Annotated in this window: 54 protein-coding genes and 2 pseudogenes (2 of these 56 cut by a window edge); 39 read left to right on the top strand and 17 right to left on the bottom strand. The window is 42.4% G+C overall.

The genetic code is table 11. The features are described from left to right. Nucleotides 1–1,076 carry the 5' portion of a DNA helicase PcrA gene (pcrA, locus tag PseudUWO311_RS02280; protein WP_142653476.1) on the bottom strand. It extends 1,300 nt beyond the left edge of the window, so only the first 1,076 of its 2,376 coding nucleotides appear in the window; its start codon is at nucleotides 1,074–1,076; its stop codon lies beyond the left edge, outside the window. A gap of 62 nt (nucleotides 1,077–1,138) precedes the next feature. Here pcrA and PseudUWO311_RS02275 point away from each other — a divergent pair, with 62 nt between their 5' ends. Continuing rightward, nucleotides 1,139–2,617 (top strand): serine/threonine-protein kinase, encoded by a 1,479-nt coding sequence (locus PseudUWO311_RS02275; protein WP_142653475.1) that lies wholly within the window; start codon nucleotides 1,139–1,141, stop codon nucleotides 2,615–2,617. Nucleotides 2,618–2,865: 248 nt separating this feature from the next. Beyond that, the gene (locus PseudUWO311_RS02270; RefSeq protein WP_142653474.1) at nucleotides 2,866–3,831 is read left to right on the top strand and encodes a bifunctional riboflavin kinase/FAD synthetase; all 966 of its coding nucleotides are present in this window, start codon (nucleotides 2,866–2,868) and stop codon (nucleotides 3,829–3,831) included. Between the two features lie 20 nt (nucleotides 3,832–3,851). On the opposite strand, the gene PseudUWO311_RS02265 is transcribed toward PseudUWO311_RS02270, so the two are convergent. The 5 genes and pseudogenes from PseudUWO311_RS02265 to PseudUWO311_RS02240 all read right to left on the bottom strand — a co-directional run bounded on the left by PseudUWO311_RS02265 (nucleotide 3,852) and on the right by PseudUWO311_RS02240 (nucleotide 9,911). Continuing rightward, nucleotides 3,852–4,634, bottom strand: a complete 783-nt coding sequence (locus PseudUWO311_RS02265) for a PolC-type DNA polymerase III (protein ID WP_142653473.1) — start codon at nucleotides 4,632–4,634, stop codon at nucleotides 3,852–3,854. Nucleotides 4,635–4,838: 204 nt separating this feature from the next. Further along, nucleotides 4,839–7,703, bottom strand: a complete 2,865-nt coding sequence (gene polA / locus PseudUWO311_RS02260; RefSeq protein WP_142653472.1) for a DNA polymerase I — start codon at nucleotides 7,701–7,703, stop codon at nucleotides 4,839–4,841. A 141-nt stretch (nucleotides 7,704–7,844) separates the two neighbouring features. Then, a pseudogene (locus tag PseudUWO311_RS24795) lies at nucleotides 7,845–8,021 on the bottom strand (DUF4351 domain-containing protein); the annotation flags it as partial. Nucleotides 8,022–8,154: 133 nt separating this feature from the next. Next, nucleotides 8,155–8,970 (bottom strand): sulfurtransferase, encoded by an 816-nt coding sequence (locus PseudUWO311_RS02245; protein ID WP_142653471.1) that lies wholly within the window; start codon nucleotides 8,968–8,970, stop codon nucleotides 8,155–8,157. Between the two features lie 14 nt (nucleotides 8,971–8,984). After that, nucleotides 8,985–9,911, bottom strand: a complete 927-nt coding sequence (locus PseudUWO311_RS02240; protein ID WP_142653470.1) for an NAD(P)H-dependent glycerol-3-phosphate dehydrogenase — start codon at nucleotides 9,909–9,911, stop codon at nucleotides 8,985–8,987. Nucleotides 9,912–10,301: 390 nt separating this feature from the next. Here PseudUWO311_RS02240 and PseudUWO311_RS02235 point away from each other — a divergent pair, with 390 nt between their 5' ends. Then, complete coding sequence (locus PseudUWO311_RS02235) at nucleotides 10,302–10,799, top strand: bifunctional nuclease family protein (RefSeq protein WP_142653469.1); 498 nt, start codon at nucleotides 10,302–10,304, stop codon at nucleotides 10,797–10,799. 47 nt (nucleotides 10,800–10,846) lie between these two features. On the opposite strand, the gene PseudUWO311_RS02230 is transcribed toward PseudUWO311_RS02235, so the two are convergent. Together PseudUWO311_RS02230 and PseudUWO311_RS02225 are read right to left on the bottom strand one after the other, a co-directional pair. Next, nucleotides 10,847–12,001 carry a helix-turn-helix domain-containing protein gene (locus tag PseudUWO311_RS02230; protein WP_142653468.1) on the bottom strand — a complete coding sequence of 385 codons (1,155 nt, stop codon included), beginning with the start codon at nucleotides 11,999–12,001 and terminating at the stop codon, nucleotides 10,847–10,849. 176 nt (nucleotides 12,002–12,177) lie between these two features. Then, a complete protein-coding gene (locus PseudUWO311_RS02225; protein ID WP_142653467.1) occupies nucleotides 12,178–12,909 on the bottom strand; it encodes a pseudouridine synthase in 732 nt (243 codons plus the stop codon). Nucleotides 12,910–13,166: 257 nt separating this feature from the next. Here PseudUWO311_RS02225 and PseudUWO311_RS02220 point away from each other — a divergent pair, with 257 nt between their 5' ends. The 13 genes and pseudogenes from PseudUWO311_RS02220 (at nucleotide 13,167) to PseudUWO311_RS02160 (ending at nucleotide 26,573) form a co-directional block, all read left to right on the top strand. After that, entirely contained in the window at nucleotides 13,167–13,775 is a 609-nt protein-coding gene (locus tag PseudUWO311_RS02220; RefSeq protein ID WP_142653466.1) for an anti-phage-associated DUF3780 domain-containing protein, read from the top strand. A 101-nt stretch (nucleotides 13,776–13,876) separates the two neighbouring features. Then, the gene (locus PseudUWO311_RS02215) at nucleotides 13,877–14,647 is read left to right on the top strand and encodes a DUF4351 domain-containing protein (RefSeq protein ID WP_223807414.1); all 771 of its coding nucleotides are present in this window, start codon (nucleotides 13,877–13,879) and stop codon (nucleotides 14,645–14,647) included. A gap of 7 nt (nucleotides 14,648–14,654) precedes the next feature. Beyond that, on the top strand, nucleotides 14,655–15,263 hold the full coding sequence (locus tag PseudUWO311_RS02210; RefSeq protein ID WP_142653465.1) for a Uma2 family endonuclease: 609 nt from the start codon (nucleotides 14,655–14,657) through the stop codon (nucleotides 15,261–15,263). A 78-nt stretch (nucleotides 15,264–15,341) separates the two neighbouring features. Beyond that, nucleotides 15,342–15,545, top strand: coding sequence for a hypothetical protein (locus PseudUWO311_RS02205; RefSeq protein WP_142653675.1), 204 nt, complete (start codon nucleotides 15,342–15,344; stop codon nucleotides 15,543–15,545). A 50-nt stretch (nucleotides 15,546–15,595) separates the two neighbouring features. Then, nucleotides 15,596–16,200: pseudogene (locus PseudUWO311_RS02200) on the top strand (DUF1156 domain-containing protein); the annotation flags it as partial. A gap of 427 nt (nucleotides 16,201–16,627) precedes the next feature. After that, nucleotides 16,628–18,199: a ferredoxin--nitrite reductase gene (locus tag PseudUWO311_RS02195; RefSeq protein WP_142653464.1), complete on the top strand. Its 1,572-nt coding sequence runs from the start codon at nucleotides 16,628–16,630 to the stop codon at nucleotides 18,197–18,199. 54 nt (nucleotides 18,200–18,253) lie between these two features. Beyond that, on the top strand, nucleotides 18,254–19,597 hold the full coding sequence (locus PseudUWO311_RS02190) for a CmpA/NrtA family ABC transporter substrate-binding protein (RefSeq protein ID WP_142653463.1): 1,344 nt from the start codon (nucleotides 18,254–18,256) through the stop codon (nucleotides 19,595–19,597). 117 nt (nucleotides 19,598–19,714) lie between these two features. Further along, entirely contained in the window at nucleotides 19,715–20,644 is a 930-nt protein-coding gene (gene ntrB, locus PseudUWO311_RS02185) for a nitrate ABC transporter permease (RefSeq protein ID WP_142653462.1), read from the top strand. A gap of 72 nt (nucleotides 20,645–20,716) precedes the next feature. After that, nucleotides 20,717–21,553, top strand: a complete 837-nt coding sequence (locus tag PseudUWO311_RS02180; protein ID WP_142653461.1) for an ABC transporter ATP-binding protein — start codon at nucleotides 20,717–20,719, stop codon at nucleotides 21,551–21,553. 132 nt (nucleotides 21,554–21,685) lie between these two features. Then, the gene (locus tag PseudUWO311_RS02175) at nucleotides 21,686–23,707 is read left to right on the top strand and encodes a nitrate ABC transporter ATP-binding protein (protein ID WP_142653460.1); all 2,022 of its coding nucleotides are present in this window, start codon (nucleotides 21,686–21,688) and stop codon (nucleotides 23,705–23,707) included. 14 nt (nucleotides 23,708–23,721) lie between these two features. Further along, nucleotides 23,722–25,884 (top strand): molybdopterin oxidoreductase family protein, encoded by a 2,163-nt coding sequence (locus PseudUWO311_RS02170; protein WP_142653459.1) that lies wholly within the window; start codon nucleotides 23,722–23,724, stop codon nucleotides 25,882–25,884. 49 nt (nucleotides 25,885–25,933) lie between these two features. Continuing rightward, nucleotides 25,934–26,278, top strand: coding sequence for a hypothetical protein (locus PseudUWO311_RS02165; protein ID WP_142653458.1), 345 nt, complete (start codon nucleotides 25,934–25,936; stop codon nucleotides 26,276–26,278). After that, entirely contained in the window at nucleotides 26,247–26,573 is a 327-nt protein-coding gene (locus PseudUWO311_RS02160; RefSeq protein WP_142653457.1) for a hypothetical protein, read from the top strand. The genes PseudUWO311_RS02165 and PseudUWO311_RS02160 overlap by 32 nt, the downstream gene beginning before the upstream one ends. A 165-nt stretch (nucleotides 26,574–26,738) precedes the next feature. Here the strand turns inward: PseudUWO311_RS02160 and PseudUWO311_RS02155 are convergent, their stop codons facing one another. Further along, the gene (locus tag PseudUWO311_RS02155) at nucleotides 26,739–27,659 is read right to left on the bottom strand and encodes a helix-turn-helix domain-containing protein (RefSeq protein WP_223807412.1); all 921 of its coding nucleotides are present in this window, start codon (nucleotides 27,657–27,659) and stop codon (nucleotides 26,739–26,741) included. Between the two features lie 31 nt (nucleotides 27,660–27,690). Between PseudUWO311_RS02155 and PseudUWO311_RS02150 the strand changes: the two genes are divergently transcribed. The 4 genes from PseudUWO311_RS02150 to PseudUWO311_RS02135 all read left to right on the top strand — a co-directional run bounded on the left by PseudUWO311_RS02150 (nucleotide 27,691) and on the right by PseudUWO311_RS02135 (nucleotide 31,896). Further along, on the top strand, nucleotides 27,691–28,032 hold the full coding sequence (locus PseudUWO311_RS02150; protein WP_142653456.1) for a hypothetical protein: 342 nt from the start codon (nucleotides 27,691–27,693) through the stop codon (nucleotides 28,030–28,032). 582 nt (nucleotides 28,033–28,614) lie between these two features. Next, on the top strand, nucleotides 28,615–29,067 hold the full coding sequence (locus PseudUWO311_RS02145; protein ID WP_142653455.1) for a heavy metal-responsive transcriptional regulator: 453 nt from the start codon (nucleotides 28,615–28,617) through the stop codon (nucleotides 29,065–29,067). Between the two features lie 58 nt (nucleotides 29,068–29,125). Then, nucleotides 29,126–31,366, top strand: coding sequence for a heavy metal translocating P-type ATPase (locus tag PseudUWO311_RS02140; protein ID WP_142653454.1), 2,241 nt, complete (start codon nucleotides 29,126–29,128; stop codon nucleotides 31,364–31,366). 11 nt (nucleotides 31,367–31,377) lie between these two features. After that, complete coding sequence (locus tag PseudUWO311_RS02135) at nucleotides 31,378–31,896, top strand: cupredoxin domain-containing protein (RefSeq protein ID WP_142653453.1); 519 nt, start codon at nucleotides 31,378–31,380, stop codon at nucleotides 31,894–31,896. 41 nt (nucleotides 31,897–31,937) lie between these two features. Here PseudUWO311_RS02135 and radA read toward each other — a convergent pair whose 3' ends face one another. Continuing rightward, nucleotides 31,938–33,371 (bottom strand): DNA repair protein RadA, encoded by a 1,434-nt coding sequence (radA, locus tag PseudUWO311_RS02130; RefSeq protein ID WP_142653452.1) that lies wholly within the window; start codon nucleotides 33,369–33,371, stop codon nucleotides 31,938–31,940. A 172-nt stretch (nucleotides 33,372–33,543) separates the two neighbouring features. On the opposite strand from radA, the gene PseudUWO311_RS02125 reads away from it, so the two are divergent. The 3 genes from PseudUWO311_RS02125 to PseudUWO311_RS24790 all read left to right on the top strand — a co-directional run bounded on the left by PseudUWO311_RS02125 (nucleotide 33,544) and on the right by PseudUWO311_RS24790 (nucleotide 34,890). Then, a complete protein-coding gene (locus PseudUWO311_RS02125) occupies nucleotides 33,544–33,963 on the top strand; it encodes an element excision factor XisH family protein (protein ID WP_142653451.1) in 420 nt (139 codons plus the stop codon). Continuing rightward, nucleotides 33,948–34,286, top strand: coding sequence for a XisI protein (locus PseudUWO311_RS02120; RefSeq protein WP_142653450.1), 339 nt, complete (start codon nucleotides 33,948–33,950; stop codon nucleotides 34,284–34,286). The genes PseudUWO311_RS02125 and PseudUWO311_RS02120 overlap by 16 nt, the downstream gene beginning before the upstream one ends. A gap of 88 nt (nucleotides 34,287–34,374) precedes the next feature. Beyond that, the gene (locus PseudUWO311_RS24790) at nucleotides 34,375–34,890 is read left to right on the top strand and encodes a YcxB family protein (protein WP_142653449.1); all 516 of its coding nucleotides are present in this window, start codon (nucleotides 34,375–34,377) and stop codon (nucleotides 34,888–34,890) included. A gap of 147 nt (nucleotides 34,891–35,037) precedes the next feature. Here PseudUWO311_RS24790 and PseudUWO311_RS02110 read toward each other — a convergent pair whose 3' ends face one another. The 4 genes from PseudUWO311_RS02110 to PseudUWO311_RS02095 all read right to left on the bottom strand — a co-directional run bounded on the left by PseudUWO311_RS02110 (nucleotide 35,038) and on the right by PseudUWO311_RS02095 (nucleotide 37,162). Then, on the bottom strand, nucleotides 35,038–35,637 hold the full coding sequence (locus PseudUWO311_RS02110) for a Uma2 family endonuclease (protein WP_142653448.1): 600 nt from the start codon (nucleotides 35,635–35,637) through the stop codon (nucleotides 35,038–35,040). Nucleotides 35,638–35,892: 255 nt separating this feature from the next. After that, entirely contained in the window at nucleotides 35,893–36,303 is a 411-nt protein-coding gene (locus PseudUWO311_RS02105) for a hypothetical protein (protein WP_142653447.1), read from the bottom strand. A gap of 245 nt (nucleotides 36,304–36,548) precedes the next feature. Then, nucleotides 36,549–36,755 (bottom strand): hypothetical protein, encoded by a 207-nt coding sequence (locus PseudUWO311_RS02100; RefSeq protein WP_142653446.1) that lies wholly within the window; start codon nucleotides 36,753–36,755, stop codon nucleotides 36,549–36,551. 107 nt (nucleotides 36,756–36,862) lie between these two features. Then, nucleotides 36,863–37,162 carry an HU family DNA-binding protein gene (locus PseudUWO311_RS02095; RefSeq protein WP_009629166.1) on the bottom strand — a complete coding sequence of 100 codons (300 nt, stop codon included), beginning with the start codon at nucleotides 37,160–37,162 and terminating at the stop codon, nucleotides 36,863–36,865. A 679-nt stretch (nucleotides 37,163–37,841) separates the two neighbouring features. Here PseudUWO311_RS02095 and PseudUWO311_RS02090 point away from each other — a divergent pair. The 4 genes from PseudUWO311_RS02090 (at nucleotide 37,842) to PseudUWO311_RS02075 (ending at nucleotide 42,593) form a co-directional block, all read left to right on the top strand. Continuing rightward, nucleotides 37,842–38,909, top strand: a complete 1,068-nt coding sequence (locus PseudUWO311_RS02090; RefSeq protein WP_142653445.1) for a DMT family transporter — start codon at nucleotides 37,842–37,844, stop codon at nucleotides 38,907–38,909. Between the two features lie 18 nt (nucleotides 38,910–38,927). Next, entirely contained in the window at nucleotides 38,928–40,037 is a 1,110-nt protein-coding gene (locus PseudUWO311_RS02085; protein WP_142653444.1) for a glycosyl transferase, read from the top strand. Between the two features lie 107 nt (nucleotides 40,038–40,144). Beyond that, nucleotides 40,145–41,032 (top strand): pentapeptide repeat-containing protein, encoded by an 888-nt coding sequence (locus PseudUWO311_RS02080; protein ID WP_142653443.1) that lies wholly within the window; start codon nucleotides 40,145–40,147, stop codon nucleotides 41,030–41,032. A 736-nt stretch (nucleotides 41,033–41,768) separates the two neighbouring features. Next, a complete protein-coding gene (locus PseudUWO311_RS02075) occupies nucleotides 41,769–42,593 on the top strand; it encodes a septal ring lytic transglycosylase RlpA family protein (RefSeq protein ID WP_142653442.1) in 825 nt (274 codons plus the stop codon). Between the two features lie 28 nt (nucleotides 42,594–42,621). Here the strand turns inward: PseudUWO311_RS02075 and PseudUWO311_RS02070 are convergent, their stop codons facing one another. Then, complete coding sequence (locus tag PseudUWO311_RS02070; protein WP_142653441.1) at nucleotides 42,622–43,512, bottom strand: vWA domain-containing protein; 891 nt, start codon at nucleotides 43,510–43,512, stop codon at nucleotides 42,622–42,624. 297 nt (nucleotides 43,513–43,809) lie between these two features. On the opposite strand from PseudUWO311_RS02070, the gene PseudUWO311_RS02065 reads away from it, so the two are divergent. From PseudUWO311_RS02065 to PseudUWO311_RS02050, 4 genes are all read left to right on the top strand, one after another. After that, a complete protein-coding gene (locus tag PseudUWO311_RS02065; protein ID WP_142653440.1) occupies nucleotides 43,810–45,288 on the top strand; it encodes an adenylate/guanylate cyclase domain-containing protein in 1,479 nt (492 codons plus the stop codon). A 96-nt stretch (nucleotides 45,289–45,384) separates the two neighbouring features. Then, entirely contained in the window at nucleotides 45,385–45,768 is a 384-nt protein-coding gene (locus tag PseudUWO311_RS02060; protein ID WP_142653439.1) for a response regulator transcription factor, read from the top strand. 2 nt (nucleotides 45,769–45,770) lie between these two features. Beyond that, nucleotides 45,771–47,045, top strand: a complete 1,275-nt coding sequence (locus tag PseudUWO311_RS02055; protein ID WP_142653438.1) for a vWA domain-containing protein — start codon at nucleotides 45,771–45,773, stop codon at nucleotides 47,043–47,045. A gap of 155 nt (nucleotides 47,046–47,200) precedes the next feature. Then, on the top strand, nucleotides 47,201–47,995 hold the full coding sequence (locus PseudUWO311_RS02050) for an FHA domain-containing protein (RefSeq protein ID WP_142653437.1): 795 nt from the start codon (nucleotides 47,201–47,203) through the stop codon (nucleotides 47,993–47,995). A 27-nt stretch (nucleotides 47,996–48,022) separates the two neighbouring features. Here PseudUWO311_RS02050 and PseudUWO311_RS02045 read toward each other — a convergent pair whose 3' ends face one another. Continuing rightward, nucleotides 48,023–49,333 carry an after-VIT domain-containing protein gene (locus PseudUWO311_RS02045; RefSeq protein WP_142653436.1) on the bottom strand — a complete coding sequence of 437 codons (1,311 nt, stop codon included), beginning with the start codon at nucleotides 49,331–49,333 and terminating at the stop codon, nucleotides 48,023–48,025. A 224-nt stretch (nucleotides 49,334–49,557) separates the two neighbouring features. Next, nucleotides 49,558–50,172, bottom strand: coding sequence for a DedA family protein (locus PseudUWO311_RS02040; protein ID WP_142653435.1), 615 nt, complete (start codon nucleotides 50,170–50,172; stop codon nucleotides 49,558–49,560). A 210-nt stretch (nucleotides 50,173–50,382) separates the two neighbouring features. Here PseudUWO311_RS02040 and PseudUWO311_RS02035 point away from each other — a divergent pair, with 210 nt between their 5' ends. From PseudUWO311_RS02035 to PseudUWO311_RS02000, 8 genes are all read left to right on the top strand, one after another. Next, a complete protein-coding gene (locus PseudUWO311_RS02035; RefSeq protein ID WP_142653434.1) occupies nucleotides 50,383–50,910 on the top strand; it encodes a hypothetical protein in 528 nt (175 codons plus the stop codon). 91 nt (nucleotides 50,911–51,001) lie between these two features. Beyond that, nucleotides 51,002–52,897 (top strand): aminopeptidase P family N-terminal domain-containing protein, encoded by a 1,896-nt coding sequence (locus PseudUWO311_RS02030; RefSeq protein WP_142653433.1) that lies wholly within the window; start codon nucleotides 51,002–51,004, stop codon nucleotides 52,895–52,897. Nucleotides 52,898–53,085: 188 nt separating this feature from the next. Further along, nucleotides 53,086–53,781, top strand: coding sequence for a pseudaminic acid cytidylyltransferase (gene pseF / locus PseudUWO311_RS02025; RefSeq protein ID WP_142653432.1), 696 nt, complete (start codon nucleotides 53,086–53,088; stop codon nucleotides 53,779–53,781). A gap of 25 nt (nucleotides 53,782–53,806) precedes the next feature. Further along, nucleotides 53,807–54,430 (top strand): pseudaminic acid biosynthesis-associated methylase, encoded by a 624-nt coding sequence (locus PseudUWO311_RS02020; RefSeq protein WP_142653431.1) that lies wholly within the window; start codon nucleotides 53,807–53,809, stop codon nucleotides 54,428–54,430. A gap of 38 nt (nucleotides 54,431–54,468) precedes the next feature. Then, nucleotides 54,469–55,455, top strand: a complete 987-nt coding sequence (locus PseudUWO311_RS02015; RefSeq protein WP_142653430.1) for a Gfo/Idh/MocA family protein — start codon at nucleotides 54,469–54,471, stop codon at nucleotides 55,453–55,455. A 12-nt stretch (nucleotides 55,456–55,467) separates the two neighbouring features. Next, nucleotides 55,468–56,763, top strand: a complete 1,296-nt coding sequence (locus PseudUWO311_RS02010) for a DegT/DnrJ/EryC1/StrS family aminotransferase (protein ID WP_142653429.1) — start codon at nucleotides 55,468–55,470, stop codon at nucleotides 56,761–56,763. Further along, complete coding sequence (locus PseudUWO311_RS02005) at nucleotides 56,756–57,310, top strand: GNAT family N-acetyltransferase (RefSeq protein WP_142653428.1); 555 nt, start codon at nucleotides 56,756–56,758, stop codon at nucleotides 57,308–57,310. Before PseudUWO311_RS02010 ends, PseudUWO311_RS02005 begins: the two co-directional genes overlap by 8 nt. Further along, nucleotides 57,303–57,671: the beginning of a hypothetical protein gene (locus PseudUWO311_RS02000; protein WP_142653427.1), read on the top strand. 537 nt of this gene lie beyond the right edge of the window; 369 of the gene's 906 nt are visible here — the first part of the coding sequence; its start codon is at nucleotides 57,303–57,305; the stop codon falls past the right edge of the window. The genes PseudUWO311_RS02005 and PseudUWO311_RS02000 overlap by 8 nt, the downstream gene beginning before the upstream one ends.

The following is a 57,671-nucleotide window of genomic DNA, read 5'->3' as shown; positions in this document are numbered from 1 at the left end:
TGCGTGTTATGGTCGATCAGTTGATTGGCAATTTCGAGGATATTAGCAACGGAACGATAATTCTCTTCTAGCTTGATCATTGTGCCTGTATGGGCATCGGGCAAGCGATCGCCAAAAGCATCTTGAAATTCCATCAAGATCGTGAAGTCAGCAGAGCGGAAACTATAAATCGATTGGTCGGCATCACCAACAACAAAAATAGAACGACCTTCCCAAGTCGGCTTTTTGTCATTAGTGGAGAGTAACTGAATCAAATCATATTGAGTACGGTTTGTGTCTTGATACTCATCCACAAGAATATGCTTAAAGCGATTGTGCCATTTGTTAAGAACTTCAGGATTTTGCTTGAATAGGCGCACTGGCAAAAAGATTAAATCATCAAAGTCGAGAGCATTATTGGTGGCTAGCTGATTTTGGTAAAGACTATAAACCTGTGCGATCGCACGCTTACGGAAAGACGAATCATCACTTTGAGCCTCATATTCTTCGGGAGTCCAGCCTTTATTTTTGGCATTGCCGATCGCAAAACGTACGGATTTTGGCTCAAATTTCTTTTCATCAAGGTTTAGCTGATTGATGACAATATCTTTAACTAACGATTGCGCGTCAGAATCATCAAAAATCGAGAAGTTTTTTGCCCAGCTTCGACCATTACTATCTTTATATTTATCAATATCAAGGCGCAAAATTCGACAGCACATACTATGGAAAGTTCCCATCCACAATCCATCTTGGGCATAGCTATTGATATATTGCTTATAAACTTTTTTGCGAAGTTTGTCCTGTTCCCAGTCAGGCATTTCGCTTAAAGTTTTGCCTAATTCCCTTTGAGCGATCTCTTGAGTTAACAAGGATTGAATTCGTTCATTCATTTCCTTGCCAGCCTTATTTGTAAACGTCACAGCTAAGATTTGCTCAGGCGCAACACCGTGATTGAGCATTAAGTTGGCAATACGATAGGTCAATGTCCTTGTTTTCCCTGAGCCTGCCCCTGCGACCACGAGCATTGGCCCATGCAAATGGCTTGCGGCTTTTTGTTGGGCTGGGTTGAGATGAAGCAAAAAATTGGAACTCATGGGCGCAGGAGGGAGAAACTTAGGTAGACTCTAATACAGTATGCCAAAAATACAGTACTAACGTGGATATTTACTGCACGCGCCCGAATTGTACCAAGCCTTTAAATTCTTTTGCCGATCTTGATAGTGGCAATACGCTCAAAACGATCACTCAAAAATTCTGCACGGCTTGCGGGATGCCTTTACTGCTTGGAGGACGCTATATAGTTGAACGCCCGATCGCGCAGGGTGGTTTTGGTGCGACTTTTCTAGCTCGCGATCGCTATACACCTGCGATGAAACGCTGCGTGGTGAAGCTGTTGCAGCCCGTGGGGTTAACTAGTTCTCAGATGGTAATCGCCAAGCAAATGTTTGAGCGTGAGGCTACAGTTTTAGAAGATTTGGGGACTCATCCACAAATTCCTGACATGCTTGCCTACTTTGAGGTGCAGTCGGGACAGGATGAATTTTTTTATTTAGTGCAGGAATTTGTTGATGGCTTTACCCTAGAGCAAATTGTGGAGCAGCATGGCGCGATCGCGGAGGCGGATGTTTTAGAAATCATGCAAAGCCTGTTGCCTGTTTTGACATTTATTCATGACAAAGGCTCGATCCATCGTGATATCAAGCCTTCAAATATCATGGTGCGCAAACTTGACCAAACTTACTTTTTGCTGGATTTCGGCGCGGTTAAACAAGTAGCTGGAGCCGCCCAAGGTCAAAAATCCACGGGTATTTTTACCCCAGGCTATGGCGCACCTGAACAAATGCGGGGTGATACAGTATTTCCCGCTACGGATCTCTATGCCTTTGCCGTAACTTGTCTCTTTTTGCTAACTGGCAAAGATCCCGACGAATTATTTGATGTAAATTACAACACTTGGAAATGGGATCGCTTTGTGAAGCTTAGTCCTAATCTTAATAATGTTTTACATAAAATGTTAGAGACGGCTCCCAGCGATCGCTTTTCTTCGTCGGCTGATGTCCTCCAAGCCCTCAATTCTCAAATATCAGTACAACCATCGGTAAGCGCTCCAATACAAAGCACTCCAATACAAACCCCACCAGTTCAATCGGCACATCAGACCAGTATCCAAGTCCCTCCACCTGCACCACTTCCTAATTTTGCACCTTCGGTTCCTAAGCCTGTAGCTCAGCGATCAAACAAAACGCCTTGGCTATTAGCAGCACCAATTAAGATTCAATTCATTGCTGCTTTTTTGATTGGTGTCGAAGCGATGTTGCTATGGCAAGTAAGCACAACGGTCGGGCTAGCCTTAATTGGCTCTCCTAACAATTTAATTGCTTTTGCTGCCGTATTGATTGGTGTGATTCTGCTCAGGATTAGTTCCATTCTTGATAATAAAGACCTATTTGTATTCGTAAATTTGTTGAGCTTTGCCATAATTTGGGGCGTGCAAACCTTTGGGAAACTCTCTCAATTTCAGAGCTTTCCCAACTGGATCGAGATTGCTCAATATTGTGGAGTTGCAGGTTTTAGTGCGATCGCTCTCATGGCAGCCTTTCGCCTCATCTTCCAATTACTCTATTCCTTTCTCTAATTAATCTATTCTTGAGCCTATAAGCGATCGCGAAAATCTTAGCTTCCCAAAAGCAGCACTGGACAGTTAAAGCGTGATCGATGTATTTGCTTTTTCATTGGCATGAAAAAGCTATCAAAATTTATATTGGTTTGGGTTTGAGAGCAAAGCGCTCTATGTGTCGGCGCAAAGCGCCGACACATACGTGTAATTGTAATTACCTCGAATGACTAATATTTTTTTGTTTCTATTGTGTCAAAATGTTAAGCGTGAGAGTAATTTTTGACCCAACCCAAATTTCTCGTCCCACTGCGATCGCCCTTGGTAACTTTGATGGCGTACATGTGGGACACTGTCGCGTGATTGCGCCAATTTTGCCGATATCTTTGCGCAATCGCAACCCCAATTTAACCAGTACAGTCGTTTCCTTTTCCCCTCATCCCCAAGAATTTTTTAGCCAAAGAACGCGATCGCTACTTGCTCCCTTTGATGAAAAAGTAGCCTTGCTTAAATCTCTCGGTGTCGAGCAATTAGTCTTGCTACCCTTTGACGCTGAACTTGCCAAGCTAACTGCCGCCGAATTTATCCAGAAGATTTTAATTGACTCGCTCCAAGTCGAATTAATCAGCGTCGGCTTTGATTTTCACTTCGGACAGAAACGACAAGGCAATATTAGCGATCTGCAAAATATTTGGGGCGATCGCCTCACGGTCATTCCAGAGCAGACGATGAGTTTTGGCGATCTCGAGCAGCCACCCGTGCGCATAAGTAGCTCCAATATTCGGACAGCTTTAGCCCAAGGTGAAATTGATTTAGCTAATTCACTGCTTGGTCGTCCTTACAACCTTGTGGGCAGGGTAGTGCAGGGAAAGCAATTAGGGCGCACAATTGGTTTTCCAACTGCAAATTTAGAGCTTCCTACCCAAAAGTGTTTACCCCGTGATGGGGTTTACGCAATCCAAGCAATGATAAAGAATCCTGACGCAGCAACACAAGCCCCAGCGCAAGTATTAGGGGTGATGAATATTGGAATGCGTCCAACTGTGGATGGCGATCAGCGATCAGTCGAAGTACATTTATTTGACTGGCAAGGCGATCTCTACGATCAAGAACTAAGTGTAAACTTAATCAGATTTATTCGACCTGAACGGAAGTTTGATTCACTTGATGCTCTCAAAGCTCAAATTCAGTCCGATTGCCAGACCGCACGCAACTATAAGATCCTCACCCGATGACTATGTTATGGCGCAGGTACTTACCAAACTTGTAAGGGAGTAATTTTATTCGCTAAAGCTTCTATCTCTTTACGTTGATATAGATTGATCTGTCTACGGTTTGAAAATCGTGATTTGATTGTCGGATCTGCCAAAAGCTCTTCAACTTGACTGAGCGGAAGTTGCAAAATCACGGCTATATCCTCTCCAGATAGCCATTGCTGACCAAAGAGATTTAAGATCTCAACGTCCTTGGCATTGAGTAGTTGAGTCAATAGCTTTTCTAAAAGTAACCAACAAGCGATCGCATCGGATTCAGCTCGATGCGACTGTCCAACATTAAAGTCATAATGTTTGACTAACTTAGGCAGCGATCTCGATGGCAAGTGTGGCAATAAGAGTCTTGATAGCTTGACGGTGCAAAGTTGTTGAGGAGCAATAAATTCAGTACCTAGTCTTTGATATTCAGCTTTGAGAAAAGAATAGTCAAAGCCAATATTGTGAGCAACAAGAACGCCAGATTGGAGCATTGGCAAATATTTAGGCAGAATCTGATCGCTGCCATCAACATCAGCAACCATATGCTGCGAGATACCTGTAAATCTGACGATTTGTTCAGGTATCTGGATTTGAGGATTGATTAAGTCAGTAGATATTTGCCGAATTCCGTCTTTGAGCGTAGCTTGAAGAACAGAAATTTCGATAATGCGATCGCGATCACCCTTTCCTCCCGTTGTCTCTAAGTCCACTACCGTAAATACTTCCGTACTAATTTGGCGATAGTAGTTGAGGAGTTCTGTAGACAGATTGGCATTAATTTTCATTGATTCTAGTGGCTTAAAAGCTTCATGATATTTTGAAACGCTTTACAAGCGATCGCCTTCCACGCGATCGTTTATAACTTGTTAGATCTATTATTGAGTCTAATCCCTTCCAGTCTAAAAATAGCCACTAATTAGTGTCTTGGAAAGCAGTGTCTTAAATTTGTACTAAGCCTAAAGGAGAGTATACACCAATGAATAATTGATTTACTTTGCTTCCATCCAGTTCTTACCAGTATGAATATCTACTTCTAGCTTTACCGAAAGCTCCAAAGCTGATTCCATCGCTGCCTTGATTTTGGGTTGCAGTTCGGCAACTTCATCAGGTGGGACTTCAAATACAAGTTCATCATGGACTTGTAAAAGTAGATTCGCCTGATACTCAGACAACAGCTCATTCACCCGTAACATGGCAACCTTGATAATATCGGCACTGGTTCCTTGGATAGGCGCATTAACTGCCGATCGCAATAGCGCCGCCTTCTGATAGCCACCAATCTGACTGAGCCCGCGAAAATAGCGCCGCCTTCCTAATATAGTTTTTACAAAGCCATCACGTTCTGCCTCTACTTCGACACTTTGCATATAACTAGAAATCTTTTCGTAGCGCTGATTGAATTTATCAATAAACTGCTTGGCAACTTTTACAGGCACACCGATATCGCGGCTAAATTTCTGTGCTCCCATGCCATAAATCACGCCATAATTGATGATTTTTGCTAGACGACGCTCATCACTAGTTACTTCTTCTTTCTCTAATAGAAGTTGCGCCGTAACTGTATGTACATCTTCACCAGCATTAAAAGCTCTCATCAATTCAGGCTCTTGACTCAAGTGAGCAAGAATCCGCAGTTCAATTTGCGAATAATCCGCCGCCATTAATATCCAATCTTCTTTTGGTAAAAAGCCAGCTCTGATCCGCTTGCTAAAAGCAGTCCGAATCGGAATATTTTGTAAGTTAGGATTAGAACTACTCAATCGTCCAGTTGAAGCTACAGTTTGATTAAAATCGGTATGTACTCGCCCAGTTTTGGGTTGAATCAAAGAAGGCAAAGCGTCAACATAAGTAGATTTGAGTTTGGCAAGAGTGCGATTTTCTAAGATCGTGTCAATGAGTGGATGATCGCCTTCTAATTTATTAAGCACAGCAACATCAGTGGAATAGCCTGTAGCGCTCTTGCGCGATTTCTTGATAAATTTCTCACCTAATAATTCCAGTAAAATTTCGCTCAACTGCTTAGGTGAATTGAGATTAAATTCTTTGCCAGCTTGGGCATAAGCTGCGATCGCTAAAGCATCTAAATCTTTCTCTAATTCCAAGGAAAAAGCACTCAAAAATTCTCTGTCGATCCTAATCCCACGCCATTCCATCTCGGCAAGAATCGGCTCTAAAGCCATTTCCACATTTTGAAATAAATCCCAAAGCTCAGGTATTGCGGTTAGTTGTGCTTGCAAAATAGGCACAAGGTGATAGGTAAGATAGGTATCCATCCCGCAATATTGAGCAACCAATGGAATATCAACCTCTGCGATCGATTTGCGCTTACCGACTAGCGTTTTATAACTAACCGTGCGAATCTGGAGAAAGTCCATCGCCATATCATCGAGCTTATGACTTGCTTCTGGATCGATCACATAACTAGCAATCATTGTGTCAAATATCACGCCTGCTAGCTCAATCCCCGCTGCCTTAAACATCAAGCGATCAAACTTGGCATTCTGTAAATATTTAGGATGACTAACATCTTCAAGAATAGGTCGAAGAATCTCTCTAACTTCTTCCCATTTAAGATTGCATCCATCACTATGACTTAGCGGGATATAAGCAACCTCACTAATCGAGTCTCCCCAGCAACAACCAATTCCTACTAATTCAGCTTCAAAGGGATTTAGTGCCGAGGTTTCCGTATCCCAAGCCACAGGCTGTTTAGTGCTGCGAAGAGTTTCCACTAATTGCTCTAACTTCGCGATCGCATCAATAATCTGTACATCTAACTTTAACGACGCTGAAGCTGCGATCGCCTGATCTTTTTCCTGCTTAGCAAAGTCAAACCATAACTCCTCATCTTCGTTATTATCCTGATTTTGAGAGGAATCAGTATTTGTCTCTTTGCTCTTTGAGACAGGGGCTGAGATTGAAGGCTTCTTCTCAAAGTTGCCCGACAACTTGGCATGAATCTGATCGACTCTATTCACAAATGCCTTCAGCTCAAGCTCTTCTAATAAAGGAATTACCTCAGCAGTATCAAAACCTGTTAACTTACAATCTGAGATCGCCATCGGCAACGGTACATCCGTTTTGATCATCGCCATAAATTGCGAATGTTTAGCAGCTTCAATTCCTTGCTCTAGCTTCGTTTTAATTGCCCCCTTCATCTTCGGTATAGCCGCTAAAACGTTCTCTAAGCTACCATATTCCTCTATTAACTTAATCGCCGTTTTCTCACCAATACCCCGCACCCCAGGGATATTATCAGAAGCATCACCACAAAGCGCTTTATAGTCCACGACTTGTGTAGGTAAAACCCCTAAACGCTCTTTTACCTGATCAGCATGATATTCCACAATCTTATCTTTTTGTCCGATATTCAGCACCGAGATGCGTTTATCAATATCGATTAATTGAAACAAATCGCGATCGCCACTTAAAATCTTGACGGTGTAACCCTCGGCACTCGCCACCTGTGAGAGCGTTCCCAATACGTCATCTGCCTCAAAACCAGCTTGGGTAATTGCAGGCAGATTCATCGCTGCTAAAACTCTTTGTAAGTTCTGCATATCAGGAATAAAACTTTCAGGTGTTTCAGAACGATTTGCCTTATAAGTATCGTCAATCTCATGGCGAAATGTGGGTACGGCAAGATCAAAGGCGATCGCAACAGCCGCAGGTTTTTCGCGATCGAGCATTTCGATCAATGCTTTCAAGAAGCCAAAGCAAATACTTGTGGGGATTCCTGTCGAGGTGCGCAAGCCGCCTTCGGGATGTTTGCCAAAGGCATAAAAGGCTCGGAACGCGAGGGAGTGCCCGTCAACGAGTAAAAATGTGGAGTGAGTTTGTTCGCTTGAAGTCATGATGCTCGTTTTAAAGTTTTACCGATCGCTAGTCTTAGGTTAACCGATTGCTGATTATAGTGCGATCGGGGTAATTGGTTTAAGATACTTGTATCCCTCAGCATTAACTTTATATCGCGGTCTTCTAGATGAAATATGACACTATTTCTTCTTGCTAAACCAAAGCTCCAAATCTGCAAGACTCTGAAAATCCAAAATCGCTTCAGCAAGACTCTCTAAGCGAGGGATATGTAATCGCGTAATTCTTGTATGTAGCTTTGGTGGCAAAGTCCCAAACTTGTGGGTCAACAACCTTAAAACAATCGCAACTAAACCTTCCTTGCGACCCTCTTACCGACCTTCTAGACGACCTTCTTGCCGACCTTCTTGCCGACCTTCACGAAGAATTGCTTGATATGTCACAGACTCGCGCATGATATCTCTCCTCAAAATTTGCTTAATGATATTTTCTTTAGACTAAATACGAACACCAATCGCTCCAACTTCCCGCATAGAGTTTGCCAGTCTCAATTCCTGCTAATTTCAGCGATAGCAAATTTACACAAGCCGTTACACCTGAGCCGCAATAGACGATCGCCTCTTGAGCATTTTTTACTTCCTGCCAACGATCGCCTTGATTGTCAATTACAAAACCTTGCTCATTAGTAACTTCCATCCAAGGATAATTAACCGCACCTTCGATATGACCAGCGATCGGGTCGATGGGTTCGCGCTCACCCCGATAGCGATCGCCTTCTCGCGAATCAATTAGAACGACTTCTGGCAAATCTTTACGTGATTTCACAGTTTCAATATCAACAACCAAGTTAGTTTGCATGTTAGGGTCAAACTTCCCATCTCTAACTGATGGAACAGCAGAACTAGTTCCATAATTCTGGGCTTGCCATCCCGCAAAACCACCATCGAGAACTGCTACTCGCTCATGTCCCATATAGTGCAGTAACCACCAGAGTCTTGCAGCAAACCCCAAACGTGAGTCATCGTAGGCAACCACCATAGTTTTGCCTGAATTTACGCCTATTTGAGAAAGCTTTTCGGCAAGTTTATCTAAATCGGGCAGAGGATGTCTGCCACAATGCTTTTGAACAGGACTGGACAAATCAAGATTGAGATCAAGATAATAAGCACCTTCTATATGGTTCTCTTGATATTGTTTACGACCTAGTTCTATATCCATTAATGAAAATCGACAATCCACTACAACCACTTGTGGAGCGTGGAGATGTTCATGGAGCCAATTAGCAGAAACAACATGCAGATTATTCATAGTTTTGATTGTATTTAATTTTCTGGTTTAAGATCTCGTTCCATTAGTCCCTCAACTGCTTGTTGCAAATTGATTTCTCCTTTTAGCAAACGATAAACATAACGAGAGACTGGGACACTAATTTTTTCCAGATCGCTAATTTCCATTAATACATTAGCCGTATTTACACCTTCAGCCGTACCCTGCACATTAGCGATCGCCTCTTCAAGACTTTTACCCTGCGCGATCGCATAGCCAACTTGATAATTACGACTGAGATTGCTATTGCAAGTTGCCAATAGATCTCCTAAACCCGATAAGCCCCAGAAAGTTTCAGGTTGTGCCCCAAAGTAAACCCCAACACGAATAATTTCAATCAGAGATCGCGTAATTAAGGCAGATTTGGCATTTGTACCAAGATTTAATCCATCACAAGCACCAACGGCGATCGCAATTACATTTTTGAGCGTGCCACCCAATTCCACCCCGATAGGATCGAAATTTGTATAGACCCTGAAATTTCTGGATGCAAAAATATGTTGAATAAACTGGGCAGCGCTTTCATCGTTACTCGCTACCACGGTCGCCGCAGGTTGACCTGCCATAATTTCTTTAGAGAGATTTGGTCCAGATAAAACCACTAGAGGTTGATTGGGGAGTAGCGATCGCCAAATTTGTGATGGGGTTTGTCTAGTAATTGGCTCTAAGCCCTTAGTAGCACTAACTAAAACTGCATCTGGCAGTAACTTAGCTGTTTGTAATTGTTCCGCGATCGCTCGTACCCCTTTGATAGAGACTGCGGAAATGATGGCATCACTATTACTGACCATTTCTGCTAGGGATACTTGACTTTGGCGTGACCAGATTTGCACATGATGCTGATTGGTTTGGACTAGATTTGCTAGCGCCGATCCCCACGCACCAGATCCAACGATAGTCACATTTTTTAGGTCTGATTTCATGTTTTAGGGTAGTTGTTTTGATAGCAATTGCCATAATGCACAAATCTACAACGCTTTGTGCTCAAACCCGAACATAATAAATTTTTTGAAAGTCTTGCTTTGCAAGACTTTCAAAAAATTTATTATGTTCACTTGGTCGAAAATTGCTGTAGAGATACGCGTAGAGGAAAAAGCAATTATATTTATCTCTAGTAGAAGCCAAGCACTAGCAAAAACAGGACTAGAAGCCAGACTCCAGATCAAGACGGTGGTATAATAGCGTGCAAAAGCCTCTCTCGAACTAAAACCCTTGCTAGTTAGATATTGATCGTCTTTAATTATCAATATCACATCAAGAGCTTTGATTGATGAGGGGTACTTTCGCTCATTTCTTGAGGAAGGCTAGCAACAATGATCGAAATGAATGTGGCTGGGATTGCTATTGATGCTGTAAGCCGTAATCCTATCGTCCTACTACGAGACACTTTAGAACGCAGAGCTTTGCCGATCTGGATCGGTGAAACTGAAGCTAAAGCAATCATTGGGGCTTTAGATGGAAGACCTCTAGAGCGACCAATGACCCATGATCTCATGCTTAATTTTTTGGATGCATGGGGGATAACTGTTGAGAGGATTGTCGTTCATGCGCTCAAAAATAGTACTTTTTATGCCGTAATTACGGTTTCGCAGGGTGATATAAAAAAGGACATAGATGCGCGTCCTAGTGATGCGATCGCGATCGCGGTTCGGGCAAAATGTCCGATCTGGGTAATGGAAGAAGTAATTCTTGAAGCTTCAATTCCTGTGGATCAGGATGCTGATGAAGCGGAAAGAAGAGCATTTCGAGAATTTTTAGCAAAACTAACTCCAGAGGAATTAGTCAAGAAAAGCGGGCTTGAAAGTAACTAAGACAAAAATAAAGCGCCCACGTAGTGGGCGCTTTATTTTTGGGAGTTCTAGTTGCCAGAATTACTGTTAGACATCACCTCTACAAGTCCCCGTAGCTGTGAATCGTTGCCTCTAACATTACTATTATTGGCTTGGTTGTTGCCAAATTGCCTTTCCGCCACTTCGCCTTCCTTACCCAGCACTTTAATTGGTTGATTATTATAGCTAAGAGCCACCGACGAAGCATTACCTGCTCTAACGGAAATTTGGCGATCGCCTGACCAAGCTAACTTTTTCCCCTCATTGAGTACACCCTCAAACTCAGTCTGCCCATCAACAGTAATTCGCATCCAAGATTCACCTTGCATGACTATGCCAACGTTAACGGGCTTGTTGCCAACAAATTCAAAATTACTGTTGGCAAGCGTTGAACTATTGAGAGATGTATTGGTTGAAGGAAGACTACTGTTTACCAAACCCAAGAGCATATTGTTTAAATTAGAGTTTGCTTGCCCCAGATTAGCCTGAGACTTTGGTTTATTGAGAATATCTGCCGAAAGAGCTTGATTCTTTATTTCTATCGGTGAAGGAGCCACAGGATTTACCACAGCGACAGGGACTGATGCACCTGTCTGCCTCAAAACTGCTAGACCACCAATTTTTGGCAGCATGATTTCGGTAGGATCGATCACTTTGTTAGATTTTGCAGAACTTATCTGAGCTGCATCCCCAAAATTAGTTTGACTATCGTTAATTTTATTAGCATCAGGTGAATTCAGAAATGTTGCTAACAGACTAACTGCCCCCGCAATCACGACAACATACAGTGCATATAAATGTAAAGGTCGCAGTTCAGCCGCAGCACTGCCAGCCCACTTTTGCTCAGGCAAAACAGGATTTAGAGGAAAATCTTCCGAAAGATCTCCAACCCCCAAAGCATCGCCATACTTTCGGATAAATCCACGCACGTATACAGGCTCAGGCAATGAATCCATTTGACCATCTTCGATCGCACGCAAATAGCGCTCAGAAATTAATGTAGTTGCAGTTAGATGCGGAATTGACAATTCTTTATCTTCTCGAATTCGCTTAAATTGCGCTCCGATTTCTGCTAATTTCTCTGCTTGCTTCGAGGTTGTAATATTCACAATACTCACAGACATGTAGGAAGAGATTGGACTGACTGACTTCAAGTTGGCTTTCAGTCGAACTTGGACAACCACAAGTTCTATTTAGAGCGTCATTGGCGATTATAAGTAACCTGATGTAATTATATTACCTAACCTAAAGTAATATAACATTCTGCAAAGTTTTCTCAGTAAATTACTGCACTACACACTACATATCAACAGCTATATTACTTACTGTGTCTTGAGCTGAGGTGCAATGTAAATTCTTTTTAGATTGGACTTAATGTTTCGATTTCTTGATCGATTAGTAGTCGATATGCCCCGACCTTAAGAGTTTCAAGTGAAATAGTCGCGATCGCCACGCGATGTAATGATAAGACAGGATGACCTAACTGCTCGGCAACCCGACGAATTTGGCGGTTGCGCCCTTCAGACAAAACTATCTGCAATTGGGTACGTGGAGTTTGGTATTTACAGCGTTCAATTTGCCGAATATTTACAGATGCAGGAAGCGTAAGTTTGCCGTCAAGGATAACCCCATCTTGCCACTGTTTAATGATGCGATCGCTTGGTATATCTTTAACCCAAACCTCATAGGTCTTGGGAACATGGTGACGGGGATGCATTAGGTAATTCGCAAAATCTCCATTATTAGTCAAGATCAACGCTCCACTACTGTTATAGTCCAGCCGTCCGACTGGATAAACATGTCGATACTGTGATGGCAGAATGTCTAAAACGGTCTTTCTGCCTTGAGGATCATCACAGGTGCTCATTATGCCTATGGGCTTATTAAGTAATAGATAGACAAATTTTGGTGCATTGGTTTGGAGTAACTTGCCATCAACTTCAATGCGATCGCTTTCAGGATCGGCTTTTGCCCCTAGCTCCGTAATTGGTTTGCCATTTACACAAACTCGCCCTGCCAAAATTATCTGCTCAGAACCTCTTCGAGAAGCAATCCCATGTCTAGACAGAATTTTTTGGAGGCGATCGAGCATATATGAGTAAGGCTATCAGTTTAGATGATTAGTAGGTAGTCCTCAATTATCTCGATTATATGGTTGATGATAGGAGGCGAGTTGCACTTTCTATCAATATCTTGATAATTTAGGTATATTATCTGAACTGCCTAAATCGAAAATTCAGATATAGCAACAAAGTATGAAAACAGTCCGTGATGCTTGTCAGCTTCAATCCAATGCGCTATCAATTATACTTAGCGATCAAATCGAGCAGCTTGATGAATTAATTCAGGATGGGTAGTGTCGAGAAAGCAGCCCGTCAATTGTTTGCATCTACATCTTTTGGGGTGCATCTGTTTCAAGTTGAGATTCCTGCGACTCGTCTAGGCACAGTCACAATTACCGAGGACTATAGTTATCGTGGTTTAGAGGGTGGTAATCCTAGTTGTGAAGATCGCGTGATTTTACAACGTGCTGCTTGGTCGGCGATTGCGGATACAGCCCGTTGCGAGTTTAACGATCGCCTTAAGGCAGCCAAGTTATTAACGGGACGTTGGCATACAGGCACAAATCTAGTCGATCGGCTCTTGGGTAAGGAGTTATGTGTGCTTGCTTGGGCAGCCGAAACAGCCAATGAAGACCAGATTCCTGTGATTTGCAGTAAATGGGCGGCTTTGCGTCCCGAAGAAAGATGGTGGTTATTTACGATGACGGTGGCGGAGTCGGGCTTATCGGAAGATACGCAACGGGGTTGGCGACGCGCTTTATTTTATGCTTTGTCTGATGGTGAAAAGGTAACTAGTGGCGATCGCAAACGTCGTCGTCCTGTCGAGACAGATTTATTGAGTTTGCCTTTATTTATGGACAAGGGAGAATCTCATGGTGAAACCGCTAAACTATAAGAATGTCTTACGATAATCTCTGCAAAACCCTTATTGAATCTAATCCTCAGCCATTTTTATGATGGTTATTGGGTGAAACTTTTAGTGAAAATACTGAATCCGTGCAAGTTCTCAAAACGGAGTTATCGGTGGAGCCGATCCGTGCTGATTTTGTGAGTTTTTTGCAAGTGGGTTCGCAGATTTTACATATCGAGTTTCAGACGGTGGGCGATCGCGATATGCCTTTGCGAATGTTGGACTATTATGTGCGACTCTATCGCTTGCATCGTTGCCCTATCCAGCAAATCGTGATTTTCTTACAAGAGACGAATTCACCTTTGTTGAGGTTAGATCGTTTTGAGACAAATAGCACTTTACACTCTTACCGTGCAGTGAGGCTTTGGGAAGAAGATCCAACTCTGATGCTCAATGACGCGACTTTATTACCTTTTGCAGTCTTGGCGCGATCGCCTCAACCAGAGGAGATGTTAAGAACTATCGCTCAGAAAATCGAGCAAATCGAGTTGAGCAAAGAAAGGGCAAATATTGCTACTTACGCTTATATGTTGGGTGGGTTACGATATAGCAAGGAGATTTTGAGTCAATTGCTGAGAGAAGAAATCATGCGCGAGTCAGTAACTTATCAAGCTTTACTTGCAAAGGGTATTAAACAAGGTTTGCAGCAGGGTGAGCTAGATTTGGCTTTGCGACAGTTGCGGCGTAAGTTTGGGGAGTTGCCCGATCGCTTGGTCAAAAAAATTAAAGCTTTATCTCTGAAGCGCTTAGAGGCTTTTGGTGAGGCGTTGTTAGATTTTCAGAGTCTCGATGATGTGACGGTTTGGCTAAGCCCCAAAACACAAACTAAAAAATCAGCGCCTAAAGATATCGGTTAACAAGATTATGACGGCACAACTACTAGTACCCAGCTTATCGCCTAATCAGGAATTACCAAATCCAGATAAGCCCCATGTAATGCAATTTACGGTTGAGCAATTTCAACTGATGTATGAGCGCGGTGTGTTTGCCGATAGCGATCGCTATGAGTTAATTAATGGAGAAATTATCGCGATGTCACCAATTGGGATAAAACACGCAGTATGTGTAGGTCGGTTAACCAATAATCTGGTACTCAAGTTGGGGGCTAGAGTAACTGTCTGGGTGCAAAATCCTATCGATCTAGCCAACAAATCACAACCACAGCCAGATATCGCGGTTTTGAAATATCGAGATGATTTTTATGAATATGCTTTACCAACACCTGCGGATATTTTGTTAATCATTGAGGTTGCTGATAGCTCCCTTGAATACGATCGCGATGTCAAGACAAAGCTCTATGGTGTCGCAGGGATTCCGCAGATGTGGTTATTTGATGTCAATACAAAAACGATTATGGGTTTTTCGCAACCATCAGAGTTAGGCTATAAGCAAACTTGTCTTTATACTCAAGGCGATCGCCTCTCCATACTTGCCTTTGATGATGTGGTGTTTGAGTGGCAAGAATTATTTTGATTACGCTCTAGTGAAGATATTTTGATTTGGATAGGGCGGTATCATTTAGATATTATTCTACAAACGAACTGAATGGATATGCTAACAACGGTTTGGGCTACGGTTCGACAAGGCAAGATCGAGCTTTTGGAGTTAAAGCAACTACCTGAAGGGGCAAGGGTTCTAGTTACGTTGATGCTTGATGAGGATGCAGAATTTTGGCAGCAAGCAGGTAATGAGTCATTAAACGCCGTGTGGGATAACAATGATGATAATGTTTATGCTGAGTTGCTAAGCGCATGAATAAATATGACATTATTCTAGTGTGCTATTGGTTAGATTTGTAATTTGTGATGCCCATGCCTGAAATTGTCCCGTTTTCGCTAAAGGATGCGCCTGCGCTGATTGAGAGGTTGTTACCTGTGCAGAAGCTATCGGCGGGTATAAGGAACAGATGGCGAATATGGGTAAGACTTTGACGGCTTTGGGAAGTTATTGGAAGGGGCGGAAGCCTTTGATCTTGAATAAGGCTTGTATTTTGGGTTGTTTGTTGCCTGCGACGGCTGACAGTAAGCGGGATTTAGAGATTTTTGAGATGTTGATGGCGATGGATGGGGAGTCGTTGCAATATCGCTTGAAGCAGAAGAAGGATAAGACCAGTCGGGAATTGATAGAACGAGTTAATCATACGCCCTATAAGGAATTGGTACAGGCGGCTTCGCGACCAGAGGAATGTGCTGATGATTTATTTGGGCATATTTGGGATGAGGTAAACGCGCATTTGGGAACTAGGGCGGGTTCTTTTCCTGAGTTGGTGGAACAGTTGGGAATGATGCGGTTTGGGCATCGTCCGAGGTTGGCGGATACTTTTTGCGGATCGGGACAGATCCCGTTTGAGGCGGCGCGGTTGGGTTGTGATGTCTATGCTTCGGATCTGAATCCTGTGGCTTGTATGATGTAGTTGACCGACTATCTTTGCCTTGGGGAACAATTCAAAAATAGGGTTCAATCAAGTAAAAAAAGAGCATAAACCACTTGACTACCTTTTATACCAAAGCACAAAATGGCGTAGCCATTTTGTGCTTTTAAAACCCTTACTGGATTTGGGGTTTAATTCACAGAAGTGTTGCCACACTTTTGTAAATTGGTATTTAGATAAATGGGGATGCAAGTTTTCATGCAATAAATGCATTAGAGTTTTGCAATTATTAAATAAAGTTTAAAAATATGTAGTTTCTTATACGAATCGGGATCGAAACGTTAAGTAGTGTAAATCCTATACAAAGTCGAAATAGCGCTTGAGAACTGGAAATTTACAATTTCGTTAGATTTGGTGATTACTAAACATCTAGACATCTCAAGCATCAGCCAAGGATTAAGTAAGCATGGCAAATAAAATTGAAGACCTGAAGGCAGCAAAAGATGGTCTTGCTGTAAAAGCCGAAATCGCCCGATTCGCCGAAATTGGCTGGGAAGCGATCGATAACGACGATTTGCAACATCGCTTGAAATGGTTGGGCGTATTTTTTCGCAAAAGTACTCCTGGTCGCTTTATGGTACGGATGCGCATCCCCAATGGCTTGCTGAGTAGCGATCAGATGCGAGTATTAGCTTCTGTAGTTGAGAAGTGTGGTGAACATGGTGTTGCGGATATCACCACCCGACAAAATATTCAAATGCGCGGCATTCTCATTGAGGATGTCCCTGAAATGTTCGAGAAGTTTAGATCGGTTGGACTGACAAGTGTACAGTCCGCCATGGATAACATCCGTAATATTACAGGTTCACCTGTAGCTGGTATTGATGCTAATGAGCTTTACGATACTCGTGAGCTAGCTATTCAAGTACAAAACCTGCTTACGAATAATGGTGAAGGCAACTCAGATTTTACAAATTTACCTCGCAAATTTAACATCGCGATCGCAGGTTGTCGGGATAACTCGACCCATGCCGAAATCAATGATTTAGCGTTTGTACCAGCTTTTAACGAAGAGAATAAAGAAGTATTTGGATTTAATGTATTAGTTGGTGGATTTTTCTCGGCTAAGCGTATTGAGGCTGCAATTCCCTTAGATATTTGGGTTCCGCCTGAAGATGTGGTTGCGCTTTGTGAAGCATTACTAATAGTATTCCGAGACAATGGACTCCGAGAAAAGCGAGACAAAGCGCGTTTAATGTTTTTAATTGATGAGTGGGGAATTGAAAAATTCCGTGCTGAAGTGGAAAAGCAAATGGGTAAACCACTTGCTCCAGCCGCACTCAAAGATGAGATCGAATGGGAAAAGCGCGATCACATTGGGGTTCACAAACAAAAGCAAGCAGGAATGAACTATGTCGGGTTGCAAATTCCTGTCGGACGCATGTATGCCGCCGACATGTATGAATTTGCAAGGGTTGCAGACACTTATGGCAATAGCGATATGCGACTCACAGTTGAGCAGAATCTGCTCATTACTAATGTGAGCGATGAGCAAGTGCCATTGCTTCTGCAAGATCCCCTACTTCAGAAGTTCCCTGTCGATCCTGACAACCTCATGCGCGGTCTGGTTTCCTGTACTGGCAACCAGTTCTGTCCTGTAGCGATTGTGGAAACTAAAAATCGCTCCCTTGCACTCACCAAACAACTTGCCGAAGACTATATTCTTCCTAAAGTTGTGCGGATTCATTGGAGTGGTTGCCCTAATTCCTGCGCTCAGCCTCAAGTTGCCGATATTGGCTTTACGGGATGCAAAGCTCGTAAAGATGGCAAGGTTGTCGATGGTGTGGACATTTACATGGGTGGCACGGTGGGTAAAGATGCTCATCTTGGAACCTGTGTAATGGAAAAAGTGCCATGCGAGGACTTGCACGAAGTGGTCGGCAAGCTCCTAGTCGATCGCTTTGGGGCTATTCCCAAAGAGAATGCTGCAAACGCAGCGATCGCAACACCATCGGCAGAACTTATTTCTGTCGGCTAACCAATTACAAGTTCAATCTAATTCACTCAAATTCAGTTTATATTCAGGAAATCAATGAGTACATTCTCTCGTCGTAAGTTTTTGACCACCGCAGGACTTTCTACTGTTAGCGCGATCGCTTTAAATGCTTGTACAGGAGGCGGTGAAGCTCCTAAAACAACGGACGCTACTACAAAAGCAAGTCCTTCTGCAACTGCGACTTCCACGCCTAAAGTTAGTGCTGCCGACGCTCCAGAAACTACCAAAGCAAAACTTGGCTTTATTGCGCTGACTGACTCTGCGCCGCTGATCATCGCTAAAGAGAAAGGGCTATTCGAGAAATACGGCATGAAGGATGTCGAAGTGCTCAAGCAAGCTTCTTGGGGAACTACCCGTGACAATATCGTCCTTGGCTCTGAGGCGGGTGGTATTGATGGCGCTCACATTCTTTCTCCAATGCCTTACTTGATTGCTGAAGGCAAAATTACCAATGGCAACAAAGTGCCAATGTACATCTTGGCTAGGCTGAACACCAACGGTCAAGCGATGTCGATCGCGAATGAGTTTAAAGAGCTAAAAATCACTCTCAAGAGTGACACTCTCAAGGACAGCTTTGCCAAAATCAAGTCTGGAGGGAAAGAAGTCAAATGCGCTGTAACCTTCCCAGGTGGCAATCACGATCTTTGGATGCGTTATTGGCTAGCTGCAAATGGCATCGATCCTAACAACGATGTCAGCACGATCGTTGTGCCACCACCACAAATGGTTGCCAATATGAAAGCTGGCAACATGCAAGCCTTCTGTGTCGGCGAACCTTGGAATGCCCGTCTAGTTGCTCAAAACATTGGCTACACAGCATTTATTACTGGCGAATTCTGGAAAGATCATCCTGAAAAAGCATTCACAATGCGTGGTGATTGGGTTGATAAGAATCCTAAAGCGGCTAAAGCGATACTTGCAGCCGTTCTCGAAGCTCAAGTCTGGTGTGAGAAGGCTGAGAACAAAGAAGAGATGTGCAAAATCATTGGTGCTGACAAGTGGCTAAAAGTTCCTGCTGCTGAAATTTTGGGTAGACTCCAAGGTAAGGTTGACTACGGCGATGGCAGAACCCTTGACAATCCCGATCTAGCGATGAAGTTCTGGAAAGATAATGCTTCCTATCCATACAAGAGCCACGATCTTTGGTTTGTGACTGAAGATATGCGTTGGGGTTACTTTGATGCTGACACTGATTCCAAGAAGTTGGTAGATAAAGTTAACCGTGAAGATATCTGGAAAGAAGCTGCGAAGATGATTGGCAAAGAAGCTGATATTCCTAAGAGTACTTCTCGCGGTATCGAGACTTTCTTTGATGGAGTCAAGTTCGATCCTGAAAATCCAAGCGAGTACCTGAAGGGACTCAAGATCAAAAAAGCATAATATCGACTATCGACAAAAGGAGGCGTAAAGCGCATTCTTTGTAACCTAAGTAGGGGCAATTCATGAATTGCCCCTACTTACGTCAAATTAATCACTTCCAATTTAGGAGACAAAAAAATGGCAGCAGGCAGCATAACTTCTAAATTCACGCTTAACAACATAGGTGAATGGATACAACAGCAAGCAAAATATTTAATTCCGCCATTATTAGCGCTGGTCTTACTTTTATCGGCTTGGCAAGTACTATGTTCTGGAAAGAAACCACCATTACCACCACCTGCCAAAGTTTGGGAAGAAACTCAACCATACATTTGGCATCCATTCTTTGACCGCGAATATTACGATGTCAGCGCTAAGGAAAAAATTGATAGCCCAGCCCGCAAAGAACTCAAAGAAAAAGTAACGATCGAACAGGGATTGGGTGTTAAAACCATGATCAGCGTTCGGCGCGTGGCGATCGGTTATACGGCTTCCGCGATCGTGGGGATTGCACTAGGAATTGCGATCGGTACAAATACTTTTCTTTATCGAGCTTTTGATCCAATCTTTCAAGTTTTGCGAACTATTCCTCCTCTTGCATGGTTGCCGATCGCTTTAGCAGCGTTTAGTGGCATGAATGAATCCCTGCAAACAATTGGGCTAAACGTTAACGAAGCAGCTGGACTATTCGTGATTTTTGTAACTTCGATTTGGCCAATCCTAATGAATACGGCAGTGGGTGTTCAGCAGGTTCCTCAAGACTATCGCAACGTGTCAAGAGTGTTGCGTCTCGGCAAATTTGATTACTTCATCACAATCTTGATGCCCTCAGCAGCACCCTATATCTTCACTGGTTTACGCATCGCTGTTGGTTTATCTTGGCTGGCGATCGTTGCGGCGGAAATGTTGACCGCAGGTGGTGGCATCGGCTTCTTTATTTGGGATAGTTACAATAGTGGCAAACAGAGCGAACTAATTCTTGCACTGTTATATATCGGCTTAGTTGGTCTATTGCTTGACAAACTGGTTTACTACATTAGTAAATTTGCCGTCCAGTCGGATTCGTAAAATTCATCTTGTTGAACAAGGGGCTTAAGCCCCTTGTCTGTATAACATTCAATCAAACCTCGCTATAGCAATATGCAGACATTAGATCTTACTGATAACAACCAGAAAAAAAATCAAGACCCTTTTTTAGTAATTGATGGAGTTTCCAAAGTTTACCAAACTGCTAGAGGGCCCTATACCGTTCTCGAAAACGTGAACTTAACGGTATATGAAGGTGAATTTATTTGTGTGATCGGTCACTCTGGTTGCGGTAAATCGACATTGCTAAATATGGTGGCAGGTTTTAATAGACCAACCGCTGGAGAGATTTGCTTAAAGTCAAAACCAATCCTGCGTCCAGGTCCCGATCGCATGGTGGTATTCCAAAACTATTCGCTATTGCCTTGGATGACTGCCTTTGAGAATGTGTATCTTGCCGTAAAGCAAGTTTATACTGACAAGTCTAAAGAAGAAAAGACTAAGATTGCCAAAGATAGTCTCGCTTTAGTGGGCTTGACTGAAGCAATGAATAAAAGACCAAAAGAACTCTCTGGAGGAATGCGTCAAAGGGTATCGATCGCCCGTGCATTGTCAATTCGACCTGAAGTCCTGATCCTTGATGAACCCTTCGGTGCGTTGGATGTGATGACCCGCGAAGAGTTGCAAGAAGAACTACTATCTATTTGGCGAGCCAATCGAGTTACGGCGCTGATGATCACCCACGACATTGATGAAGCCTTATTCTTAGCCGATCGCATTGTTCTCATGAGCAACGGGCCTGCCGCCCATATCGCTGAAGTAGTTGATGTACCCTTCTCACGTCCGCGCGATCGCAAAGCAATTTCTGACGATCCTCGCTATTACACTCTTCGCAACTACATTCTTGAATTTCTCTATAGTCGTTTTGCCCTTGCTGATGAGGCTGACTAAATTACGAATTATCAATTACGAATTACGAATTATCAAGTTAATAGTTCATGATTCCTTAATTGCTAAATCGTAACGCTCAATCCCCAATTCGTAATTCGTAATTTGTAATTCGTAATTTACCAACAAACCATTATGTCTGCATTCCTAGAAATCGATCACGTCAGTCGTGTTTTTAAGACCCAAAATGGGCAGCCATATGTTGCTGTCAAAGATGTCTATTTTGAGATGAAAGAAGGCGAATTCGTCTCGATTATTGGACATTCAGGCTGTGGTAAGTCAACGGTTCTGAATATTCTGTCAGGCTTAGATAAGGCTAGTGCTGGCGGTATTGTTTTAGAAGGAAGAGAAATCAGTGAGCCTGGGCCCGATCGCATGTTGGTGTTCCAGAACCATTCGCTATTGCCTTGGTTAACGGTGCGTCAAAATATTGGTTTGGCGGTAAATCGGGTCTTAAGAGATTTACCTAAAGAAGAGCGTCGTCGGATTATTCAAGAAAATATTGATTTAGTAGGGTTAAGTCATGCGGCAGATAAGTACCCAAGAGAAATTTCAGGCGGAATGAAGCAAAGGGTAGGGATTGCTCGCGCTTTGTCGATTAAACCAAAGATTTTATTGCTAGATGAACCTTTTGGAGCGTTAGATGCCCTAACCAGAGGTCGCTTGCAAGAGAAGCTAATGCAGATTTGTGATGAGAGCAAAATCTCAGCAGTGATGATTACCCATGATGTTGATGAAGCTCTGTTACTAAGCGATCGCATCATCATGATGACCAACGGGCCAGAAGCAAAAATTGGACAGGTTCTCACCGTTGATTTGCCCCATCCACGCAAAAGGCTGGAGTCAGTCAATCACCCGAACTATTATCGACTCCGAGGCGAAGTTGTCAACTTCCTCGATCGCCAGAAACAAATCAAAATTGAACGCGCTAAAAATAAGAATACAGCAGCGATCAGTATGGGAAATATCGAAAAAACCAATCTTACGATTGGATACATTCCTCTTACTGATTGCGCTCCCTTTGCGATCGCCCAAGAGAAAGGGTTATTTGCTAAATATGGTCTAGATGTTACGCTCTCCAAGGAAAATAGCTGGAACGATCTCGCTGAAGGAATCCGTGAAGGTCGTCTGGATGCGGCTCAAATGGTTACAGGTATGCCCCTTGCCATTAGCCTCGGTATGGGGAATAAGATTCCTGTACCTGTGGTCACTTCCTTAACTTTGAGCCGTAATGGTAATGCGATTACCCTCAGTAATAAGCTTCATGAGGAAGGTGTGCATGATCTTGCTTCCCTCAAAGTATATATCGATAAATTTGCTGATGATGCGTATAATCCTGCGATCGGCATGGTACACCATGCTTCCATGCATAATTTACTGCTACGACATTGGCTAGCTAGTGGTGGGATTCAGCCCGATCAAGACGTAGATGTGATTGTGATTCCGCCACCACAGATGGTTGCTAACCTGATGGCAAACAATATTATTGGTTACTGTGTTGGCGAACCTTGGAATGTGAGAGCTGTCAATAGTAACGTTGGTTTTGTGGTAGCTACCGATTTAGATATTTGGCGGGGACACCCAGAGAAGGTTCTTGGTGTACGTAAAGATTGGGCTGAGCAATATCCCAATACACATTTGGAACTTGTCAAGGCTCTATTGGAAGCAGCACAGTTCTGCGAACCATTAGAAAATCGTGATGAAGTAATTCTGACATTGGCAAGCCCCAATTACCTCAATATCGATCCCGTTTATATTCGCCCAGGCTTTGCTGGTCCCTATCGCGTCAGCAACATGGAAGCGAAATATGAGAAAGACTTCTGCCAATTTGGTGTGGGCAATATGCCGTCCCGCAAGGAGCATCTATGGGTGCTGACCCAAATGGCTCGTTGGGGATTGATTAGTTTCCCAGAGAATCACGCAGAGGTAATTTACAACTTGCTTGCTACTGATGTTTATCAGCAAGCTGCAAAGGAGCTAGAAATTCCGATTATCGACGAAGATAAATCGCCAATTGTTTTAGCCGATGGTTCTGTGTTTGATCCTAATGATCCGATCGCAGCTTTACAATCTATGCCCTACTCTAAATTCACGGAAACCAGCTATTTTGACGCTGTCAAAGGTTTCGCTAGCAAAAAAGTAGCTGTTCGCCAATAGCTAAATAACCGTCTATGCCTGCATCTAGCCCTTCTACTCAATCTATACCGCAAATCGTCAAAACCCTATGTCCATACTGTGGTGTTGGTTGCGGCTTAGAAGTCGTGGAAACAACAAATCAACCCACAGTCAAATTTCCCGATCGCTTTAAGGTGCGAGGCGATCGCGCACATCCTTCGAGTCAAGGCATGGTCTGTGTCAAGGGCGCGACTATTGCTGAATCGATTCAAAAAGATCGGCTCCTGCATCCAATGATGCGCGATCGCCTTGATGATGAATTTCGCCAAGTTAGTTGGGATGAAGCTCTAGATGCGATCGTCAATCGGATGCAGCATGTGCTCTCCACCAAAGGTGCAGATGCTCTCTGTATGTATGGTTCAGGGCAATTCCAAACCGAGGATTATTACACTGCTCAAAAGTTATTTAAAGGTTGTTTAGGAACTAATAACTTTGATGCTAACTCGCGTCTTTGTATGTCATCGGCAGTTTCAGGCTATGCCAAAAGCTTCGGCTCCGACGGGCCACCCTGTTGCTATGAAGATTTAGATATTACCGATTGTCTATTTGCGATCGGGACAAACACTGCTGAATGTCATCCGATTATTTTTAATCGTTTTCGGAAACATCACAAAAAGAATCCCCACGTTAAGCTCATCGTCGTTGATCCGCGCCGTACCCAAACCGCAGCAGTGGCAGATTTGCATTTAGCAATTCAACCAGGTACAGATATCGATTTATTAAATGGCATCGCCCATTTGCTATTGAAATGGGAAAAATGCGATCGCGAATTTATTGAGCAGCACACCACAGGTTTTGCTGCATTTGCCGAAATCACGCAACTCTATACGCCCGAATTTGTATCGCGACGTTGTGGTATTGATATTAACGATCTAGAACTAGCAGCTAAATATTGGGCAGAATCTTCACGAGTTCTATCCATTTGGTCAATGGGTGTCAATCAATCTACTCAAGGCACAGCAAAAGTCCAATGCATCATTAATCTACATTTGCTCACTGCTCAAATTGGCAAAGCTGGATCTGGCCCCTTCTCATTGACTGGTCAACCCAATGCGATGGGAGGAAGAGAGGCTGGCGGCTTAGCGCATTTGTTACCAGGATATAGATTTGTTGCTAACCCTCAGCATCGTGCTGAACTAGAAACATTTTGGGGGTTACCTACTGGTCAAATATCTAATCAAGTTGGACGCACTGCATGGGATATAATTCGCGGCTTAGAAGTCGATGAAGTAGACTTTCTCTGGATTGCGGCTACAAATCCTGTCGTTAGTTTTCCTGATCTGGTGCGGACTAAAGCGGCTTTAAATCGATCGCCTTTCACGGTCTATCAAGACGCATATTACCCAGTCGAAACCTCTGCTTTTGCGCATATTCTGCTCCCAGCTACACAATGGAGTGAGAAGACTGGCACAATGACCAATTCTGAACGTTGTGTCACTCTCTGCCAAGCCTTTCAGCCCCCTCTTGGAGAAGCTCGTGATGATTGGTCGATTTTTGCTGAAGTTGGTCGCCGCCTCGGTTTTGCAGATAAGTTCAACTTCCAATCTTCGGCAGATGTGCATTCTGAATTCGTGCAGACAACCCGCGATCGTCCCTGTGACATGACAGGAATCAGTCACGCGAAACTGGCGAAACTAGGCGTAATGCAATGGCAAGCTTCCGATCAGAATCCTGAACAAGACCAAGTTCACAATAAGCGTCTCTACACCGATCTCCAATTCCATACGCCCGATCGCAAAGCTAGATTTGGAGCTTATCATTCCAATGGTGTATTTGAAGTTCCTGATGAGCAATATCCATTCATCTTGACTACTGGCCGACTTTATGGACATTGGCACACGCAAACTCGCACAGGGCGCATCGACAAAATCCGCCAGATGCATCCGAATCCCTTTATCGAAATCCATCCCAAGGATGCGAACAAACTCGGTATTAATAATGGTGATCTAGTGGAAGTGCGATCGCGTCGTGGTTCTTCCAACTTTCCTGCTCTGGTGACAGAGGCGATCGCTAGAGGTGTGTTATTTGTCCCCATGCATTGGGGAGCGCTCTGGGCAGACAATGCGGAGGCGAATGCGCTCACCCATCCCGAAGCCGATCCCGACTCAAAGCAACCAGAGTTAAAAGCTTGTGCTGTAGCGATTAAGAGACTTCACTAAATTAAGTTAAAAATGTTAGGATGCAGCTAGAAATACAAAAAATGCTTGTATGACACCAATTAATGAAGCTAAACCGAAACAGCAAGGTCAAAAAACTAACCTAAACGATGAACCATTAGCGGAACAGGTTATCGGCTTAAGAGTTCCCGTCAGTCAAATTGAAATTGTTAAAGCAAAAGGTATTGACTGGATTCGTGAAGCGATCGCTGAGAAATTACAGAGAGAATCTTTGATTTTCGTTTCTGCTGAAGCAAAGGCAATTCAAAGGTTAGATAGGCTCGAAAATCCAGATCACTATATAACACTTGGTGAAGCAGAAGAACAAATTGACATCGAAGCAATTAACAAACATCTAGAAACACGTGGCAAAAAGCAAATATCAGTTGCAGATTGATAACCTCGTGATAAAGGAAGATTTTCCACTTTTACCGATGGAACTTTTAGAAGACTTTGCGAATGTCATCAAACCATTGTTGCAATTAGATCCCTTAAATTTTTGTGGAACTTATTCCTCTCATGTTCTTCTTGGTGAACTTCAAGGATATCGCGCTCTAGAAATTGACTTTGACACAGCTTATCGCTTGGTATATAGGATTTATGAGAAACCATCGCCGAGGCGTATTGTCATTCTCAGTTTTGGAGAGCATGATCCCGCTTATGAAAAGGCGAAGCAAAGAAAAAAGAAATAGAGTGAACATTATTCAGACCAATACAAATAGCCTGAAGCCGACCGCTATTCCAAGTAACCAGAGTTAAAGGCTTGTGCTGAAGCGATCGCCTTTAGAAGATTGATTGTTGAGGCGATCGCCTAGAAGTAATAACTCACGGTAATAGCGATCGCTTACAGTATAATCCTAAATTGGATTTTCCTTTTTCCAGTCGTTTTCAGTCTCCACATCGGCTGGGAAGAAACATTCAATTCTAATTTCCTGAAGAGTGATGTCGTAAGGAGTGCCAAGAGTTGCGATCGTTGAGAAAAACTGCCAATTTAGATTACTTTTCTTTAAGTGCATAGTCAGCAATAAAGTATTTTGCTCAGAGTGACTTGAGGTATTCCATAGTTCGGAAGCATCAGGATAACTTAGGAGTTCATTAAACAATAAAGCTGACTGTTCGCTCTCAATCAATGAATTAGCCTCACGATACGTTCGCTGAAGCAAATGCCTAGCAACTTCTTCCCAATTAGCAATAAAGGGTCGTAACCCTTGTGGATCAAAAACAACTCGCATCAAATTGATTTTCCCATCAATACAGAATCGGCTTTGGAGCTTATCTGGATCGATGAAAGTGCTCAACAGTCGTGCAGATCCTTGGTTGGTTAGGAGTAAATTCCAATAGCGATCGATGACGATCGCTGGATATGGTTCTTGTTGGTGCAGCATAAAATCGATTGCTTTGGAAACTGATGCCATTTCTGGAGCCGACAAATCAGTTTCCGAATGAATAGGTGCAAAGCCAGCTGAACTAAGCATTAGATTTTGATGCCTGAGAGGAATTTCTAAAACTGTTGCTAATTGCAATACCATCTCCTGACTTGGCTTTGCTCGTCCTGATTCCAGAAAGCTAATGTGACGTTGGGAGACTTGACTAGAAAGGGCAAGGTCAAGCTGACTGAGACTGCGCCGATCGCGCCATTGCTTCAGGATGGTTCCAAAGGTTGATGGTTGATGGTTGATCACCTGTTGTTGCATTATCAAACTCCAAATACAACGTTTTTGATTACCTGTGAGGTAATTGCTTTGATTATCTCTCTTTGACAAGATGATAACAATCATATTTGCTGATTTAACCAACAAGAGTAACAACATGACATTACTTCGCGCTTTTTTAATTATTGCTACGCTGATAATTTATGCTGTATCGATTTATGTTATTGCCACAATGGGAATTAACTATCCAGCCGTCTTTTTGAGTGACATGTTAAAGCTTGACTGGCGAACGCAGTTCAATACAGATCTTTTGATTGCTCTATGCCTATTCTTTCTGTGGGTCGCATGGAGAGAGGGATTTACCGCCAAGGGATTTCTATTAGGTTTTCTATTCATGAACTTAGGTTTTATGTTTGGATGTCCTTATTTGCTATTTGCGACGTATAAGGCAAATGGCGATATCAAGGTTCTGCTACTAGGCGTACATGCTGATAAATGAGTACTATTCTGGGATAAAAAGACATCGTTGAATGCGATCGCTTTAAGGAGATGGATGTTGATGCGAGTAAAACCAAAGCCCAAGAGTAAATAATCTAGCCTGCATTATGCATGACAAAAGGTAACAGAATAAGAAAAAGAGCCTAAAAGCTATTAGAATTAGGCTCTTCATTCGTTTCCATGCTTGTTACAGGCACTCAAACAACATCAATAGCATCGCTTCAACCCCATACAGTCTGCGATTGAAGCGACTCCGACTCAGCATTTTCGGGATGTATTATGCGGCTCTGAGAGATCTTGTCTTGCTTTTACAAAATTTCCTCCAAATTCATTATGGTTGCTCGATCAATATTTGCTCACCATTTAGTTGCAGCAAAGCAAAATTGAGCGCAATGCCACGTATGTATTAACTAATGTGGCTCCAGCTTTATCAATCATTGTAAATATTTCATACTCATTTCATAACTGCTTGAGAAAATATAGATTGTAGGGCTTGACTCTCCAGTTGGCTAGAGAGTGTATAAGTAATTTGAGTTGATTTATATCTAAATCACTTGAGTTTTTAGGAGGCTAAGAGCTAGATATGGCGGCTAAATTATCTCAGGATCAAGATCAAGCATTACTACAAATTGGGCAAGTTGCTGTTCAAAGTCAAGTACCAATTAAAACAATTCGCTATTATGAAGAACTTGGCTTACTGAAGTCTTCAGAACGTACTGAAGGAGGATTTCGTTTATTCTCTCCAAATACGATCGCGCGAATTTCTTTTGTTAAAAGGTTACAGAAACTGGGTTTAAGCTTACAAGAGATTGCAGAAATCTTGGGGGTTTACGATCGCGGTTTAGTTCCTTGTACCGAAATCAAACAACAACTAGAACATCAAATTCTAGAGATTGATCGGCGAATTTCCGAATTGATGACTTTGCGTGGTGAGATTAACGAATTGCTCGAAGATTGGACTCCTCCAGCAAAGACAACCACAGGAGAGATTTGTCCAATTTTGCAGAAATCAGAATCTATAGCAATTTACAGGTAGGGGCAATTCATGAATTGCCCCTACCTGTAACGGTAAATCGATAGAGAAAGAGAAACACATGGAAAAGATGACAATGAAGCTTCGAGGAATGCACTGTGCCTCTTGCGCCAACAGCATCGAAACAATGACCCGATCGCTTACTGGTGTGGCTAGCAGTAATGTCAACTTTGCGATCGAGCAAATAGTGATCGATTACAACCCTCAAAAAACTAGTCCAGATGCAATTCAAAAGGCGATCGCGAACCTTGGTTATGAAACATTTTTACCAGATCTATCAGCAGATGCGCAGGATGTAGATCAGAAAGCAAGGTTAACTGAATCCCAGAACTTAACGAATAAAGTTCGATTAGGGGGCGTAATTGGCATGATTTTAGTCATCGGTTCACTGCCGATGATGACGGGATTAAATATTCCCTTTATCCCTGATTGGTTACATAATTCTTGGCTCCAGCTTTGTTTGGCTTTACCAGTACAGATTTGGTGTGGTAGTTCATTTTATATCGGTGCGTGGAAAGCTTTTAAAAATCACACAGCAACGATGGATACATTGATTGCCTTAGGAACAATAGCGGCTTTCTCCTATTCCATTACGGTCACCTTAAATCCTAACTTCTTTATTTCTCAGGGTTTACAACCTGAAGTGTATTACGAAGTTTCAGTGGTGGTAATTACACTGATCCTGTTGGGCAAGTTATTTGAAAATAGAGCTAAGGGAGAAACATCCGATGCAATTCGTAAATTAATGGGATTGCAACCAAAAACGGCGCAAGTTCTCCGTGATGGACAAGAATATGACATTTCCATTGAAGATGTACAGATTGGAGATGTCGTACTTGTCAGGCCTGGAGAAAAAATCCCTGTTGATGGCGAGGCGATCGCAGGTAACTCGACCGTAGACGAATCAATGGTGACAGGCGAAAGTATTCCCATCGAGAAGAAAATTGGCGATCGCGTGATTGGGGCGACTATGAATAGAACTGGGAGCTTACAGGTTAAAGCTAGTCATGTGGGCAAAGATACAGTGCTGGCGCAAATTGTCCAACTTGTGCAGCAGGCGCAAGGCTCAAAAGCACCGATTCAGAGATTAGCGGATCAAGTAACAGGTTGGTTTGTGCCTGCGGTCATTTCCATTGCGATCGCCACATTTCTGATCTGGTTCAACGTCATGGGCAATTTGACTTTGGCGACTATTTCCGCTGTTGGAGTGCTGATTATTGCCTGTCCCTGTGCTTTGGGATTAGCAGCTCCCACTTCGATTATGGTTGGTACTGGTAAAGGTGCAGAAAATGGCATCTTGATTAAAGATGCGGGTAGTTTGGAACTAGCCCATAGGATTCAAACGATTGTCTTGGATAAGACAGGAACGGTTACGGAAGGTAACCCCACTGTCACAGATTTCTTTACCCTCAATTTCGATGATCGAGAATTGTTACAACTGGTGGCAGCGATCGAGCGTAATTCGGAACATCCTTTAGCGGAGGCTGTTGTGGAATATGCGAAAAAGCAAGGGTTGGATCTACCTAATGTGATTGAGTTCGAGGCGATCTCAGGTAGCGGAGTCCAAGGCAAAATTGATAATGTGCTGATCCAAGTCGGGACAAGACAATGGATGCATGAGCTAAACATTGACACGAGTTCGCTCCATCAATATCAAGATGCTTGGGAAAACGGTGGGAAAACGGTAGTACTAATCGCGGTTGATCGTATCGCACGAGGTTCAATTGGCATTGCTGATAAAGTTAAGACTTCTTCCCATGCGGCGGTTAATGCTTTGCAACGGATGAAAATCGAAGTTGTAATGTTAACAGGCGACAATCTCCCCACGGCTGAGGCGATCGCACGCGAAGTTGGGATCAAGCGAGTCTTTGCTCAAGTGCGCCCCGACCAAAAGGTGGCAAAAATTAGGGAGTTACAAGCCGAAGGAAAAATTGTAGCGATGGTGGGTGATGGCATCAATGATGCTCCTGCGTTAGCACAGGCAAATGTCGGTATTGCGATCGGTACTGGTACTGATGTCGCGATCGCAGCTAGTGATATCACGCTTATATCAGGTGATTTGCAAGGGATTGTCACCGCAATTCAACTCAGTCGCGCCACGATTAGGAATATTCAACAAAATCTTTTCTTTGCTTTTATCTATAACGTTTTAGGCATTCCCATCGCCGCAGGAATTCTCTTCCCATTCTTTGGCTGGCTCCTGAGTCCAATTATTGCGGGTGGAGCGATGGCGTTTAGTTCCGTCTCTGTGGTCACTAATGCTTTGCGCCTCAGAGGTTTCAGACCTAGTTCTACAAATTAGAGAATACAACTATGCTAAAAATAAAATTTATCAATCTCATCGTTAGCTTCAGTCTTGTCGGTGCGATCGCCTCCAGTGTATCGGCGGCAGAAATGACGGAAATGACGGACGAACATGCTCCGCGATCGCCACAATTTCAAAGCATCGAACAACCTCTTGCACTTAAAATCGCTCTAACTGTAGGTGGGCTAGCTCTAATTAGCGCTCAACTATGGTGGTTTCTCTTCAGTAAGCCCAAATCTCAACAAGCAGAGACGAGTGATGGTGTACAGGAAGTTAGCATCACTGTAGATGGTGGTTACATTCCTGCAATAGTGACAGTGAAACGTGGACTACCTGTGCGCTTAAAGTTCATGCGTCGCGATCCTAGTAGCTGTCTGGAAAAGGTTTTATTCCCTGACTTTCACATCGCTCAAGATTTGGGTCTAAATGTAACCACCCCTGTTGAGTTTACGCCTCAAACTGTTGGAAACTATCAATTCTCATGCGGAATGAATATGTTTCATGGGGCAATCAATGTGGAAGAGTAATACCAATGGTCAAACTGGCTTTGCCAGTTTGACCATTGGTATTACTCTTCATTGGGCTTAGCAACTTCAAACTTAGTACGTGGCAAAGCCGCCACGATCGCATCGAGAACTTTACTCACAGGAATAATCTCCATTCCATAGTCCTGCATCACCTGCATACTAGGAATAATGGCGCGTTTAAATCCTAACTTCGCCGCTTCCTTTAGTCGTAAATCTAGCTGCGATACTGGACGCACCTGTCCACCAAGTCCCACCTCACCGATCATCACTGTGCGCGGATCGACCGTGCGATCGCGAAAACTTGCCGCCACTGCGATCGCTACGCCCAAATCCACCGCAGGTTCAGCCACATTCAAGCCTCCAGCCGCCGCGACATAGGCATCAAGTTTTGATAAGGGAATACCAATTCGCTTTTCGAGTACGGCAAGAATTTGTAGAAATCGATTTGTCTCAATTCCTGTTGTTGTGCGACGTGGCGAAGAATAGCTAGTGGGACTAACGAGGGCTTGTAATTCCACCACAATCGGGCGCGTTCCTTCACAGGCGACAATTGTGGCAGTTCCGGGGACAGATTCATCACGATTACCAAGAAACAATTCTGAAGGATTAGAAACCTCACGCAAGCCGCGATCGATCATTTCAAATACGCCGATTTCCTGCGTTGCGCCAAAGCGATTTTTGACCGATCGCAATAATCTATGGGTAGCAAAGCGATCGCCTTCAAAATAAAGAACCGTATCCACCATATGTTCTAAAACTTTGGGCCCTGCGATCGATCCTTCCTTAGTCACATGACCAACGATAAATAGCGAAATGTTCTCCCGCTTAGCCACACGCATCAACGCCGCCGTACATTCCCGCACTTGCGAGACAGAACCAGGGGCAGCATTCAAATTAGAGAAGTAGAGAGCTTGAATACTATCAATCACGGCAACTTTAGGGCGCAATGATTGCAGTTCTCTGAGAACTGTTTCTAAATCAGTTTCGGCTAGTAAATAGAGATCATCAGAATTTTCTTCTAAGATGCCTAACCGTTGCGATCGCAGTTTTACCTGTTGCGCTGACTCCTCGGCACAGACATAGAGCGTGGGATAGCGGCTCATCAATTTTTGCGCCATGCCTAATAACAGCGTACTTTTGCCAATCCCTGGTTCACCACCAATCAGTACAAGAGAACCTGCAACAATACCACCGCCTAATACGCGATCGAGTTCTTCGTAGCCAGAAGGCGATCGCGCTTGGTCATTGTCGGTAATTTGCGAGAGGGTTAAGGATTCTCTAGGTTTTGCTTTGCCCGTAGATTTTGCTGTACCGAGATGCGAGAATGTAGCGATCGCATTGGTATTAGTGGAAACAACAGGAATTAGTTCCTCTTGCAAGGTTCCCCAACTAGAGCAAGCAGGACATTTCCCATACATCTGCGGGAAGTCTTCACCGCAGTTATTACATACATATCGACTTTTTGCTTTTGCCATTGTTTAAATATATAACAAGCTCATGAGGTTTTAGAGTATGGGCAATTTGTCAAAATGCAAGAAATATATTAGGGCAACTGCCATACTGTCTTTTAAGTTTTTTTTCAGCTATCAATAGTGAAAATAGCGATATTTGCTATACTAGAAATCAAAACTAACTGCTTGATTTTTTGTGTCTGCAAGAGATATTTACCATAACACTGTAAGACTTGCTTTGGAAAAGGATGGGTGGACAATCACTCACGATCCATTTCCACTTCAAATTGGCAAGAAGCGTTTATCGGCAGATTTGGGAGCAGAACGCTTAATCAGTGCTGAAAAAGAATTACAGAAGATTGTCGTTGAAGTAAAAAGCTTTGTAGGGCAGTCTGACGTGAAAGACTTACAGCAAGCGTTGGGTCAGTATGTCTTGTATCGTCAAATTCTTAATCAGATGGAGGTTGAACGAGTTCTTTATCTTGCTGTATCTCAGCCAACTTTTAACAGTGTTTTTACTATAGAGTTGGGACAGATTTTGCTAAAAAATCAAATTGTTCGATTAATTGTCTTTGATGATGAAAGTGAGGTAATTGTAAAATGGATACCCGATTAAAATATCAAAGCATCATTAAGAATGTTCTTCAAAGTCATGCTGACTATCGTGCTACTTTACCTGATGGTTATTCCTCTCAGGTTGTGTTTGATGATGAGCGAGGGCAGTATCTAGTTTTAGATGTTGGCTGGAGTGGTAATAAGTATCTCCATGCAACACCAATTCACCTTTGTTTGATTGTTGATAAAGTCTGGGTTCAATGTGATGACACTGAGGAAGGTATTGCTACAGATTTAGTGGAAGCAGGTATTCCCAAAGAGGATATAGTACTCGGCTTTCGTTATCCTAAGATACGCGAGTACACTGGGTTTGCTATAGCTTAATGGGGACACAATCGTTTGTAACTAAGTATTGTACAATCTACACGATAATACATAGTCAGCTATAAACAAACCATCAAATATTCTCAACATGATTAGCAGCCAGAAGATGATTACTTACGAACTTACCCGATGGGATCTGTTCGCGGGCTTTATGACAGTAGTTTTCCGAAAACGAATTCTACTAGTGTTTCTATTGATAGTACTTTTCTTCAATCGATTGCTGACTCTTGCTCCCAAGTTTGCCACTCATTCCTTACCTTACTTATTATTCGACTTGCTGGTCTATCTTGTTGGATTTGTTGGTGTCTTTATCGTTTTTCAAGCCATTTTTGGATTAGCCAATGCCTTCATACCTAAACATAACGGCGTATTAGGACGACACGTCTTGGAGATTACAGAAGAGGGACTGGTAGAGCGAACGGACTTCAATGAGACGTTACACAGATGGTCTTCTATTTTCCGTATCTTCTCTCTTTGGGGATATATTTATATTTACGTCAGTGAAAGCAATTCACACCAAATCCCGAAGAGGTGCTTTCCTCCTTTGGTGATTGAAGACTTCGTGTCCGATTTACGCCGAAGGGTGAAACAGACTAACTCCTAATGAAGTGAGATCGCAAATATTCTTGTAGTCTGATCGCCGATCTTGTAGTGTGCGTTAATGAAATGTAGCGCACATTTTTGATGTTTATTTATTAATGCGTGACGCTGCACTAACACAGGCTACTACTGGGCGATCGCATAAGCAAAATTAGTTTTGCGCGATCGCAAACAGAGCATCTAAAGCGATCGCCACATCAGGAAAAGCTTGCATAGTAGCAGTAGCATCGCTATTCAAAATCAATTCTTCACGATAGCTTCCATCCTCTGGTTGACGGAAAATGTAAACTTGTCGCTTTTGTAAATCGAGAATCCAATATTCTAAAACTTGATGTTTGCCATAAATACGCGCTTTTTGCTTGCGATCTTTTGAGATAGTCCAATCAGCAACTTCTATCAACAGATAAATATCAGATACTTCAGGATGTCTAAAGGAATATTCATGATTCTCAAACCTAACAACAGCAATATCTGGTTCTGGCTCAGAATCATTCCCTAATGTCACGGGTAACTGTATGCGAATTTCGGCGCGAGCACCTAGCAATTTAAATAGCAATCTACTACTAAGTTGCACACTTGCTGCATGAAATGGTCGTTGTGGACTCATACAAACAATTTTTCCTTCCAACAGTTCTACGCGATCATCCTCATCCAAAACTCCCGCCTCAATCATTTGGTGATAGTCCGCGCACGACCAAAGATGAATTTGAGATTCTTGTTCTTGTTCTGTTTCAGTTATAGTTGCTTGCATGATACTTCTGCTCACAGCTTAGTTATGTAGATTTTAGCAAATAATAATGAAACTGCGCGATCGCCGATTTTGTAGCGTGCGTTAATAAAATGTAACGCACGTTTTTGATGTTTTTTATTAATGCATTATGCTGCGCTAACACATGCTACTACTGTTGTGCGATCGCAAATTTGTTAACCACAAAGTAGAATCTCTAGAGATCGCTGGTTTTGAGAAGAATAGGCGATCGCGCAAAAAGCTGATCATCCTCATCAATCAACCGCTTCCCCTTCGCCCAAGCTTCCGCATCCACCAAAGCCTGACCCCGCAACAAAAATAACTCCTTCTGCTCATCACTCCCTGCCATGACTGAAAAGCCGAACCATAAAAACTTGGACGCAAATCTTCCAACGCCCGACTTACCCAAGCCTGATTAAACACTGCCCCATAAATCTGATTGTAAACAATCAACCGTCTGTCCAGCTTCACCACCAAACCCGTTAACCACAACTGCATCTGGTCATAACTCTCATCCGCAGGAATACCATCACCATCCAAAACCTGCTGATACAAACCCAAAAGCCGCCCTCTTCCCCTCTCATCACTCAGCAAAATCCTATCTCTAATCGTCTTCAAATGCGCGGGAATATCCAGCGCTTCCCAATTCTCAATCACCCCCTCAGTCACGCTCGCACTTATAGCAAAGCAAGGTTTGCTTAGGACATAAAACCAGAAGTGAGTTGCGGCGCGGAGCGCCGCAACTCACTTCTGGGATTTTGGTTTGTACTAGCTAACTCTTTTTTTGCTATACAAGCTCAACAGGCGATCGCCCCAAATCATCCGCCGCCGCAATAAGCGTCAAGAGTTTTTGCTTCAGAAAAGGTTGCCCACCCGTCCAATCCAAAATTGCAGCCAAAACCGCCACAGGCTCGCTAACCCGAAAAGGTCAAACGCAGATATTCAGGCTCCTCTGCAGCACGTTCATACAATGATCTAATTAGAGTAAAGAATCCATCAGTATCAAATTTGAGACTGAGCAGATTATCAACTTCTTCAATAAAAACCGCAATTTTTTGCGGGATATTCGGCAGTAAGGTTTGCTCAATGAATAACCCCGCCGCAAGCGGACGGGATATCAAATTCTTTTTTACTAAAATTTACTCACACCGCAGAGCGGTGCGGTATTTACCCTCTTAGTTTGAATAAAAAAAGAGGATGCGCTAAGCGCATCCTCTTTTTTCAAGAATTAGTCAGAAGGAGGGCTGACTTGTTCTTTGAAGGACTTACCAGCAGAGAAGGCAGGAACCTTAGTTGCAGGGATTTCCATCTTTTCGCCAGTCTTAGGGTTGCGACCTTCGCGGGCTTTGCGATCGCGAGCTTCAAAGGAGCCAAATCCAACCAAAGTTACTTTGTCTCCGCCAGCTACAGTATCGATGATTACTTCAAGCGTTGCAGAGAGGACTTCGTCGGCAGTCTTTTTATTGACTGACAAGCCCTTTTCGGCAGCTTTTTTAGCAATAGCATCAACTAGTTCACCTTTGTTCATAGGTTTCCCCTTATATATAGAGATGATTTGTGAGTACGAGTTTAATGTCAAAGAAATATTTGTGCGATCGCTTTTTGTGGAAGCCGCACTGACTATGACTTCTGTTTGATCATTCTAATAGCAACTTGCCACTTGTGTATATACACAACGATTAATTTATAGGGATTTGAGCAGTTTTTTTTAAATACTTATTGCCACAATTCTTTGTTGAAACGCTGAAAAGCTCTTGCTGCAAGCATTTCAGGATTTTACTTTCAAATCAAATTAGTGTAACGCTTACAGGGCAAGCACTTCACAAAAGTTCAAGTTTTTGTGATAAATTCCTGAATCCCAAGAACATGCCCCACTAGTATGACCATCAAAAAGAGCGCGATGCATTCCTTTTGATGGATTCTTAGGCGATTTGTTGGCAATGATTCAAAATACTGGTTTTTGATCGAGATAATATTGTTAATGTTTCTTATCAAAACCCAAAAAGCATGAGGCAACGCTTCGCGCCACCTCATGCTTTTGACAGCAATTTCTGTTCAAGTAAACCAAGAAATTTTTGAAAGTGGTGCTTCGCACCACTTTCAAAAATTTCTTGGTTCAGGTTTGAGAGTAAAGCCCTTTTAAGACTAGCGACAGCTATAAGCATGTTCGCAAGCAAAATTTGCAATTCCTATCTAACAACTACAATATGCAGACATCTACACCAGCTAGTACCTCTGGGCTAACTCGTCAGTCCCCTCTAATAATTGCACCATTTTTCCTTTGGGGTACAGCGATGGTGGTGATGAAAGCATTGCTGCCTCAGACTAGCCCAATGTTCATGGCAGCAGTGCGATTGATTCCCGCAGGAATATTGCTGGTTTTAGGTGCGGCTTATTTTGGGAGACAGCAGCCCAAAGGTTGGCAAGCTTGGTTATGGATTAGTTTGTTTGCATTAGTTGATGGCGCGATGTTTCAGGGCTTTTTGGCACAAGGTTTAGTACGAACTAATGCAGGGCTTGGCTCCTTACTGATCGATTCTCAACCTCTCGCTGTGGCAGTGATGGCTGCGGTTTTATATAAAGAGAGAATTGGGATTGGTGCAACGCTTGGGCTATTTGTCGGCATAGTGGGAATTGGTTTAATTGGGTTACCAGCAGAATTGATGACAGCTTTGCTCGCAGGGGATTTTGCAACGGTTTTAGAAGCAGGAGTATTTACGCTCGGTGAATGGTTTATGCTCGGTGCATCATTATCAATGGCGATCGGGACAATTTTGATTCGTCCTGTGGTTCGCTATGCAGATCCCGTGATGGCGACGGGTTGGCATATGATTATTGGTGGTTTGCCTTTATTATTTCTATCCACTCAAATTGAACAAAATCAATGGCAAGACTTGAGTGCTTGGGGTTGGTTCGGCATGGCATATATGGCGATTATGGGCAGCGCGATCGCCTATGGATTATTTTTCTTTTTTGCATCTTCAGGTAGCTTGACCACCTTGAGCGCCTTGACCTTCTCAACACCAGTCTTTGCGCTCATGTTTAGTAGTCTTTTTTTGGGTGAGCATTTGACTCTGGTGCAATGGATTGGCGTGATTTTGACTTTGAGCAGCATTTATCTTGTCAGTATGCGCGGGGCAGGGCAAGATGGTAATGAAGAAGAAACTGGAGATTTTTCTAGGACTAACATTTTGCCTGCAACTGAGCAAGCTGTAGTTAGTTCAGCTCTACCAGTTTTGCAGCAGCCTGTCAATGAATCGCGTATGCGCGATTGAAAAATCAGAAAAAGCTCTATGCCCACTTTATATACTGCAATTACCAACCATGGTTTTGGTCATGCCACCCGCACTGCGGCCGTCCTTGCCGAACTGCAACAGCGATCGCCTGATATTAAATTAATTATTGCGACGACGGCTCCACGTTGGTTATTGGAGGAGTATATAGAAGGCGATTTTATTTATCATCCGCGTGTGTTTGATGTGGGCGTAATTCAAATTGATAGCTTGCAAGTTGATCGCGAGGCTACTTTTGATGCATGGCAACAAATTCGCGAACAGCAAGCAGATTTGATTGAAGCTGAAGTCAAGTTTCTCCAAGAAAATCAAGTGGATTTGATATTCGGGGATATTCCGCCAATGGTTGCAGAGATTGCCAAAGCCGCCAAAATCCCTTGTTGGATGGCAGGAAATTTTGGCTGGGATTTTATTTATCGTGATTGGGGTGGCAAGTTTATCGAAATGGCGGATCGCCTGTCAGAAACTTACAGTCATTGCGATCGCCTGTTTCGCTTACCTTTTGCCGAACCGATGAGCTGCTTTTCTAACATAGAAGATGTGGGGCTAACTGGCGCAAAGCCTAAGTATTCAGCGGAATATTTACTTAATAAATTTAATTTAGATAGCGATCGCCCGACAGCACTGCTTACTTTTGGTGGGCTGAGCCTGCAATCTATTCCTTATCAAAACCTTGCCAATTTCCCTGACTGGCAATTTGTCACCTTTGATCGAGATGCTCCTGATTTGCCAAATCTGACTAAAGCTAATTGCGATCGACTCCGTCCTGTTGATCTGATGGTAGTGTGCGATCGGCTCGTCACTAAACCTGGGTACGGCACATTAGCTGAAGCTTTGCGAGTTGGTATTCCTTTAGTTTGCCTCACTCGTGAAGGTTTTTTAGAAGCAGAAACTCTAATTTCTGGGGTGAAAAACTACGCTGAGCATTTGATTATTTCGCCTCAAGAGTTTTATGCAGGTGACTGGTCATTTTTAAATGTGCCCCCTCAAGCTCCCGACATGGCAAATGCAGATCAGTTAGATATGCATGGTGAGGCAACGATTAATCAAGCGATCTGTGATTACTTAGGAATAGTTGCTGAGGCTGCACCGCCCACCTCAACAACTTAAAAAATTAATTAAATTTACGCAATGGGTCTTGACTTGGTTGTTTTGATACACTTGGGATCGATTGTCAGCTTAAACTAAAAAACTCTGGTGCTGAGGAATCGAAAAATATGCAAATCGATCACTGCTACAAACTTCTAGGTTTGACATCTAACGCAACTTTAGAAGATGTCAATAAAGCTTATAAAGCGCTAGCTTTGCTATGGCATCCTGATCGCATTCCCAGAGAGAATGTGCAACAGCAATTGCAAGCTCAAGAAAAGCTGAAAGAAATTAACCACGCAAGGGATAGTTTACGCAAGGCTGTAGAACAGAAAGTATCCAATTCACAAGCCAAATCTTCGTATCAAACTACAAACCAAACTAATCGGCAATATCACCAACACCAAACCAAATATCAAAGCAAGTACCAGAGCGCTCATCAAAGCACATATCAAGCACAACAAAAATCTTCAGAACAATCTTCTGAACGTTATCGTCCTCATCAATCACAATATCAATCTCAGACCTACCAATCCTATCAGTCTTACCAATCTTCGCAGTCCCGTCATCAAACCAGCAATCAAGCCAATCCTCAACCCGAGTCGCATAGTAAACCGCAAGAACCTGCTCAAGCTTCACCAAAATCACAAAAGCCTGATTTAACTGGAGCCGATTTTAGGGGTGCGAATCTGCGCGAAAAGTATTTAGAGGGACGTAATCTTAGCTATGCCAATCTCAGTAATGCTGACTTGACCGATGCTTTCTTGCACCGTGTCAATTTTCAAGGAGCAAATCTGCAAGGTGCTAATTTGTTTCGGGCTAATTTATTTCAAGCTAATTTGCAAAATGCAGATTTACGCGGAGCTAATTTAATTGGTGCAGACTTGAGTGGCGCAGATTTAAGCGGCGCAGATTTAAGCGGCGCAAAAGTTGGTTTTGGTGAGAAGGTTATGGTCAAACTAACGAATGTAAATTTCAAAGGAGCAACGATGCCTAATGGCTCAGTTCACTCATAAGAAAAGCCTCGCAAAGTGAGACTTTTCAAAAAAAGAGAGTTGCGGCGCTCTGCGCTGCAACTCTCTTTTGGGCTTTGAATTTGTATTATTGCGTAAAAAATAAAAATAGCGGGCATCGCCAAGTTTTAGTTAGCAATCCACGCTATAGAGGAATTATCCGAGACATTTGAATACACTAGCGATAAAAAATTGAGCAAACATCAGCAAAATAGCTTGACTTAGAGCTGTCGCCCGAGTTATCAAAACAAAAAAATATGAGAGGCGTTGCTATGCAGCGCCTCTCATATTTTTTTGACTAAACAAAAGTAATAAATTAAAAAAGCAACTATTTCCTTGAAATTACTCACATATCCTCAGGTAAAAAAGGGATTTAGCTCACAAAATTAATGTGTATATATTTAAATTAGCGATCGCAAATCTTATCAATAATCGGGTAACTATCCCACTTATACCGATAGTGATCAAAGTTTTTTCTGAATTTTTTTGTCAAATTAGATGCTAATAGTTCTATCTCTTTCTCAAGGATGATTTATGATCCCCACTAATATCGTAGTTTAAAAACGGCTACTACTTTTAAATTAATTTTAAATTTCACATATTAAGTATCTTGAATTTCAACTTTAACTATGTTAACTACTAATTTATTTTTTTATCCCTACTAAATAAGCAACTTTTACAATGCTTATTTTTCAGCTATTGCCTACAAAACATCTTTGTTGCTTAACCTCTAAAAACTATGTCTACATCATCTGCTCTTTGGGCGATTCCTTTGGTCTCGCTTATATCTGGTGCGTCTTCACCGAAAATTGTAACTAATACTTTTAATCAACCAATCAATTATAATTCTCCCATAATTAATCAAGATCAATCTTTTGAAAGTAATTATTTATTAGAATCCAAAAAAGCTAAATATGTGATCGAATTTCGATCAAAATCTACCAACGAATGGACAATCACGGTGAATAATCAACCAACATTTTTGGTTAAAGATTTGCCAAAAGCCTTAATCGCAGCAGCCCAACTTTCGATTACGATGAATGCTACAGACTTCGATCCAAATCTCCTAGAAGCAGTGGCATTAAATGGTGAATATATTGGTAAATACAAAAATGTGATCTTATTTAAAATCCCCAAATCAGAGGATGTTAATCCTTCTTTAAAGTTAACTCAATGGATTAATAACTTACGAGTTAGCGCAGGAGTAGAGCCGCTAACTTTAGTCGAAGCTCAAAAACAAATGTATCGACTAGCTCCGACTGGAGAGCAGATTGATGGTATTGCTTCTTGGTATGGTCCGTATTTTCAAGGTAGACAGACGGCTTCAGGTGAGCAGTTTGAACAGCAAGATTTCACAGCGGCTCATCCTAGCTTGCCCTTTGACACCTATCTTAAAGTTACTAACCAGCAAAATGGGAAGTCAGTGGTTGTAAGAATCAATGATCGCGGGCCCTATGTAGGCAATCGCAATCTCGATTTGTCCCACGCAGCTGCGATCGCCCTCAATAGCGATGAAGTAGGTGTTGTCCCAATCACTGCGACAGTATTGGTAGTGAACAATTAAAAAAAGGCGGCGCGATGCGCCGCCTTTTTTATCGCAAATTCTCGGTACGTGTACCAATATCAAGAAACTGAATTAGCTTTACAGGATCAGCATTAAACATGAAGGCTCTAGCATCAGGTGTAATCTTATAGCCTTCTTTTTCAGCAGCTTTCTGCGCAGCATAAGGCAGAGGGCTAGATAGATCAAACATTAAACGGGCATAGGGGTCACTCAATACTTCCGCCGTATTGGGAAAAGATACTGGCTGCGTATACTCAGCAGATAGATGAATGTTATAGAGCAGAACCGAACCGTCAGAAGTACTCAATTTTTTGAGATTAATCGCTTCTTCTGTCGGGTCACCATCGGTAGACTCGCCATCTGTGATGTTGATAATCGTGGGTGGATAGCTATTGGGATGTTTCTCAATCCAGTCCTCCAGCAAAATTCGAGCTAGTGCAAATACACTACACATGGCTGTCCCGCCACTAGCGATCGGCTTAAACCAAATGGGAAAGTCATTGTAGACTTCAACTAAACCACCCATGCCATCAGGTAGTTTTTGGGCACGTTTTTCTAACTCTGACGGATTTTCATAAATTTTGCCGATCGGTGCGATCGCATTATCACCAGCAAGCCCATTCAGAGCTGATGTAACTTCACTGTTGTAACCAATTACGCCAACATCAAAGTAATCATAAATTTCGTTACCTTTGACGCATCTTTGTCCGAGAGAGTCCAGCAAACGATTTACTGCATCAGCAACAGCTTGCGCTTTCTGAATCGGTTCACTAGTTTTATGTAAGCTTTCATTTGCTCCTTTCGCTGTCCCTTTGCTAGCACTATTGTTAGAAAATGCATCCGCCATCGATCCAGATTGATCGATGAGAAAGAGGAAACAACTAGGTTGTCGGCGACTAATTTCTGCTGAGTAAGGCATATTAAACTTACCCGATTCCTTATTTTATGTTATGTCTCAAGAATTAAATTCAGTCTAGCAAAGGTAAGCTCAATAAAAAACTTCCTGATAGAAATTCAGCTATTTAACTTACGCGATCGGCAATTATCAAATCAAAACCTAAAGAGGAGGTGGCGGCACGAAGTGCCGCCACCTCCTCTTTAGGTTTTTTGCTCAGCATTATGGCGTTTGTTTCTACTCTATTAGTCGTTATCATATTTAGAATGGGTGGTCTTAAGCAGCGCCCACTCTAAATATGCTTAATATAATTTTTAACTTATGCAATCTATTAGTCTCAAAAAGATACTGCTCAAAAGAGAAATATTATCCTTGTTGAGAGGATTAGTTACCCAACTTAGTTCTCCGATTGTAATTCAAGATCAAGAAGGGAAGGTTTTGGTTGCAGACTTAGGAATGGATACAGCAACTATTCCTAATGCTAACACCTCAGAAAGCAGTGAGAACCTAGCCATAAACGAGGACTTAAATAAAGTCCCTGTAATGCTCAGCGATGAAATATTAGGATGGGTAATGGGTAAAGACCAAGTTGAGCAAGTTGCTGATTTTTTGAGCTATTTAGCCAATCGTGAATTTGAGCAGAAAACTCTGGCGGCGGATGCTTTGGATAAATACAGAGAGATTAATCTCCTGTATACGATCGCTAGCAAAATGTCCAACTGTTTGGACGTGAAGGAAATAGGCGCTCTAGTAATTGAAGAAGCTAGTCGGTTAATCACCTCAACTAGTGCATCAGTGATGCTACATAATCATCACACTAATTGTCTAGAAATTGTGTCATCTAAAGGCACTGCTGAGAACGTAAGTTTTCAGGTGTCAGCCAATGTCGGAATTGCTGGTCATGTATATGCTACAGGTAGACCTGAGCTAGTCAATGATGCGACCAGAGATCCGCGCTATGTTGTCAATGACAATGACTGCTATGCGATCATTTGTGCACCAATTCTTACTAAAGATCGAACTATTGGTGTAGTTAATATTAGTAATTCTGAGCCTGTTAGCTATACCTCTCAAGATCTGAAGCTATTTACCGCAATTGTTACGCAAGCTTCTGGCGCGATCGAGAATGCACTTCTTCACGAGAGTAAGTTGCGGGAACAGAGGATCAAAAATAATCTAGAACGATATCTCTCGCCACAGGTAGCTGAAGCGGTAATTAATGAGAAAGAGGAAGTATCTCTAACTACCAGTAAGCGAAGAATTGCCATGTTGTTTTCTGACATCCGTAATTTCACGACTAAGTGCGAAGAACTTGAGCCAGAGAAACTTGTAGCTTATCTCAATGAATATTTTACGCAAATGGTGGATGTGATTTTTAATCATCAGGGAACGGTGAATAAGTTTGTGGGCGATATGATTGTGGCGATGTTTGGGGCTCCATCAGCGATCGTCGATCGCGAATATTGGGCGATTAAAGCGGCGATCAATATGCAAAAGCGGATCAAAAATTTACCAATTGACTGGATTCGAGAGAACTTCATTACAGGAATTGGCATTAGTTCTGGGGATGTGATCGTCGGTAATATCGGCTCGCCTCAACATATGGACTACACTGCGATCGGTGATGAGATGAACATTGCTTCTCGATTGCAGGGATTGGCAAAGGGTGGGCAGATTTTGGTGACGCGCAGTGTCTACGAAGCAACGCAGTCAAATTTTGAGTTTAGAGAGTTTGGAACTTTGCCTGTCAAAGGAAAAAAGAATCTAGTCGAAGTTTTTGAAGTAATCTATGAAGATTAGCAGAAGTGCCGTGAAGCGCCACTTTTCTCGATTATTTTTGAGCGCTTAGCTCTGTAAGTGATACATTAGTTTTGAGATACATCGTAGGCTTGAAAGATGAGCAAAAAATTACTAATTGTTGACGATGAGCCACACATTCGTTTGCTTTTAGAGCAAACTTTAGAAGAATTGGAGGATCACGATGTAGAGCTATTAACAGCAACTAATGGTTTGGAAGCACTAGAGGCAATTCAGCGTGAAAAGCCAAATTTAGTATTCTTAGACGTAATGATGCCAAAGATGAATGGGTATGATGTCTGTCAGAAAGTCAAAGCTGATCCTGACTTAAACGATGTATATATCATTATGCTGACAGCTAAGGGGCAAGAATTTGATCGCAGTCGGGGCAAAGATGTGGGGGCGGATATCTACATGACTAAGCCCTTTGACCCTGATGAAATTTTAGAAAAATCCTGTGAAATCCTCGGAATAGAGACTTAAAAATGAGCGTAAATTTGACCTGTAAGTTAAGCGATCGCAATCTCGATAGTAGCCAAGGCAGTAGCCAACGCCAGTTGGCGATCGCTATTTCCGCTAATGCTGCTTTCGATGGCAATAATGCACCGCTTAACTTATGTCTTGTTTTAGATCACAGTGGCTCTATGGGAGGACAACCACTTGATACGGTCAAACGCGCTGCTCGGGATCTAGTTGATTGCATGTATCCGCAAGATCGCATAAGCGTAATTGGATTTGATCACAAGGCTCATGTGGTGGTCGAAAATCAACCCGTTGATCGGATTGAATCAATTAAAGCCAAAATTCAATCACTTAAGGCATCGGGAGGGACTTGTATTGATGATGGCATCAAGTTGGGCTTACAGGAAAGTAGCAAGGGCAAAGATGGCACAATAAGTCAGATTTTTGTGCTGACTGATGGCGAAAATGAGCATGGAGATAATGAACGTTGTTTCCAATTTTCTCGCCTAGCCACTGAATACAACATGACCTTGCATAGCCTTGGTTTTGGGGATAGCTGGAATCAGGATGTATTGGAACGCATTGCCGACGCTGGGGGTGGTGCGATGGCATATATTCCTACACCTGAAGCGGCAGGAGGAGAATTTCAGAAATTATTAAAACGGGTCCAAGCGATCGGGTTAACCAATGCTCATTTAATTTTACAGCTTTCACCCCATGTGAGGCTAGCAGAATTAAAGCCGATCGCCCAAGTTTCTCCTGACACAATTGAGCTAACCTACCAAACCGAGGGGAACGCGATTATTGTCAGACTTGGAGATCTAATGACGGATGTAGAGAGGGTAGTGCTATTTAATCTTTATATCAGCCCTGCTAGTTATATAGTCGAATCTCCCCATAATTTGGAAATTCCAATTTTGACAGCTCAAGTCCGTTTTGACATCCCTGCTCTAGCAAAAACTAATTCATTGTCATCGTTAGTAGCAGTCACGGCAGAGTTAGTTCAAGACTTTGCGCCAAACGCCGATCCACAAGTGCAGAATTATTTACTAGCTTTAGCCAAATATCGCCAAACCCAACTTGCCGAACAAAAGCTACAACAGGGTGATCGCACTGGGGCGGCGACAATGCTACAATCTGCTGCTAAAACAGCTTTGCAAATGGGCGATCACAATGCCTCAACGATCTTGCAAAATAATGCAACCCGTCTACAAGAAGGCACTACTCTAAGCGAAGCTGATCGCAAAAAAACACGTATCGCATCCAAGACTGTACTGCAAACTCCTGCAAATCCTTAAATTTTAGATAATTAAATTTTAGATAATTAAGTAGATGGACAAAATTAATGGCAAACCCAAATTTGTAATGTTGCACCCCTGCGTGGTGCAACATTACAAATTTGGGTTTGTATTAGGTTCATCGCACATAAAAACTATCCATCTAAGTTGCCCTTATGATTATTTGTCCTAGTTGCGCCCATGCCAACCCTGACGGAGCCGTAAACTGCGAAGCATGTTTTACGCCTTTACCGATTGTCAAAAATATTCAATGTCCTAGTTGTGGTGCAACTGTATTGTCAGATGCTAAGTTTTGCGGGCATTGTGGGTTTAATCTGAGTGCGGCAACTGCTCCCAACCCGCTGCCAGATATTAATGTTGAAAGTGCGATCGCGCCATCAACAGAAGTTTTTCCTATACAATCTATTTCCAGCGCTATGTCAAATTCTTTACCTGATGCCATGACCGAAGATGATTCGGCTTCAAATTTAGTCGCTAATTCTTTCGCCGAGGGACCAACTATTCCCAAGTTTACCGATATCGAAAACTTGCTCGCAGCGGAGGAGCAAAATCCATCTGTAACCACACCTATGAATGAGCAAAGTGTGCCAATGGGTAGTGTAAAGACTCAGTTGCAGCAATTTGCTGCGTCTTTGCTCCATGTGCAGACTAATCTCAATATCGAAATTCCTGCGCATTTACCAGTTGTGCATATTGGTAAATCAAATACGGTAATTCCTCCCGATATTGATGTATCGGGTTTCCCCGATTCAGATATTGTTTCGCGTATCCATGCGGATATTCGTGCTGAGGCTGGCTCTTATTATCTTGAGGATACAGGTAGCTCTAATGGTACTTATGTCAATAATATGCCCTTGCCTGCGGGCAATCGTCATAAGCTCAGAGTCGGCGATCGCATTTCTCTCGGTAAAGGTGACAAAGTTAGTTTTGTATTTCAACTAAATTCATAAAAAAGGGGACGCAGAGCGTCCTCTTTTTTATGGGGATAATTGCAATACAAGACGGATTTTGCCATTGGTAGAATTAGGCGATCGCCATTCAGAAATGCTCTTTTCTACTTCGGAGATCGTATTGGTATCTTTCAATGTAGAACCTTGATTATCAGTAGATATATTACTAATACGATCGCCTGAAATTGCTAACTCAAGAGTGAGTGTTCCTGTTGTAGATGTGTTGATTCGCTGAGTTTGGATGTAACGAACCAAATCTGAAGTTATATCACTTGGCAATTCCGATTGAATCTGTAAGACTTTGATATTAACTTTGATATTAGTTACGGCATTGTTACTATTCACATGAGACTCTGCCGAAGGAATAGATAACGGTTCAGATGGGGCTGTAGAAGAAGGAGCAGATTCACCAGCTATTGTTGTTGGTTGAGCGGAGCTACCAATCTTTGGAGTCTCTAATTGCCTTGGTCTTGTGGCCGGACTCGATGGTTTTATCGCACCTGTAATAGAAGGAACATTATCCGTCGCACGTTGGGAACTGGAATTAATAGAATCAGCAATACCAGATTCTGGCGAGATCGCGACTTTATTTGGTTGATCTAGAGCTTTGCGATCGCTATTTATAGTTTGAGGGGATTGAGATAACCTAGAAGCAGCAGGAGCCTTTGCTACATTGCTTTTTTCTTCAGAAAGAGAAGGCTTAGGACTAAGCGAGATCGGATTTGTCGATTTTGGTGAAGCATCCACTTTTGCACGCCCCTCTACATTGTTGTCAAAACTAACGGGAGGTATTGATGCTTTCTCAGGATCGGAAGCTGAGGGCGTAGAAGCAATTTGATAGCTGGGTTGCTCACCAAAGGGTGGCGAGATTAAACGGATTGTGCCAATACTAATGCCAACAATCGCGATCGCACCTGCCACAATTTTGAGCCAGTTGGGATTGAGACGGCGCACTTCTAGTACTATGTTTGGCAAGATCACAAACTCATTGGTACAGAGTTCTAGACTTTCGTACAGGTCAAATAATTGCAAGGTCGAGAGTTGCAACTTTGGCAGTTGGGGAACAGCGATCGCATGATCGAGAGAGCCAAAGTCATCTTGTGTCAACCAGCGATCGCAATAGGCGGTAACAACTTCAATTAAGTTGACGATTTGCTGCTGATTACCTTTGATAATTTTTTTACCTTGAGCTAATTGCAGACGAAAGCTTAAATTTTGAGCAACAGTTTGTGATTGCCAATCCGATAAAGGGGATCGCTCTGTCCAGATCTCCAGTAGACAGGTCGGCAATTCGTAGCGGCGGCTCAAAGTATTTGATTCCGAATGTGAGTAACTCATAGGGCTTGTATTCGGCTAGCTTGGCTCTTGCCTTGACCGATGTACTGAACTGATCTAGATACTTTGATTATATAGGTGATCTCAATTTCTTTACAGAACTTTGAGCCCAAATCTAAACCCAAAAAAATTTAAAAGTGTTGCAAAGCAACACTTTTAAATTTTTTTGGGTTTGTTTGATTGTAAATTGCTTGGGTACGCTTTACCCGACTAACCAAGATTGATTTTTATTTACGAGATCGCTTCCATAGGCGATAGCCAATAAATGAAGCGATCACTAGCAAAACGCCGAAAACTACGACCTTGGTTATGACATCAATATAGTCTTCGACTAACTTGTAGTTCTTACCCAAAAAATACCCCGCATAGGTTAATAAAGTCACCCAGACAATCGTTCCAATCGTGGAATAGATAAAGAATGGGACTATAGGCATTTTGCTAATACCTGCGGGAATAGAAATCAAAGTGCGAATGCCAGGAACTAGCCGACCGAATAAGACAGCTTTTGAACCATGCTTTTGAAACCAATTTGTCGATTTCTCAATATCTTCGCTAGAAATGCCAATCCATTTACCATAGCGACTTGCTAACAATTGCAATCTCTGTTGTCCGAGCAATAGTCCTGCATAGTACCAAGGGATCGCACCCAAGATCGTACCAATTACTCCCGCCGCGATCGCAGGAATAACCTGAATTTGTGTATTCGGAAAAGTTGCTGTATATCCCGCCAAAGGCATAATCAACTCTGAAGGAATTGGTGGAAACAGATTTTCTAAAAACATCAGTAGCCCGATCCCCAGATAGCCTAGGGAGTTCATGGTATTAGTAATCCATTCCTGCATTTGTATTCGCCCAGTTATAAAGTTGCTTATTTACTAATCTGCCCCTTAAACCCTACCAAAAATCGTAGCGAATATAGCGATTAAGATCGTCAATGAAGGTTATGTTAGTAATATACGTCGCTAATTGTATTTGTAAGCGTATCTGTTAAGCGCAAGTGATTACGATGCAATTACGTAAAGTTCATTCAAGGTAATTGTGGCTAATCGTCCATGAAAAAGTCTTTTATTTATCGCACTTTACAAGTTGCCTCGGCAGTCACAGTTTTTTCAATGATTTCGATGTGGGCTTCCTCAAATCACATAGACATTATTTCTGATGCTTTGACGCAGATAGATTCGCTGTTGGTGATTCTCGTGATTGCTATGGGGCTGCCCTATTTTTGTTTCAAAGTTTTGGGTAAGCTTTACACACCACCCAAATCACGAAATCCTGATAAACCTTATCAGCCTAGTGCTTCGTCCCTTAATCAAGATGAATTCAATGGGACTGTTAAAGAAGAAATTGAAGTCATGCAGTATCGAGGGAGTCGCTATAAACCAGAAGACTTGGCGATTCAAAACGATCAAAAAAATGTTGACGATGCTCTGCCTGTGATTAAATATCGAGGAGCAAATGTTGCAAGTATTGCAGACGAATCCTCACAAGATTTCCGAGATTCTCTCTCAGCCGCCAGAGAATCTCAAAAGTCAGCCAAGCCCAAAGAACGGATCAAATACCGTGGCTCTTATGTAGATTAAAAATAAAGGCGGCGCTTCGCGCCGCCTTTATTTTGTGATGATGTACTTAGGTTAGAATTTTCATAGCCCAAATTATATTCTCCAAAACTTCATGGTTTTATTGCAGACTTTACCCGCAGAAACCCCATTTATTGAATTACAAGGAACTGCTCAGAAATTTGCCGCTCTGCGATCGCAACTCGCCAAACATAAGTTAGATGCCTATTTTGTCCCTTCAGCTGATGAGCATCTCAACGAATATTTGCCCGAAGCCAAACAACGTCGTCAATGGATTAGTGGCTTTACTGGCTCTGCAGGTGATTTTTTAATCAGCACTGATAAGGCTTGGGTATTTGTGGACTCACGCTATTACGAGCAAGCGGATATGCAAGTAGATGCGAATCTCCAAAAGGTCTGCAAAGTTGGTCTAGAAGCACATCAAACCGTAGAAGAAGTGCTTGAGGAACTTGGTCAAAGAGCAACAAAACAATTGCAAACCTTAAGATTAGGTCTTGACCCCTTTACGATTACTGTCGCTCAATATCGGCGTTTCTCAGAAAGCTTGGGCAATGCTGGAGTAGAGATAGTTCCGATTGTCGAAAACTTAGTAGATGCTGTGCGATCGCAAAGTCCTTGGATAGAAAGCGAACCTATTCCACCTTTTGGTGATCAACCCGTAATTACACTTCCTGACTCAGTTACTGGAGAGAGTTTAGCCAAAAAATTAGAGCGCGTCCGTGAAGTAATGGACAAAAAGAAAGCCGCAATTTTACCTGTGACTAAGCTCGATCAGATTGCATGGCTTTACAATTTGCGCGGTCGCGATGTTGAGTGCAATCCTGTATTTATTAGCTATGCGATCGTCACTACAACTGATGCATATCTCTTTACAAATACATCGCGCATTGATGAACCAGTGCGTCAGGCTTTGGCTGTACAGGTGCAAATTCTCGATTACGAGCAATACATTCCCACTTTGCGATCGCTAGTTGCTGAACAGAAGAATGTACTGGTTGCGATCGCTCAAACCACCTATGGCACATATCTACAACTTAAAGATGTCAAAGCGAAAATAGTTGGTGCTGAACACCCAATCGAGACTTTCAAAGCACACAAAAATGCTGTAGAAATCGCCCAAATGCAACAAGCTAACCTCAAGGCTAGCCTCGCCAAAACTCTTACTCTCAAATGGATAGAAGAACAGATTGGTGTTGGCAATACCATCAGTGAACGTGATGTTGCTAATAAAATTGAAGGTTTATATAAACAGCAAGAGGGTTTCTACGATCTCAGCTTCCCCACGATTGCAGGCACAGGTGCGAATGGCTCGATTGTCCACTACAGTAATCCTAATCCTGATTGCAAACTTCTTCATGGCGAATTGCTGCTGTTAGATTCTGGTTCACAATTTTACGGCGGGACTACCGATGATACTCGTGCCATTAGCATTGGTAAGCCTACAGATGAGCAATGCGATCGCTATACGGAAGTTCTAAAATCGCATATTAATTGCGCAATGCAAAAATTCCCCAAAGGCACGACAGGTAGCCAAATCGATGGTATTGCCCGTTCTTCAATGTGGCAAAGTTGCCTAGATTTTGGACATGGTACTGGTCACGGCGTAGGTGTATTTCTCAATGTCCATGAGGGCCCAAATGGTATTAGTAAGCGCGTTAATCAATCTCTCGATCTGGGTACAATCAATAGCATCGAACCAGGCTACTATGAACCTCAGTGGGGTGGTATTCGCTTGGAAAATCTCTATTTTGTAAAAGAATTCGAGCAGGAATCAGACAGTCCTCAGAAGTCAAATCCCAATAAAACTCCTTGGTACGAGTTTGAATCCTTGACCTATATTCCCTTTGACAAGAAACTGATCGATCGCAGCAAGCTCAACCCTCAACAAATCTCATGGCTAGAAAGTTACTATGCATCTGTTGTACAGAAATTATCGCCTTTGCTCACAGAGGAGGAAACGATTTGGTTAAACCAAGCTTGTAGCTTTTGACTCGACTGGCGATCTCGTTGGTGTTGTCTATGTTCAGCATGGTTGTAAACAGTTATGGATTTTCATCCCTTAACTAGTAGGAGTTTTAGTCTAAATTTTTTGCTTATTAACTCTTGATCGTTCTGAATACATGCAACACCTGAGAATAATAGTGCTGAGCTTTTATGGACATATTCAGGGGAAATTTTATGAAAATTGCTGTGATTCCTGCACGAGGAGGAAGCAAACGTATTCCGAGAAAAAATATTAAGATATTTTTTGGAAAGCCTATGATTGCGTGGTCAATTGAGAAGGCGATCGCTTCTGAACTATTTGATAAAATTATCGTTTCTACTGATGACGATGAAATTACTGAAATCGCCACACAATATGGTGCAGAAGTTCCGTTCATACGCCCCGCAGAGCTTGCCAATGATTACACAGGTACAACCGAGGTGATTGCCCATGCCACCCAATGGTTTATCGATCAAGGTTGGCAAATTTCTGCTGTTTGTTGTATTTATGCAACAGCTCCTTTTATCCAAGTAGAAGCTCTTAGACAAGCTTGGCAAACATTAGAGTCTGGTAACTGGGCATACGCTTTTTCGGCAACAGATTTTGCTGCACCGATCTTTCGGGCATTCAGCGAACATCCTGATGGCGGTATCGAGATGTTCTTCCCAGAGCATTTTTCAACTCGTTCTCAAGATTTACCTAGAGCTTTGCATGATGCAGGACAATTTTATTGGGGACAACCATCGGCTTGGCTAGAGAACAAACGCGTTTTTGATCGTCATTCTGTACCCGTACTGATACCAAGATGGTCTGTACAGGATATTGATAATGAAGAAGATTGGATACGGGCTGAGATGATTGCGCCTATGATCATAAATAGGAAATCCTAAAATAATTAGTAGGGACAGTAAGCTTATGCCATTCAATAGTGGACAAGAAGAGTTTTGGGCAATGACATATGCTGAAGACTACATCAAAAAAAATCATGAGTTTGATCACAATCTAGGAGCTAAAGTATGGGCAAAGATACTTGCGAACATTCACGGGGAGATAAACACGTTTTTAGAATGTGGTTGCAATATTGGTCGAAATATTGAACAAATCAAGCAGATTTTACCTAATGCGCAACCTTCAATTATTGAAATTAGTGAACCTGCATTTAACTTTGTGATCTCCCGACATGAAATTAACCATGCTTTTAATGGCGCAATTTTAGATTCATCGTTTGACTCTAACTCTTTTGATTTAGTCTTTACGATGGGGGTTCTAATTCATATTAACCCAGATCAACTACTTACACATATGGAAAAAATGTTTTGGTATTCATCCAAATATATTTTGATGGGTGAATATTTTAATCGAACACCGATTTCAATTGAATATCAGGGAGAGAAAGATAAATTGTTTAAACGTGATTTTGGAAAACTATTTATTGAAAATTTTAGTGTGAGCTTAGTTGACTATGGATTTCTATGGGGACATATCTATGATTCTGCTGGGTTTGATGACATAACATGGTGGTTGTTTGAAAAGAACTAAGACTTTACTGAGTCATCAATTTTTAGGTTGAACTGTAAATGAATTTAATTCCTCTAAATGTTCTGATTGTTGGGTGTGGCAATATTGCGGGTAGATTTGACATGAATCGTCCCAGTGCGGATTTACCTTTTACTCATGCTGGAGCCTATACTCAGGATCAGCGCTATCAGATTACAGCCTGTGTAGAACCAAATGATTTAGTTCGTGAAGAGTTCATGGGATTTTGGTCTATTCCTGTAGGGTTTCGGGCAATTGATGAAGTATTGAATTGCAGTCATGAGTTTGATGTAATCAGTATTTGTTCTCCTACCACCTGCCATGCTCATGATCTTGATATATCCATAAGTCTGAAACCCAAGTTGATTTTTTGCGAAAAGCCCGTTACAACATCTGCTTTGGAAACAGAAAGACTTGTTCTAGAATGTCAAAAAACTTATATTCAGATGGCTATAAACTATACCCGTCGTTGGGATCAAGACGTTTCTCAATTACAAACTGATATCAAGAATGGACGTTTTGGGCAGCTAAGGTCAGTGATTGGTGTTTATAACAAGGGACTGTTAAACAATGGTTCTCACCTATTAGATCTACTGAATTTTTTGCTGGGTACAATACATATTGTCAAAGTCGGCAAGCCAATTCAAGATTTTTTTGAGCATGATCCAACTGTACCAATGTGGTTAGAAACTAAAGATGGATGTCCAGTTCATATTGTGGCTGCAAATGCTCAAGATTATGCGATCTTTGAGCTGCAATTTATATTCTCAACAGGGGTATTAGTGATGGAAGATGGTGGGATGTTTTGGCGTAGTCGTCAGGTTACCGATAGTGACACTTTTAAAGGTTATCAAGTACTTGCTGATAGTGTTAGATGTCAAGGCAATTATCCCCATGCCATGTCGCAAGCCGTTGATAATATTTATCGGGCGATCGCACAAGGAGATAGCCTAGCTAGCACAGGTGAATCAGCCCTACTTACCCAATATCTGTGTGAACAAATTAAGCAAGCCATTCCCATTCAGTAGAACCATAAAACTATGACATCAGCCAACACCGAAAAACTTGCCTTGCTTGGGGGAACTAAAACGATCTCAACTGCCTTTAAACGCTATAACCCGATTGGCGTAGAAGAAGTAGAAGCTGCTAAACAAGTGATTGAAAGCGGCGTTTTATCTCAGTTTTTGGGAACTTGGCACGAAGACTTTTATGGTGGCGTTAAGGTTCAGGAATTTGAACGAGCCTGTGAGTCTTATTTTGGGGTCAGAAATGCGATTACAGTTAATTCATGGACTTCAGGTTTAATCGCGGCGGTTGGTGCGATCGCTATTGAGCCGGGGGATGAGGTGATTGTTAGTCCTTGGACAATGTGTGCTAGTGCGACAGCAATTCTGCATTGGAACGCCATACCTGTGTTTGCAGATATTGAGCCAGAGACTTTTAATTTAGATCCAAAATCCGTGGAAGCCAATATCACTCCTTACACCAAAGCGATTATGGTAGTGGATATTTTCGGGCATTCGGCAAATATGGATGTTCTAATGGCGATCGCAGCCAAATATGGACTTAAAGTTATTTCCGACACTGCCCAATCTCCTGCTGCTATGTACAAAGGTAAGTATGCAGGCACTTTAGCTCATATTGGTGGTTATAGCCTCAACTATCACAAGCATATTCACACAGGCGAAGGTGGCATCTTAGTTACGGATGACGATGAACTTGCCGAACGAATGCGACTTATTCGTAACCATGCTGAGGCTGTTGTCGAAGATAAGGGTGTTACCGATCTTACTAATATGATTGGTTACAACTTCCGTTTAGGTGAGATTGAATGTGCGATCGGAATTGAGCAATTAAAGAAATTACAAGGACTAGTTGCTTCTCGTCAACGCCTTGCTAATCGACTAAGTGCAGGATTAAGAAACCTATCTGGACTAAGGATTCCTGTAATCCAACCAGACTGCACCCACGTCTATTATGTGTATCCCCTCATTTTGGACGTAAATTTACTTGGAGTGAGCCGAGACAAAATTTGGGCTGCGCTTCAAGCAGAAGGTGTACCAGTTGGGAACCACTACCAGAACTTGCATCTATTGCCGATGTATCAAAAAAAGATTGCTTATGGCTCCAAGGGCTTTCCTTGGACTTCAGAAATTTGTCACCGAGAGGTAAACTACAGTCGGGGCATTTGCCCTGTCGCTGAAGAACTAAATGATATGTCCTATCTTAGTATTGGTATGTGTGTTTATGACCTGACAGATAAAGATATAGACTTGATTATCAAAGCATTTAGCAAAGTGTGGGATTCAATGGAGGCTTTACGCTCCCATGTCTAATCCATTGTTTAATCAATCAAGTAGCCGTATTTATTTTCCTTTGTCAGGAAAACTAGTGATACTACAGCAGTTTGTCGATGACAATCTTACCTCTGAATATATTAACTGGCTGAATGATCCTGATGTTGTCAGGTATAGTAATCAGAGATTTCGCCAGCACAATCAAGAAACCTGTAGGGCTTATTTAAAATCATTTGAGAATTCCGATAATATTTTTGTAGCAATTTATCAAGATGCAAAATTTATTGGAACGATGACCGCATATATCTCCAAAGTTCATCAAACCGCCGATATGGGGATTATGATTGGCGATCGCCAATATTGGGGTAAAGGTATTGGTCAAGATGCATGGATAACTTTAATGGAGAGTCTTTTCGATCAAATCCAACTTAGAAAAGTAACAGGAGGAACCTTGAGATGCAACACAGCTATGGTTAATATTATGCTTAGTTCTGGTATGAAACCAGATGGAATCAGAGCCGATCATGAACTAGTTGACAGTAATCCAGTAGATATCTTACATTTCGCCAAATTTTCCAATGCTTGAATCGTTAGAGTTTCCCCTTGCGATCGCTGCCCATGATGCTGGAGCCGCGAACCATATTATTGCTTGGTTAAAAAATTTACCTAATGATCAGGTTGAGCAAATTCATGCCTGTGTTGCTGGCCCCGCGCGTTCTCTCTGGTTAAAGGCATTTCCTGACTCAAAACCCAGCCCCAATTTAGATTCATTATCAGATGCTAAATTATTAATCAGTGGTACAGGTTGGCAATCTAGTCTAGAATTTGACGCTAGAAAATTAGCCCAGAATTCAGGAATAAAGTCCGTTGCAGTTATCGATCATTGGACAAACTACCGCGATCGCTTCATTCGTAACAATGAAGAAATACTACCAGACGAAATATGG

This window comes from Pseudanabaena sp. UWO311, assembly GCF_006937785.1.
Classification (GTDB): domain Bacteria; phylum Cyanobacteriota; class Cyanobacteriia; order Pseudanabaenales; family Pseudanabaenaceae; genus Pseudanabaena.
This window is presented reverse-complemented; position numbering and strand designations above follow the sequence as displayed.

Bases quoted from the DNA above. Each gene is read 5' to 3' on its own strand.
- PseudUWO311_RS02265 (WP_142653473.1), bottom strand. From the start codon at position 4,634: ATGAAAATTAATGCCAATCTGTCTACAGAACTCCTCAACTACTATCGC.
- polA (WP_142653472.1), bottom strand. From the start codon at position 7,703: ATGACTTCAAGCGAACAAACTCACTCCACATTTTTACTCGTTGACGGG.
- PseudUWO311_RS02245 (WP_142653471.1), bottom strand. From the start codon at position 8,970: ATGAATAATCTGCATGTTGTTTCTGCTAATTGGCTCCATGAACATCTC.
- PseudUWO311_RS02240 (WP_142653470.1), bottom strand. From the start codon at position 9,911: ATGAAATCAGACCTAAAAAATGTGACTATCGTTGGATCTGGTGCGTGG.
- PseudUWO311_RS02235 (WP_142653469.1), top strand. From the start codon at position 10,302: ATGATCGAAATGAATGTGGCTGGGATTGCTATTGATGCTGTAAGCCGT.
- PseudUWO311_RS02225 (WP_142653467.1), bottom strand. From the start codon at position 12,909: ATGCTCGATCGCCTCCAAAAAATTCTGTCTAGACATGGGATTGCTTCT.
- PseudUWO311_RS02220 (WP_142653466.1), top strand. From the start codon at position 13,167: ATGGGTAGTGTCGAGAAAGCAGCCCGTCAATTGTTTGCATCTACATCT.
- PseudUWO311_RS02210 (WP_142653465.1), top strand. From the start codon at position 14,655: ATGACGGCACAACTACTAGTACCCAGCTTATCGCCTAATCAGGAATTA.
- PseudUWO311_RS02205 (WP_142653675.1), top strand. From the start codon at position 15,342: ATGCTAACAACGGTTTGGGCTACGGTTCGACAAGGCAAGATCGAGCTT.
- PseudUWO311_RS02195 (WP_142653464.1), top strand. From the start codon at position 16,628: ATGGCAAATAAAATTGAAGACCTGAAGGCAGCAAAAGATGGTCTTGCT.
- PseudUWO311_RS02190 (WP_142653463.1), top strand. From the start codon at position 18,254: ATGAGTACATTCTCTCGTCGTAAGTTTTTGACCACCGCAGGACTTTCT.
- ntrB (WP_142653462.1), top strand. From the start codon at position 19,715: ATGGCAGCAGGCAGCATAACTTCTAAATTCACGCTTAACAACATAGGT.
- PseudUWO311_RS02180 (WP_142653461.1), top strand. From the start codon at position 20,717: ATGCAGACATTAGATCTTACTGATAACAACCAGAAAAAAAATCAAGAC.
- PseudUWO311_RS02175 (WP_142653460.1), top strand. From the start codon at position 21,686: ATGTCTGCATTCCTAGAAATCGATCACGTCAGTCGTGTTTTTAAGACC.
- PseudUWO311_RS02170 (WP_142653459.1), top strand. From the start codon at position 23,722: ATGCCTGCATCTAGCCCTTCTACTCAATCTATACCGCAAATCGTCAAA.
- PseudUWO311_RS02165 (WP_142653458.1), top strand. From the start codon at position 25,934: ATGACACCAATTAATGAAGCTAAACCGAAACAGCAAGGTCAAAAAACT.
- PseudUWO311_RS02155 (WP_223807412.1), bottom strand. From the start codon at position 27,659: ATGATTGTTATCATCTTGTCAAAGAGAGATAATCAAAGCAATTACCTC.
- PseudUWO311_RS02150 (WP_142653456.1), top strand. From the start codon at position 27,691: ATGACATTACTTCGCGCTTTTTTAATTATTGCTACGCTGATAATTTAT.
- PseudUWO311_RS02145 (WP_142653455.1), top strand. From the start codon at position 28,615: ATGGCGGCTAAATTATCTCAGGATCAAGATCAAGCATTACTACAAATT.
- PseudUWO311_RS02140 (WP_142653454.1), top strand. From the start codon at position 29,126: ATGGAAAAGATGACAATGAAGCTTCGAGGAATGCACTGTGCCTCTTGC.
- PseudUWO311_RS02135 (WP_142653453.1), top strand. From the start codon at position 31,378: ATGCTAAAAATAAAATTTATCAATCTCATCGTTAGCTTCAGTCTTGTC.
- radA (WP_142653452.1), bottom strand. From the start codon at position 33,371: ATGGCAAAAGCAAAAAGTCGATATGTATGTAATAACTGCGGTGAAGAC.
- PseudUWO311_RS02120 (WP_142653450.1), top strand. From the start codon at position 33,948: ATGGATACCCGATTAAAATATCAAAGCATCATTAAGAATGTTCTTCAA.
- PseudUWO311_RS24790 (WP_142653449.1), top strand. From the start codon at position 34,375: ATGATTAGCAGCCAGAAGATGATTACTTACGAACTTACCCGATGGGAT.
- PseudUWO311_RS02110 (WP_142653448.1), bottom strand. From the start codon at position 35,637: ATGCAAGCAACTATAACTGAAACAGAACAAGAACAAGAATCTCAAATT.
- PseudUWO311_RS02095 (WP_009629166.1), bottom strand. From the start codon at position 37,162: ATGAACAAAGGTGAACTAGTTGATGCTATTGCTAAAAAAGCTGCCGAA.
- PseudUWO311_RS02090 (WP_142653445.1), top strand. From the start codon at position 37,842: ATGCAGACATCTACACCAGCTAGTACCTCTGGGCTAACTCGTCAGTCC.
- PseudUWO311_RS02085 (WP_142653444.1), top strand. From the start codon at position 38,928: ATGCCCACTTTATATACTGCAATTACCAACCATGGTTTTGGTCATGCC.
- PseudUWO311_RS02080 (WP_142653443.1), top strand. From the start codon at position 40,145: ATGCAAATCGATCACTGCTACAAACTTCTAGGTTTGACATCTAACGCA.
- PseudUWO311_RS02075 (WP_142653442.1), top strand. From the start codon at position 41,769: ATGTCTACATCATCTGCTCTTTGGGCGATTCCTTTGGTCTCGCTTATA.
- PseudUWO311_RS02070 (WP_142653441.1), bottom strand. From the start codon at position 43,512: ATGCCTTACTCAGCAGAAATTAGTCGCCGACAACCTAGTTGTTTCCTC.
- PseudUWO311_RS02065 (WP_142653440.1), top strand. From the start codon at position 43,810: ATGCAATCTATTAGTCTCAAAAAGATACTGCTCAAAAGAGAAATATTA.
- PseudUWO311_RS02060 (WP_142653439.1), top strand. From the start codon at position 45,385: ATGAGCAAAAAATTACTAATTGTTGACGATGAGCCACACATTCGTTTG.
- PseudUWO311_RS02055 (WP_142653438.1), top strand. From the start codon at position 45,771: ATGAGCGTAAATTTGACCTGTAAGTTAAGCGATCGCAATCTCGATAGT.
- PseudUWO311_RS02050 (WP_142653437.1), top strand. From the start codon at position 47,201: ATGATTATTTGTCCTAGTTGCGCCCATGCCAACCCTGACGGAGCCGTA.
- PseudUWO311_RS02045 (WP_142653436.1), bottom strand. From the start codon at position 49,333: ATGAGTTACTCACATTCGGAATCAAATACTTTGAGCCGCCGCTACGAA.
- PseudUWO311_RS02040 (WP_142653435.1), bottom strand. From the start codon at position 50,172: ATGCAGGAATGGATTACTAATACCATGAACTCCCTAGGCTATCTGGGG.
- PseudUWO311_RS02035 (WP_142653434.1), top strand. From the start codon at position 50,383: ATGAAAAAGTCTTTTATTTATCGCACTTTACAAGTTGCCTCGGCAGTC.
- PseudUWO311_RS02030 (WP_142653433.1), top strand. From the start codon at position 51,002: ATGGTTTTATTGCAGACTTTACCCGCAGAAACCCCATTTATTGAATTA.
- pseF (WP_142653432.1), top strand. From the start codon at position 53,086: ATGAAAATTGCTGTGATTCCTGCACGAGGAGGAAGCAAACGTATTCCG.
- PseudUWO311_RS02020 (WP_142653431.1), top strand. From the start codon at position 53,807: ATGCCATTCAATAGTGGACAAGAAGAGTTTTGGGCAATGACATATGCT.
- PseudUWO311_RS02015 (WP_142653430.1), top strand. From the start codon at position 54,469: ATGAATTTAATTCCTCTAAATGTTCTGATTGTTGGGTGTGGCAATATT.
- PseudUWO311_RS02010 (WP_142653429.1), top strand. From the start codon at position 55,468: ATGACATCAGCCAACACCGAAAAACTTGCCTTGCTTGGGGGAACTAAA.
- PseudUWO311_RS02005 (WP_142653428.1), top strand. From the start codon at position 56,756: ATGTCTAATCCATTGTTTAATCAATCAAGTAGCCGTATTTATTTTCCT.